Genomic DNA, 44486 nt, shown 5'->3' with positions numbered 1-44486 from the left:
TTGAGGCGGCGTGCTATGCCATTGAGCTTTGCCTGTGAATAGACAGAGAGATCAATTCCTTTGGGAAGGTACTGCCTCAGGAGGCCATTGGTGTTCTCGTTGGAGCCGCGTCGCCAGGGATTCTGTGGGTCACAGAAGTAAACCTTGATGTCGGTCGAGACCGTAAAACGCTGGTGGTCCGCCAACTCCTTGCCGCGATCCCACGTCAACGATTTGTAAAGCTCCTGGGGCAGCTTTCCGGCATGCCGGATCAAGGCGTTGACGACAGTCTCCGTGTCTTTGCCGGAGACCTTCAGGAGCATCACGAACCGCGTCTGACGCTCGACCAAGGTGACGATCTGGCTATTGGCACTGCCGAAGAGCAAGTCGCCTTCCCAATGCCCAGGTATCGCGCGGTCTTCAGCGTTCGCAGGTCGCTCGCTTATTGAAACGGCATCACGGATTCTTCCGCGCTCGTCGGTCTTCGCCGAATAGTTGCGCGAGTGGCGCATGATCCGGCACCGCCTCAGATGTTGAAGCAGCTCCTTCTTCAAGGCGCCGCGGGCCTGCACGTAGAGGCTACGATAGATGGTCTCGTGTGACACCTGGTAGTCCGTGTTGACCGCGTAGACATGCTTGAGCCAACCTGCAATCTGTTCCGGGGACCACTGCTTCGTTAGTTTGACTGCCACAACCTGTGCCAGCGTGCGATTTCGGATGAGCTTACAGGTCTTCGGACGATGCGCTCGAACCCAGGCAAGTTCATCAGCTTGATTCGCGCGATAGCCCTGGATGCCCCCATTGCGCCGTAGCTCTCGGCTGAGAGTAGATGGGGCGCGTCCGGGCCGGAATGCAATCGAGCGGATCGACAACCCAACCACGACGGAACGAGATATCTCCTCTCGTTCGGCGAGCGTTAGGGCTAGCCTGGAGCGGTGTCGGGGTGCTGGCTGGATGCCGCCGGACTCCGCCAGAATCCGTTGCACAGATGAATGGTACCGATCAAACAATCGGGCGATCTGGTGAAGCGTGTCACCTTTCCGCCACCGCTCCCACATTAGTGCCTTCTGGGTCTCGGTGTAGTAGATCCGGCGCCTCTATTTCATTTGCAACACCTCCACTGCTCATGCAGCGTCTAGTGTGTTGCGTCGACCGGTTGAATCCACAACCCTTCTGCGACCCTCATCAGATCGCCTTCAATGGCCGCTATCGAGTATTAGCCAGTCGTTGAGATTTTCATTCGATTGTCGACTCGTGCGGCTATCCACTGTCACCTGCATGCGCTGCGTTACCAGATTGGTGAGCAGGGTCAGTGAGCCCGAGATCGAGATCATCTTGTCACGCCGACGGCTCCGTTCCGGCGCACCCTTGCCGGTGTAGACCGCACGCTGGAGCTGATGGACTGACTCTTCGCGATTGCAACTCTCGCCGGAATTCTGGATTGCCAAAATAGTCGCAAAGGAACAGCGTCCGTAGCAGCTTGCCGAGCTGATGTTGATTTGCACGGAAACCGGACCGGGCCTGGTGGGGCAGTTCTCAGTGCAACTCAACAGCCTGCGCCGACAATGTATTACTCTTGGCACCGACACACAAAAACAGGCCCGAATCGGTGAACTAAGACAATACGCGAATCTTTATCGCCCTCCATCTCCCAGGGGTTTTCCGGTCGCGCTAGTCCCTGAGCGACCCAAAGTGGAAGTTGCCAGCCTCGAAAACCGGACGGTCAGGAGTGCCCGACTTTTCTGGAAACCAACTGCACTAACTCGGACACAGTGCGTGTCTTTTCTGCCTCGCTGTCAGTGATCTTGATTTGAAAGTGCTCTTCGAGGGCAACGACAATCTCGACGTTAGCCATTGAATCAAAGTCCCAGAAAAAGCTGAGGTTCTGCGTGAAGGCGTCTTCCGCGCGCAGACGAGACATGTCAGCGTCAAGCTGCTTCTCAAGTATTGCGCGAATACCTGCGACAACGTCTGTTTTAACACCAAGGCCGAGGAAGTATCGTTCATAGAACGCCTCCGAGGTGAGAGATTCGCGGCCGGAAAATGCATCATCGATCTTCTGCGCTTTCTTCCGCTTTTGCGCGCGAATTTCACGCCGTGCCATCCAAACGACAATGACCAGCACCGCGATGCTTGCAACAATGGCTTGTGCAACTGTCATAGTGCCCTAACTCAAATACTCGAGTGCAGATCTAACGGGCGCCGTTGGCTCTTGTGACACAAACTTCGAACCGGTCATCGCCGAAACGCCGCACGGTTACTGTGTCTTCAGGCCGCGCCTTGAAAGACGTGCTCACTAATAGCTGTGAAAGGCGCCACGTTACCACGATGTCGCTCGTGGATGTCTGTTATGGACATGTGCTGCACATGTTCGCTCGTGGCCGGTCTCGTAGCTTCGGGCATTCGACGAACCGGATGTCAATGATGGAGAGTAGCCGGTAAGCGACCACCGGCGGGGTAGGTCCATGACTCGGCGAGTCTCAGGATATGGTTCTTCGATTCTATCGCCCGCAGCCATAAGGTGATTCAACAGAAACTCACCGGGGAGTTTATGGCGCGTGGGTGTTTGAGGCGTCTTAACTACGGCCGGGCCGCAACTGATATCCAATACATGTCATTCCGGGTATCCCCGCAGCACCGCGTTCCGATGGCAGGCAACGTACGGCTTCGTAAGGGTGCCGATAGTAATCGCCCCACGATTGGGGGATGCTGCTGCCGCAGCCACGCGTTTAGTATCGCGCGTGACAACTACAAGTGCGACAGGGGATTCACCGAGGGCAGCCAGGGAATCGAAGCCCAGCACTGAGCAGACACCTACTACTTAGACTCCAACGTGCAATTTCGGTAATGAGTTTGGAGAATATATTGCACGGATAGCTTCAATGGTTGGAGGTGGTTCAGTATTCCCGCGGCGAGCACAACATTGGAGAGCTTTCATGAGGTGTCCCCCAGTATTGGCAACCGAGGCAGAGCGGCTGGAGGCCCTGTCAGGATACGGACTGGGAAGCGATAGGCCTCTGCCCAGCCTGGAGCCGGTGGTCAAGATCGCCGCACGTATGTTCAAAATGCCTGTTGCCGTGGTGAACATGGTCGGCAGCGACCACGTCTTTTTTGCGGCAAGCTATGGTTTCGAGGGCGTGCAAGTCGACATGAGCCGTGACGTTTCCTTCTGCGCGCATGCGATTGCCCGGAGCGAGGTCATGGTGGTGCCGGACGCCACAGTCGACGAACGCTTTTGCGACAATCCACTGGTCACAGGTGCAACCAACCTGCGCTTCTACGCCGGCGTCCCGCTGATGTCTCCAGATGGCCACGCATTGGGTACGCTCTGTGTGATAGACGGGCAGCCGCACTGCGACTTTTCGGAGGAAGACTGCGACCGTCTGCGCGAATTGGCCAAGATGGCAGCCGATAGGCTGGAGTTACGTCGCATCGAATTTCGTGCGCAGGAAGAACGTGGAATCCCCCCGGAGCCGCTAACCCACAGCCGGCGCACTGCTGTCGTACTGTTCGACGAGCGAGGAGAAATTCAGGATCTCAGCGCGCCACAGCGTGAAGAGCAGGCGTTAAAGCGGCTTACGGACGTTGACATGCTCACGGGACTCGCAAACCGGGCGTGCTTCTACCGGCGTGTGGAAGATGCGCTCACGCTTGCCTCGCCAATAGCCGTTGTCATCGTAGACATTTATCAGTTCAAGGATGTCAACGCCACCCTTGGCAGCGCGGTAGGCGATGGAATCCTTTGCGACCTGGCTCGCCGCTTGGAGCGAGCCGTGGGACCGAACGCTACGGTCGCCCGGATCGGCGGGGATGAGTTCGCCATTCTGCAGCGAGAATGCGGCGATTCCGGACAGGTCAAGGATGTCGCTGACGCCGTGATCGCCCAGATCGCCGACCCCATCGCCATCGATGGGCATGACGTACGCCTTTCGGTCAGTTGCGGCGTGGCCATCGCCCCGCTTCATGCACAGGAAGCGCTTGAACTAATCGGCAATGCCGAGCTTGCTCAGTTCAAGGCAGCAAGCATTGGCCCCGGCCGATCATTTGTCTTCTCTACCGCGTTACGCAATGAAGCCGTTGCGCGCCGAATCTCCAATATCGAGCTGCATCGAGCCGTCAGCGACGGTGAGTTCGTTCTTTTCTATCAACCACAGGTCTGTCTAGCCGATGGTTCCATTACGGGTACTGAGGCACTCATCCGCTGGCTGCATCCGCAGCATGGCCTTCTATCTCCGGCGGCTTTCCTGCCGGCCTTGGAAGAGGGGACGCTTGCCTTGATAGCCGGGTCCTGGATTCTTGACGAGGCGTGCGCCCAAGCAGCGCAATGGCGCAGAGGTGGCGCCAAGGATTTTCGCATCGGTGTCAATCTGTTTAGTGCACAGGTTCGCGCGAATGACTTTTGTTCGCAGGTCCTTTCAGCCTTGGAGCGGCATGGCTTGCCACCCCAGGTTCTTGAGCTTGAGGTGACCGAGAACATCGTACTCGATGGCGATGAGCTGGTGCTGAAATCGCTCCAAGACTTGCGTAATCTTGGCGTGGGAATTGCCTTTGATGATTTCGGGACTGGTTACGCTTCGCTCAGCTTGCTCAAGCGATTTCCGCTGAGCCGGATCAAGATCGACCGTTCGTTCGTGCAAGGCATGCTCGAATCAGAACGGGATGCTTCCATCGTTCGCGCGCTTATCGATATGGCACGCAGTTTCGGCCTTGAGACGATTGCCGAGGGGGTCGAGACTGAGGAACAGCGTGAGCGTTTGTGCAGCCTGGGATGTCAAGAAGCGCAGGGCTATCTGTTCAGTCGCCCCGTACCAGCAGTTCAGATTGCCGAAGCATTCAAAATCACGGCCCACATGGGCTGACTTTAACGGCGTCCGTCGCCAGTACGGCGGCGCGCTTATTCGGTTGGCCGAGGCGGCGCGCCAGGAGGCGCCTTGTAGCTGTTGTAGCTCCAAAGGTATTGTTCGGGAAACCGGCGGATCAACGTTTCCATCGCGTCATTGAGCAGCGCAGCTTGGGCGGCGGGCTCATCCGGCATCTCACCGGGCAGCCGCATCAGGTGCAGACGCCATCCGCGCCCGCGCGGCAAGCGCTCGCCAGGCGCTAGAATCACAGCACACTGTAAGCTGTGCCGCCAGCTTTCCTGGCAGCGTCATCGTTAACGCCCGCCGGCCAGAGAAAGGAATCTGTCGTTGCGATCATGCTCGCATGCAGCGGTTGGGCCGCGAGCGCGGCTGATGTCAATGTCTTCGTTGGGAATGCAGCCATCCAAGCGCCTAGTGTGAGCATAACCTTCGGCAGTCGGGATAGCAGGGGCTACTACTGGGATGGCGGGGAGTATCGCGATCCGGATTAATGGCGCAAGCACAACGGCCCCAAAGGCGAGAAGTACTACACCGGTCGCAGCAAGGGAAATGGCGGTTGCCCACCGGGCCAGGCCAAGAAGGCGAAATGCTAGCAGCCTTCTGAAGGCTAGAGGGACCCTGCTACTCAGGGGAGCCGCCGCTCAAGGCGCCGTGGAGCGGCGGCAATGAAACGTGTAACTGCCGTTCGACTCGTTATTCTGAGAGACTGATAGTGGCCGGACTCGGCCGCAACATCTGCAGTTGCACGCGCCGGCGTGCAATGCCGGCTTCTGACTCAAAGCGAAAGGTCGTGGTTCACTCCCGGATAGCCGTTGAGGGTGCGCATAGTGGTCATATCGGGATCCATGGTCACATGCTCCATAATTTCCAGCGATCAGACGGGCTGCACCGCCCGACCACTGGATCGCATAAAGTTATTTCCCAGGTCCATAACCGTAGCCTTGCCATACACAGTGTCGAACGTTGCCGACACCAAGTCACCTTCCTTCATGCTCTTCAGCGTTTCGGGACTCTTGTTTATCGCTCAGCCAAAAGTGCGGTCGCTCTCCTGAGCGAAATAGAACCATTCGTTGCCGGGCAGTGCATTCGGGTTGGGGAAGACGACGAAGCCATTGGCTGGGGCGGTCACTATCCGCCCATCGTGCCGTTGTCCGATCGCCTGCCCGGCCTTGACGGGATCAAAGCTTTTCCAGGGCTGAGTGAATCGGTCGTTCTCATGCTCGCGGTCGATCACGTCCGCGAGGCGCAATACCTCGAAAGTCGGGACCGCCGGCTTCAGGGCGAGAGAAGCCATTCCGAGCAAGGCCAGCGCTTGGCGGATGGCGCGATAGGCTACACCGACTGCTTCTGGGTCGTCATGCTGCCCGCATTCCAGCGTCACACCATATCCGCCGCGAGAGCGCATGTACTCCGACGTACCAATGCCATAGCCTGCATCCAGCAGGCCCACGGTCGGAGTGGCCGGAGCGACCTGAGCGTGCTGGCGGCGCTCGACCCCGCGCGCGTAGACATCCATCCAGCCTTCCACGACCCGCCGTGGCCCGAGATGCGCGACCATGCGCGTCTCCTCCTCAGAGCGTTGGAAGGGCTCCAATCCCCCCGCATTGTTGGTCGGACCGGCCATGATGAAGGGTTGGCCCGGGGTATGGAACGAATGAAGGTCGAGCAGTACGTTATGCGCTTCCAGCAAGGGGCAGAGCACATTGCCGACGTGGTCCTCGAAGTCGGCGGGTTGTGCCGTAACTCGCAAATTGCGGTTCAGATTGCGGTCGCCCTGCCGGGTACGCTGCCGGTAGGCAAGCGGATTCGTAACCGGCACCATGGTCAGGACACCACGCTCGATGGCGAACGCGCCGGATGCCAGATCGTCCAGTACTTGTGCGATCGCCTGCGTACCGCATGTCTCATTGCCATGGACGGCGCCCAGCACGAGAAGCCGCGGTCCTGGTTGCAGCGCCGTGAACTGGTGGGACTGAATGAAAGCCGGTTGCGTGGAATAGCTCATGACGGATCGAGTAATGGCCTTGCATTGGACAATGCCGCCAGTTTATTCCGTCTGGACCACTGGCCGGCCAAAATTGCCGAATGGTCGTCAGCATGGGCGCGCCGAAAACCCACGGTGCCAGCGCCTGAGCGACACGCGCTGGCACCATGAGGACGCCTTGTTGATGTCCGTAGCCACTCGGCCCAAATATCACCAGCAACAGTAGCGATTCTCCATGCAAGATGCCGAACAGCGCGGCTGCGCGTGCGCCGGCACGGAGAGCTCCCGAGAAAGCCCCCGAAATTGCCAAGCTTTCGCGCCGACGCGGGCCCGTGATCGCGAGAAAAATAGAACTACCTCCAGCGCGCATAGTGCATCGATTCCGACCTGTTCCTCGGGTCTCAACGATTACCGGGCCTCTTCGCTCGAGAACCCGCCTCCCTTGCCGGATGGCAATCACTGACGCTGTAACGCAGTGGGACCTTGTAGCGCCACCGTCAGAAACAAGCTTAAACCTGCGCCGCGATTCCAGTCGGCATGTTCTCGCTCCATTTGGCCTCGCGCCACATCCACCGCTCCCCGAGCAAATCGCGATGCTGAAAAGACCTTCTGGCCTCCTGCCGGGATGTCCTTTGAGCAAGGGTTTCCTCGCCTTTCTCAGGCATCGACCAATCCTCTCCAGCCGGAGTTAGTCCATGAAAGTGAAACTGAGTGACATCGTGAAGAACTGGACACCAACACAATGGGATGCTCTGGTTGCGCAGTATCTACCAGCGGAAGTGCTGACGGACGCCTTCTGGCGAGGCCGCCCTGGTCCATGCCCGATTTGCGGAGATGGTATTGACCGATTTACGTATGACAACAAGCGCGGCCGCGGCGATTGGATCTGCCGCAAGTGCAACGCGGGCAGTCCGAAGGCTGGTGACGGCATCGAACTGGTGTGTCGGTGTACCGGCATGTCCTACGAAGAACTGCGCCGCCGGCTCACTGGTGAGAGCAGCGAGCCCTCATCCGTGCAGGCCTCAACTACTCGCCCCCCACGTCGTCAGCCTGATAGCCGGGCATCGGCCGTACTGATGAGCCGCGTGCTGAAGCAGATCGCCACCTCTAAGCCCGTGATGGTCGGCGATCATGCCATGCGCTATCTCGCTGCCCGGGTACCGGGTTTGCGAGCTCCTCTGCCGCAGGGTCTGCGGCTCGCCATACAGGATTACTGGCACGAAGGCAGTGTGGTCGGTCGGTATCCGACGATCGTTGCCGAATTTTGCCTGGCCGACGGCCGCATCGCTACCGTTCATCGAACAACGCTGCATGCGCAGAGACCGGAAAAGGCCACGGTTTTATCTGAGGACGGCGAAGTACTGCCGAGCAAGCGCAACTACCCGGGGGCACTGCCACTAGACGGTGGTGCGGTTCGCCTCATGTCTCCTCGCGACGGAGAGATTGGCATTGCCGAAGGACTCGAGAATGCCTACGCCGCGTACATGCTGTTTCAAGTACCGACGTGGTCGTGCCTGAATCGCGTGCTGATGACCAAGTTCGTGGTGCCTGGGGGTATGAGTATCCATACTGTTCACATCTTCGCCGACTTCGACAGGATTGATCCAGGCACGGGAAAGTCGCCCGGCATGGCCGATGCATTGGCGCTGCAGAAGCGACTTCGCAAGGAGGGGTTCAAGACGGTGCTGCACCGACCCAAGGCGCGTGGCACTGATTTCTGCGACGAATGGCGGGTGGCGTATCAGCTCCGCTGGATGTCTCAACAGGCTATAGCAGCCTGATCAGCCTGCCGCCCTCGAGGCGGTGACACTTCAACCTCTGCCCCGTGGGTTCGTCTCACTGGGCGGATTCCTTGTGGCAGGCTTTTTCAGGAGCAAAGCAATGCCGCAAAAAGGTTTCACCGCAATCATCAACAAGCTGCACATCCATGCAATGCGTCGGACCGCGATCTGCGATGTGCCGGCCATCAAATCGGAAGCGCAGTTCTTCCATGTCTACCGACGTGAACAGTCGGGGGATTTCACGCTGATAGAGGGCCATTTGTCCTTCGACTCGGCGGCGGACTTCTGCCTCGCGCACGGCACGCTTCATTGAAGCGTGCCCATCCCTTACGAAAAAAGCCCAGCAGATCTGAACTGCTGGGCTTTTTTATTTGCTGAGCACAACGCAACGTTCAGTCGCGTTTGCGCACCTCCTTGTAGACTTCGATTGCTGCCTGCAGTACGCAAAAGCCGATCGCGACGTAGAAGATGAAGCGGTTCACGTCGGCAGTGGTGGACAGGTAATCGAACATGGTTTTTCCTCGATTTGACTAGATAACAGTAACAGCTTGCACGCGGATCGCGCAAGTCAAGCGGGTCAGTCGAACTGGGCCGTAGCGGCGTTCAGCGCATCGAGGTCCAGGAATTCGAACCCCATCGGTTGCGCGGCGTGGCTTCGCTCCTTCGCATCTGGTAGCTCCGTCTGACGCTTCATGGGCGAAAACGCCGCCGGGACCGCGTTAGGGATCGGCACGGCAACCCGCGGCCCATTCAACGTCGTCGCAGGCGTGCGCTCAGGCAAAGTTGCCAGGTCAGCGGTGATCGATGTCATGGGATGTAGTGGTTCGCTAGGACTGGCCGACGAAACCCTATGCACTCCGGTAGACGGAGAGGGTAGAAGCATTGCATTCGTGCCGGCGCCTTCGCTGAGCATCGACAGACCGACCGTTGCCAGCCGCTTCAGAATGAACGCTCGGTCCCGCGCGCTGGAGATACCGCTGAGGTAGTGAAGCAGCTCCGGCGTGGAATCAGTCGTCAACGTTAGCTTGATCTCCAGCTTGTTCATACGAGGCCCGGTTAGGCAGCGGCCTTGGTTGCCTGACGTGCGGCGCCAATGGTGTAGAACCCGCGCACGTTCGCGAAGCAGGGCGAGACCATCATGTGGATGTCGTTCAGCGGGAATGCTGCGCGGATGGTCGGTGCGTACAGCGCTGCACCTCCGCCGGTCAGGATAACGGCACGGATGTCGTCGGTGCGGCCTACCCGCGATTGCAGCTCCTTGATTGACGGATTGGTGACGGCCATTGCCTCGGGGAGATAGCGGCTCAGCTCGAGATCCTGCTTATAGAACAGCAGCTTTCCTGTCGTGCGCAAAGCGTGATCGACGCGCTCGATGGCGTCAAACGGCTGTCCCTGATCGGAGGCGATAAGACCGGCGATCTGCTGATACACGCGTGCCGCGCCACCCGGTACCCCGCCGCTGCGCGTATCGTCGATCGTGTAGCCGCGGGCTACGATCCAGTCCGTCGTGAAGTACCCGACATCGATTACCAGGTACGAATTGTTCGGGTCATATTGCTTGCCGCTCTGCTGCATGTACGTCACGAGGGTTCCAAGCGGCTGCGGCAGGGGCATCACCGATTTGACGTCGATGGGACCCCAACCAAAATCGTGCTGACCGACGAAGCGATCGCGCAGATGCCCGGCGTACTTCTGCGTGTTATGGACCGGCAGGCCGAGCACGAGCCGTTCGATCTCGGTGGCGCCGGAATAGAAGATGGCGCCCGCCAGGAGTGCCGCGTAGTTCGGGGTCGTGACATAGTCCTCAGCCAGCGCCCGGCCGGTGTTATAGGCACCGCTGAGCGACACACCGGGCCCGACTTCATAGCGTGCGCCGTCCACCACGACATTGACTACCTTGCGCGCCTGAAACGGCGTTCCGCTTTCTGGCGTGAGGCTCGACGTAGCCGCCTGCGGTGCCAGCGAGGGGAACATACTCGTCCTGATATCCGAGCCCAAAGCGAATGCTGTTTTGGTGTTGCCATAGCCAACGTCGATTGCGAGGGTGGCTGCTTTCACGATCTTCGATTCGATGTTCTGTTGCTGCATGGTTTCGCTCCGCGTGGTTGTTGCGATGGTTGATGACGACGAGGGGGCGCGCGGCTCATCTGCCAGACGCCGGGACTTCGTCCGATATCTGGCAGTTCGTCTCACGTTTCGGAGTGACTATCGGTGAGCAACTGACAGATGCTCACCGTAAGGTCCCCGTACTGCCTTCCCTGCGTCTTCAACTCTACCGAGCGATATTCAAAGTCAAGTCCTCGAAACCTCTTGAAATCGAGCGTGTTTCCGTTGTGCGGCGGCGCGGCGTTCGGCTATTCTGGGGGGCTCTTATCGCGTCCCCAACGCATCGACCTTGCCGCCAGTCGCGCGGCAAAAAAAGCCTCCGATTCCTCCTGATGAGGATTCTTGCGGGGCCCGCTGTTCACGCCGGAGATTGAACCGGCTTTTTTTTCAATCTAATCAAGTGGACCGTGTCGGATAGTGAGGACACCGGACACCGCGATACCAAGCCGATTGCGGTTTGTTTGTGAAAATAGATCGTAGTGCGGACATTTCCGAAGCCGGACACCGGACAGGTGCTCTGTGGATGTCCGCGAATGTCCAACACCCTTACAGCCGCGTGGTTGGGTGCGGATCACGAAGCCCGACACACCGCGGCGGGAATGATCCGACTTTGGGGTGGGAAGCTGCTTTGCGTACTGAGCGACGGTGAACGCAGGCTTCTGAGCAGATATCGATCCGGGGGGCGCCACCGGCACCAGAACGGCGTAACAGGTAATCATCCATCACGGCATAGGCCGCAGGCGCTAGGAGCAATCCTTCCAGCTGCAGGCTGGCGTCAGTAGATGCACCGGATAGGGCGGCCGCGTAAGCGGCGCGCAAGGGGAGAGCCCTGCGCGTTGGCTGTAAGCGGACGGTCACGACGCATTGCTTCCATGCTCAGGGCCGATCGGTTTGGCATCGCTAAAGGACCGGGAAGAGAAGCGGCAGGGTCGGCTGGGTGGGCCGGCAAGCTGGGGTTGGTATCCCGGCACACCGAATGGGACAGATTCGAATCGGGGTCGGCGCTGTTCCGCGACAGGCTATGTGCGAACTGCACCGCCAGCGGCTACGCACACCCCGCAATCGAGACAAGCATGAGCAAGAACATCAACCTGCGACCCATCCTGGAACAGTACAACTTACCCGAGCGCTTCAAATTGGAGTTTGGCATCCTGGCTGCGGACCATCTTCACCTGCCCCATAGTGGCACCCGCGTGAGCGGCCGATCGCTGTCGCAGATGTCGCAGCGGCAGCGTGTGCAGGCGTTGCTGGCGATGATGGTGGAACTACGGCGCACGGGCGGAATGGCAGTGACATCGCCCTATGCGATCCGGCAGAAGCATCTGCGCTGGCTTGTCCGCTACTGGGTGGAAGACCGGAAACTGAATGTTGGAACGGTAGAGCTACGGCTGACGCATCTGCGAGCGTTCATGGCCTGGATGGGCAAGGCCAACACAGTCGGACGGCTCGACGACTACGTGGTGCGGCCGGAGGGCTATGTCCGCAGCTACGTAGCGAAAGAGGACCGCTCGTGGGATGGGAATGACATCGATGCCGCTGCGCTGATTGCCGATATCGAGAAGACGGATGCTCACGTCGCGCTCCAACTGAAACTGGAGGCGGGATTCGGCCTGCGCGCAAAGGAGAGCTGGCGCCTGCGAGCGGCCCTTGATGTCTTGCCCTCCGGCATGCTGCATGTGCATGACGGAACCAAGGGAGGGAGGCCGCGCCGGGTGTCGATCGAGTTCGACTGGCAGTACGAACTGCTGGGCGCTGCGGCGCGACTGGCTGAGAAGACAAATCCTGGCAAGGGCACACTGATTCCGGCGAGCTATACCCAGAATCAATGGCGCCGCCGGTTTTACACAGTGCTTGAGAAGCATGGGGTGACGAAAGACGGCGTTGGCGTAACAGCCCACGGCTTACGTCACCAGTTCTTGCAGCAGATGTATCAACGCCACAGCGGACAGTCTGCAGCCGTCAAGGGAGCGGGGAGAGTGATAGACGTCGAAGCGCACAGATCAGCGATGCGCAAGGTGGTTGAGGCGGCCGGGCATAGCCGTGCGAGCAAGGCGAACGCCTATTTGTCTACGTACTCCACGCAACAAGCGATAGGGAAACCTGAACCGACGATCGCCGACATCGAGGCTGCACTACTGGAAGCAGGTGGAAACAAGGTCGCCGCAGCCATGGCTCTCGGCATCTCGCGCGCAAAACTCTACCGGATGTTGGCGAACGCAAAATCGTAAGCATGCTCGGCCCATTTCCGCGATAACACGCCAAGTTTGTAGTGCGTTTCTGGGTCGCGCTAGCCTTCTCTCGCTCATAGATGTGGTCGAAAGTCCCGAGTACGCAAGCCCACGCTCCAGCCTATTTTGGGGACGTGCCCTGCCTACGCTGGACGATCCCTAGTGGTGGCCGACGTCGAGCTTGATGAGAGCGTACCCATTTCTGCGTAGGCGGAAACCATGAGCTGCGCGGTTGCCCGGGAATGCGAGGGTTGCGCCAGCGCCCCCCAACGCTCATGTTCCGGCGGATGCGAGAGGCGATGGGTGCGTTGCTGGGAGGGTCTTGAGGCCGGTTGGATTGTGCGGGCGAACAGTTGGCTCTCTCTAACGACGAAAGACCCCAAAATATGCGAGCTTTTGCCCGAATCCGGGCAGCGCGCCGCCCATAAGATGATCCTTGTAGCGCGACCCCGCTACACGCTCTTTCGGATGTATCCCGTTCCCGTCAGCCCCTCCTTTGCGAGGGGCTTCTTTTTGCGTTACGCCGGTTGTTGGATAGCGAGCCCCGAATGGCGAGTTGTCTGGATGGTCAACGATGACGATTCGTACGCGCTGTCTGTCGTAGGTGGAGGCCCAAGTCGTGGCGGTCTGTACTGCCCACTCGCCCGGGTGAAGCTCGAGTCCCGCGTGGGTCAGCATCTGTGTATGCCGTAACTAAGAAAAAATGCGAATGACTGGCATGGATTTCAATAAAAGTTTCTGACTTCGCAGGAATTTGGGAAAGCGCGGGCGTCTGCCCATATTGGGTGAACGGCACCTCTTCGGCAGATTCACTGTGCTCCTGTCCGTTATGTTGAGAGCGGTATAGAACGCTTCATCGTCTGCCACGGCGGGAGATTCCTTGGGCACGATCATGACCCGGATGCTGCATGCAGGCAGCTTCGTTCGAAGCCTTCGACCCGGCTCAGCTGTGGGAGGAGGTCTCTGCTGGGGTACCGCAGGCGCGGTATTCCTTGTCGAAAATATTCATGGACTATTCAATGAATAAAATCATTTTTTTTGGGTACAGAAATTGACCAAAATATCGCAGTTATATTTTCAGAAATATGGCTTTATTTTTCTCATCGGTAAAAGTAAGGTTTGTAGTGGTGCACACGTCGACGTAGTTTGTATGACACAAACGCCAAAATAGAGCGGACAGAAAGAATGGGCGAAGTCACTATTTAGGGGTGGTTTTCGTGCCTTGTTGAGGTTCGATGACGAGGTTGATGAAGCGCCCTCGCACTGCGAGCCAACTAACGCCCCCGGACGTTTTTGCTCGCCCTGTCCGTCACTGTAGTTTCTCTGCACACGGGAGGCCCTATGCATCGACGCCTGTTCATGCTTTCTTCGTCCTTAGTCCTGATACCGGCACTTCAGGCGTGCACCGGGACCCCCGCCACGCCGGCCGATGCGGCCGCCAAACGGCGAGAGATCGATGCTGCGGTGGACGGGGCGCTGACCCGCCTCTACAGCACGGCATCCGCGTCCCGATCGCTGGCGAACGACGCGCGCGGAATACTGGTATTCCCGCGCATACTTGCCGGCGGCTTTATCGTGGGCGCTGAGTACGGCGAAGGCGCCTTGCGGGTGAACAACGCCCCGGTCGGGTATTACCGCACGACTACCGCATCGTTCGGCCTGCTTGCCGGCGCGCAGTCCAAGGCCCTGATCATGATGTTCATGAACGAAGATTCTCTGCGTGCCTTCCAGCAGAGCAAGGGATGGACGGCAGGCGTGGACGGTTCTGTGGCTGTCATCGGCGTTGGCGCAAATGGCCAGCTGGACACCAATACAGCGCAAGCGCCGATCATTGCCTTCGTTCTGACGAATGCCGGGCTCATGGCAAACTTGTCGGTCGAAGGCACCAAAATCGGCAAGCTGGATATCTGACGGCGGGCATTCATGCTGCGACCATCGTCAGTTTGGACGCTGTGCATAGGTGCTGCCATCGGTATCGCCTGCGGGCTCGCCATACCCCGGCGGCTGTTGAGTCGGCGCGACAGGCATGAACCCATACGCATGACGCTGAGAGGCCCGCTGGCAGACTTCCTGCCACAGTCTGGCATCGCCGAGCTCGCAGGTTCTCTCGCGCATGAACTCAATCAGCCACTGACGGCAATCACCAGCAATGCGCAGGCCGCGCGCGAGTTCCTCGCCTCGAACACGTTCAATCAGGAACTGCTGAGCGAAATCCTCGACGACATGATCAATGACGCCTCCCGAGCCAGCGATATCGTGCGAGGCGTGCGCGCGCTGGTGCTCGGCGAAGCCCCGCGGATGGTGTCATTCAGCATCGCGGACGTAGTGGACCAGGCGCTGGATCTCGCGCGGCCGAATGCCAAGGCTCGCGGCGTCATCATCCACCGAGAGCTGGCGGATGTGTTGCCACGCGCGGTAGGCGACCCTGTGGAGATCCGGCTCGTGCTGTTGAATCTGCTTGTCAACGCCCTTGATGCAGTCGCGGCGGGTCGGCCGAGCGGCGATCGTCTGATATGGGTTCGTGCGCGGGCCGACGGCAACACGATCCGAATGGCGATGCAGGACAACGGCGGGGGCGTCGCCCCCGACGATCTCGACAAGATATTCCGCCCGTTCTATTCCTCGAAGCCAAAGGGCATGGGACTTGGCCTGTCGCTCTGCCGTGCCCTGATGGAGCGTAACGGCGGCCATATCGAGGCCATCAGCAACAGCGGCGAGGGCATGACGTTCGAATGCGTCCTGCCCCGGGAAGCGGAAGCGCACCCTAGGGCGTCGGTCGGTCGCACTGTGGATTCCTATCCCGCCGTGTTTCGCTGGAGATGACGTATGCATGGAAGAGCTACGGTTTATGTCGTGGATGATGATGACAGCGTGCGGCGCGCGTTGAGCCGATTGCTGATCGCCCACGGCTACCGAGTGACGACGTTCGCTTCGGCACAGGCATTCCTCGATGAAGCCGATCTTGATGGCGCCCCGGCCTGTGTACTGCTGGATCTGCAGATGCCCGCCATGGATGGCCTGATGCTGCAGCAGGGATTACAGCGCAGGATGCCCGTTATCTTTCTGAGTGGGCATGGCAATGTCGCACGGGTGGTCCAGGCGATGCAGGCGGGCGCGATCGAATTCCTCGAGAAACCTGTGTCGGATACACAGTTGCTGGCGGCGGTAGAGAAAGGCTGCGCCTGTGCCGCCGAGAACTTCGCGCTGGAACGCGAACTGCAGACACTCCGGCAAAAACTGCAACGGCTGACGCCGCGCGAACGCGAGGTGTTGACCTGGGTGGTCACCGGGATTCGGAACAAGCAGGTGGCAAATGAACTAGGGACGGTGGAGAAGACCATCAAGGTCCATCGCGCACATGTTATGCAGAAGCTCGAGGTGGATTCATTGCCCGCGCTGGTGCGTATCGCGGACCGGATGGGGCTATGCGTAACCCGCCACGACTAGGTCCACCGGCGGACCGGATAGCCTATGGACCGTGGGCCATGCTGCTGTGGGGAAAAGCGCATGGGCGAGTCCGCCGACCCAGTATCGGTGGGTCCCGCAACGGGACGGTAGTCCGGCGAGCAATGCGTCGGCGAGGGCAACCGGAGCGCCGTAGTCGGTCAGCCTCGCGCCCGCCATGATATTGGGCCATAGCCCTTGTGTCGTTGTGTCGTTGCGTCGTGCTGATCTGCCGCTGAGTCGCTCGACTCCGGTAGCGAGTAGTCGACGATGACACATGCTGACTCGTCGATAGGGTGGATGACGCAGACAGACTTCCGCCCGAGGAAAATCGCATGCGGATTAACCCGCGAGCTGTAAGGTGGTCCCACCCAGCCGCATGCGTTCTTCACCCTCCATGTTCATTACGGCATCCATCGTTGGTGTCTCTCTTGCGAGAGGGCGCTAGGTGTTCTTCACAACACCGAGCCGATGGCTATTACATGGAAGCCAGTAGAAGGCTGTATCGCCGGACAAGCCGCTTCCGTTGCCGACTAGGGGCAGTAGTCAGGTGAGAGAATTTTGAGGAACCAGATCCTCTCGTTCGCTCACCCCCTTCGGTCAAACGCGCTCTGAATGCAAGCGCGCTCGCTGGCTAGTAGGGATGGTTATGTCTTCTTCTGGTTTGCCGTTGCTCGTGCGGCGGAGATAGCCGCATCGCGTTCTTTCGCCGCGGCTGCCTTCGCCTCGTCGTGAGCCTTCTTTGCTTCTGCTACCTTGCGACTTAGTTCCGCTCGCCGTTTGCCCGGCTGCGGGCAGTGCGGACAAGGCAAGAACGGCGGCGACCCCGATTGGTCGGCGAGATCGCATGCAGGTGACCAATGACCGCTGAACGTTGCGAGCGCGGGGCACAGATGCTGGCTACCGTGGATGGCGTGGCAGGTCCTCAAGTGGTCGAATCATTGGCAAAATCGTTTTCGGACTTTACGCGCTATGTGCTTCAGTGCCCGTTCGGCGACATCTACACGTGAAAAGGGCTTGGCTTGCGCGAACGGAAATTGGCCACAGTCGAAGCGCTATGTGCACTGAGAAATGCGTTACCCCAACTTCGTGTGCATGTACTGCGACGAGTTGAGTGAGGGCAGCAAAGCCGAGATGCAGCCGCGCGGTTCTGCACGTGGACATGCGCGAAGTCCCGGCGCTGGTCCGGCAGCTTACGCCAAAAGAAAAGCGCGCCGAAGCGCGCTTGCCAACCAACCGTCCCACCAACCAACCGAATTTCAACGCATATAGCGGGGCGGCGGAGGCGGCGGGTAGTACGGCTGATAGTTCTGCGGTGGCACGGCTGCCGCGCGGCGCGGTGCCATCTGCGACGCCATGGTGCCGTACACCGGCACGCGATTGCCGCTCGCATACATGCATTGCGTGTACGCCGAGTCGTATCGCTGCTGCGTGCCATAGCCCGACTGGTACGAGTTGCCCGCACCGACCGCGGCACCCGTCAGCAGGCCGACACCGGCACCGACCGCGGCACCGGAGCCGCCACCGAATGCCGCACCGGCGGCGGCGCCCAGCGCGGTACCGATCGCCGCGCTGCCGACCGCACTGGCGTTGGCGTTGTCCTGCGCCGTGGTGCCACCCACCTGTCCGAACGCATACTGACGACAGTTGTAGTCGTCGCTTCGGAACTGATCAAAATTCTTGCCGGTCCCGGGCAGTGCCATCACGCTCGGGCCCGACGGCAGCACCGCGCAGGCGCCGAGCGTGAGCGTAGAGGTTAGGAATAAAGCGATGGAACGCGTATTCATGAGCGTTTCCTCCCTGTCTCAGGACCCGGCCGGAGGATGCGCGGGCACCTGCTCCCAGGCGCCTGGGCAGGTCTTCACATACGGGTAGTAGCCTTCCGGCCGCGTGCAGTGGTACCAGAACTGATTCGGATTCCCAGCAACCGGCTCGCCGCCGGCACCGCCAGCTGGCCCCCCATAACCAACACCCGGGCCCGGGTCAGCTGGTGCAACGGTCGGATTGCCGTCGGCACCCTGCTCGATGTACTGCGGCGGCTGCGTTGGCACGGCAACCACGGCTGGCGGTGGATAGTAGCCGGGGTAATTCGGATAACCCCAGCCACCACCCCATCCCGGACCCCAGCCAGGGCCGACAAACACGCCCACGCCAAAGTGCCTGTGCCCGTACCCATGCCCGTGGTACCCGTAACCACGTCCAAATCCGCGCGCCTCCGCCGTGCCGCTTCCGAGAAGTGCCGCGGCTGCCGCCACTGCCACAACGACAAGGCCAAGCTTGCGTCCGCTCATGATAAATACCCCAACGTGTCGTGCCTGCCGGTGGAGCCACTGCCGGGCCCCTGCCGCAAAGAGCTGTTGCTGGAAACTGGTAGTGATGTCAAGTCATTAACGCCAATTTGCCTGAGCCGGCCGACCGCAAGCCGCTTGAGAAATGTGACGTTACCTTTATTACTGGATGGACAACAGCCGTGATGGACCTGTAAGCGTCGCGCGCTGACGCTTTTGTGATCGAAAGTATCCGAGCGAGAGGGCGATGGGGCAGATCAGACGAGTTCGCTCATCGAATATGCAGATGCTCTTCGAGCATCTGTGCCAGCACATTGACCTTCGGCGTCAACTGCCGCGCGACTGGCCATAGCAGGCTGAGCGGTAAGCCATCTGTTGCGGTTTGATCAAGGATAGTGACGAGGCGACCGGCCTTCAGATCATCCGTCACCAGCCACGTCGCGAGTTGCGCGATGCCAAGTCCCGCCCGTACGAATGCGAGTTGTGCCTCAGCGTCGCCTGCCACGATGCGTGGACGCATGACGCATTGCCCGACTTGCCCGTCCGCCAAGGCATACGACCAAGGTGACTGCGTGCCGTCGGGCCGCCCGTACACGATACAGGCATGATCTTGCAGTTCGTCTATCGTCTGCGGTATCCCGTGTTTCTCGAGATAGACTGGCGCCACGCAGAAGACCAGCCGTTCGCGGCCTAGAAAGCGCCGGCCGAGCGACGAGGGCACATCCGGTGGCCCTCCGATGCGCACGGCAAGATCGACGCCTTCTTCGGCCAGGTCGATGAAGCGGTCCGCAAACAACAACTGCGGCCGCACGTCCGGATACTGCGCGGAAAAGCGCGACAGAACCGGCACGACGCGAAGACGGCCGAACGAGGCCGGCAATGCAACGCGCACGGTGCCGACCGGCTCGCGCCGTTGCGCGGCGAGAACCGCTTCCGCCTCTGCAAGCTCCGTCAGGATGCGCGTGCAGGTTTCCTGAAACGCGCGCCCCGCGTCGGTGAGCGCGAGACTGCGCGTCGTCCGTTCGAACAGCACGACACCAAGCCGCCGTTCAAGCCGGGCGACACTCTTGCTCACCGCCGAACTCGTCAGGTTCAGCCTCTCTGCCGCAGCCGTGAAGCCACCCGCGTCTGCGGCGTAGACGAACGGGATGATGCCCTTCAGGCGTTCGGTCGCTAAAGTAACCAATTGATGATCTAAATTCGGTCGAATGAAGAAATATTATCGCATATGAGAATTTAGATCTGAAGTATGCTCGAGCCACGAATGAAACTAGGACTTACCAATGCATCATCGGGCACTCATCGTCGGCGCCAGCGGCATTGTCGGGCGAGCCTTGGCGGATCGTCTGCTGTCGGCGGGCTGGACCGTTTTTGGACTGTCGCGCGGACTTAATGCCGGGGTGCCGGGGTGCCGGTCCGTGGTGGCCGACCTCGCGTCCGCCGAATCCGTCGCGGCTGCGACGGCGAGCGTCGACGTTAACCACGTGTTTTTCACCGTCTGGGCGCGGCAGGCGAATGAGAAGGAAAACATCCGCGTCAACGGCGCGATGGTCCGCAACGTCCTCGATTCGCTGGGCCGACGCGTGAAGCTCGAACATGTCGCGCTGGTGACCGGGCTGAAGCACTATCTTGGCCCGTTCGAAACGTATGCGTCTGGTGCCGTTCCGGATACGCCGTTTCGGGAATCGCAGGGACGTCAGCCGGTCGAGAATTTCTATTACGAGCAGGAGGACCGGCTCTTCGACGCGGCGGCGCGCGACGGCTTTACATGGAGCGTGCATCGCCCGCACACGGTCATCGGCTTTGCGCCCGGCAACGCGATGAACATGGGGCAGACTCTCGCCGTCTACGCGACGCTGTGTCGGCATGCCGGGCGGCCTTTCGTGTTTCCGGGGTCCGCTGCGCAGTGGAACGGCCTCACGGACATGACCGATGCCCGCCTTCTTGCACGGCATCTTGAATGGGCGTCGACGAGCGAAGCGGCGCGAAACGAAGATTTCAACGTAGTAAACGGCGACGTGTTCCGCTGGAAAACGATGTGGGGGGAACTGGCCGGTTATTTCGGCATCGAAGCGGGGCCGTTCGACGGCATCGTGCGACCACTCGAGGGTCGGATGCAGGATGCTGCTGATCAATGGCGCGAGGTTGCCGCCAAGTACGGGTTGGCGGAACCGGACATCTACCGGCTTGCTTCGTGGTGGCACACCGACGCCGATCTCGGACGTCCAATGGAAGTCGTGACGGACATGACTAAAAGCCGCAAGGCCGGTTTCCTCGACTACCAAGGCACGCCAGATGCGTTCTTCGATCTTTTCGAGCGACTGAAGGCAGAACGTCTCATTCCCGGCTGAAGGGTGGCGAACGACTGCTGTGGAGGGCGATGAGCACATCCGAGGATCGACCCCGCTATGTAACGGGAAGACGAAAATTGGCCGGCAAGCCCCCGCTCGCCGGCGGGCGGTTTGTCACATTTCAGTCTACTCAGGCATCTTTTGTCCTGCGAGCTTACCCTTGTTCCACCGGACCCGTGGCGTGGCAGGTGAACTCGACGTCTCCATGATCATCTCCTTCCTGAGGAAGGGAGGGCCAGTTTGCTCGCGCGTGTCTCGCCACTCCTTCAATCCGCGGCTCGCTCCAATACATCCAGCGCCACCGCGCACTCGCCGCGTAGCGCTCGCGCATCAGTTCCTGGACGTCGGCTGACTGATGAACGATCGCATCGCGAATGCGCACGGACTTGGTTGAACGGGGCGCGCATGCGTCCCCCACGAACCATGGTAATGCGGCGCAGCCGTCAGACGGGTCCCATCAGGCCCAGATGGGTTTCCTGCAGTGCGCGGTTATCTGCAATCACCATGATGATGGTGTAGAAGCGATCAAGCGCGTCCACTTAGCCTGTCGCATCGCCAGCATCCAATGCCGCCTGCATCGCCGTCAGGGGGTCATCGAGCTGAGCCGCTCACAGAGGCGTGGTGCGCGCCGCGGCTTTCTGCACCGCGAGGCACTCCAGCGCTGCCCGCACCGTATAGATTTCCTCAACGTCCCGGCGCGTGACGGTACGTACGTGCGCGCCGACGCGCGGCAGTATCGTCGCGAGGACTTCGCGCTCCAGCTGGATGACCGCTTCGCGCATGGGCGTGCGGCTCACATTGAGCTGCTTGGCAATCTGTACCTCCGACAGCCGACTGCCCGGCGGCAGCACCCCTTCCACGATCGCTTCGCGCAGTGCCGGCACGACCAGCGCCTCGCTCCGTAAGTCGCTAAATGCCGCGGGTGTTTGTAGACGCTCGTGATTTTCGCTCGCAATCGCTTCCAGCTTGCCGCGCTGAGCCCGTGTGTTTTCGCTGCGCCCTGAGTAGACATTGACTTCCCCCAAAGTTCTGCATACCCTGTATACAGCGTATACAGACCTCGATGGCGTTCATCCTCGGTGTGTGTTCCCACTCGTGGTTATCGACGGGTGCCGGCGCAGTGTCTCGCCATGAACTCAGCATGGGCGTCATCGACGGCATGCTCGCGGCAACCGTACTCGGGCTGCCGTTGATCCCTGCGTTCTATGTTTCGGTCAGGAATTACTCGGGGACAAGTTGGATGCCGGCGCTGGGCATCGGCAGGAGCCCTGACGCCAACGGGAATGGGGCGATCATGCAGTCAGAGAGCCGAACTTCAATGGATCCTACATGCAGGATGATTTTCTGTAGCAAGCGCCTCAAATCACGGCGCTGGTCGATGTTCATCCGGGTGAAAGCTATTCTGTCGCTCCCCATGGGCGACATCCCGGCCTACCAATGTCTCTTCTCGGGAGTCCATCCATGTCATTCCTTCAACGCTCGTTCGTGGTCGCCGCCGTATCGTCCGCCATCGTTGCATCCTTCGCCGTCGCGCTGCCGGCGCAGGCGCAATCCGCCCCAACCACCGCGCTGCGCGGCAAGATCACGGCCGTCAACGGGGACCAGATGAAGGTCCATACCCGCGCAGGCCAGGACGTCGACGTGCAGCTGAACAAGGAGACGGTGGTGCGCGTGGTGGAAAACGCAGATCCGAAGGACATCGCGCCGGGTAGCTATATTGGCACGGCGGCCGTGCCGCAGGCCGACGGTAGCCTCAAGGCGCTGGAGGTCCATGTGTTCCCGCCGAGCATGGCGGGCACCGGCGATGGCCACCGCCCGTGGGATCTGGGCAACAACAGCTCGATGACCAACGGCACGGTCGGCAACGTGCTGGTCAGCAATGGCCGCACGATTACGGTCAAGTACAAGGGCGGCGAGAAGAACATCGTCGTGCCGACCGACGTGCCCATCGTTAAGCTGGAACCGGGCGACCGCTCGCAACTGAAGGCCGGCACGAACGTGGTGCTGTTTGCCAGCAAGCAGCCCGATGGCTCGCTGGCCGCTCGTGCGATCTCTGCAGGAAAGAACGGGGTCGTGCCGCCGATGTAAAGGTGTTGTCAACCATGCGAGTCATCATTCATCCGCGCTTTGTTCGCATCACGCATTGGCTCAACGCGATCGCCATCGTCTGCATGGCGTCCAGCGGCTGGGCCATCTACAACGCGTCGCCAATCTTCCCGTTTTCGTTTCCCGCGCGGCTGACACTAGGCGGGTGGCTGGGCGGCGCCATCGCGTGGCACCTGGCGGTGATGTGGCTGCTGGTGACCAACGGGCTGGTCTACCTGGCTTGCGGGCTGGCCAGTGGCCACTTGCGGCGCCGGTTCTTGCCGCTGCATCCGCGCGCCATCCTGCGCGACGGGGCGCTGGCATTGCGCTTTCGCCTGTCGCATGACAGCGGCGAGTACAACGCGGTGCAGCGACTGCTCTATGTGGGCGTGCTGCTGGTCGGCGTCGTGGTGGTGCTTTCCGGGCTAGCTATCTGGAAGCCGGTGCAGTTGCAATGGCTCTCGGCGCTGATGGGCGGCTATGACAGGGCGCGCGTGGTCCATTTCGTCGCGATGGCAGCCATCGTGGCCTTTGTCATCGTGCACTTCGTCTTGGTGTTCATGTTCCCTCGGACCCTGGTGTCGATGGTGACCGGTCGCGACACTCACCGGAGTGCGCATCAGTCATGAGTCAAGATCCAAGGGACAAGAAGCGGTTGGAAGGCGAAGCCCCGGAGGGGTTGGATCACCCGTCACAACCGTTGCCTCGTCGCGCTTTGCCGGAAGGCATCGCCGAGGCCGATTTTGGTCCGCAACTGGTCCGCTTGCAACGCCGCATGTTCCTTCGCTCGTCGCTGTCGCTCGGTGGGGTGGCGATGTTGTCCGGCTGCACGTTGCAGGATAGGGACAGCGTGGACAAGGTCCTGTGGGCGATGTCGCGCTGGAACGACCGCGTGCAGGGATGGCTGTTCAGCGGCACGCGGCTGGCGCCCACCTACACGCGTGCGCAGATCACCAATCCATTCCCTTTCAACGCGTTCTATCCCGAGTACGACGTGCCGGACATCGACGGCAGCGACTATCGACTGGAGGTCTCCGGACGCGTCCGAGACAAGCAGCCGTGGTCGCTGGAGATGCTGCGCAAACTGCCGCAGGCGGGACAGATCACGCGCCATGTCTGCATCGAGGGCTGGAGCGCCATTGGGGAATGGTCAGGCGTGCCACTGAAGACGTTCCTGCAGCACGTGGGCGCCGACCTGTCGGCGCGTTATGTGGGCTTCAAATGTGCAGACCGATATTACTCCAGCCTCGACATGGCCTCGGCGCTGCATCCGCAAACCATCCTGGCGCTGGACTACGGCAGCGATCCGCTGCCGCCCAGGTACGGGTATCCGCTGAAGGTACGGGTGCCGACCAAGCTCGGCTTCAAGAGCCCCAAGCACGTGGCGGCGTTGTTTGTCACCAACGAGAATCCCGGTGGGTATTGGGAGGACCAGGGGTATAACTGGTTCAGTGGGCTGTAGGGCGTATGGTGGCAAACCATCAGGAGTGGTTCATAGGCCGGGCGAGAGGCCGCCGTCGACTCGCAGGCTCATGCCTGTCGTGTATCCCGCAAGTGGACTCGCAACAAAGGCGATGGTGCCCGTGATCTCGTCGAGTCGGCCAACCCGGCCGACCGGCACCTGCGCAAGCATTGGCACGACTGCATGCTCGATGATCTCACGGCGCGCATCCTTAACTGCCAGGCCACGATCTACGTCTATTTCACGGAACCGGCTATTGAGGTCGGCACTATGTATCGTGCCGGGAGAGACGGCATTGACGGTAACCCGTCGGCCGCTGCCGCCTTTGCTAGCGATACGGTCATAGAGTTCAAGGTTGCCTTGGAGGCCGAAAGCAGATCGTACTCATCGGCAGTGAAACTCGTCGATTCACCACGCCGCTCGCCCCAGTGCCAGCCGAATGTGTACCTGGCGTTTGGCTTCGACAATAAGGCCCCAACCGCGGCTGGCGCGAAGTCGCGGATGTGCCCAAGGACACGCCGTCCCGAGGGGAGCGTCGTCCGGTCCTGACGCTGCAGCCATCGCCGGGCCGTATTGTAACGGCCGGGTGGCGCAAATGTCCGGGCGAAGCTGAACGAGCAGGGGTGATACGTTTCTCGCTCATTTTGGGGCACCTGGGCGGCCGTGACATTGTCAATCGACACTTGAATATCCTTTAACCTGCCAGCCCTGTTTCTCTTACTCCCGGCAAACTACATTGCGCTGGTCGCTTCAATCAGCGGGAGAAACCATGCAATACAAGCAGCTTGGCAATACCGGACTTCTCGTGTCCCAACTCTGCCTGGGAACGATGACCTTTAGCAGCGGACAAGGCATTTACAAGCATATCGGCAACGTCGGCCAGGAACTGGGCGATACGCTCGTCAAGGCGAGTCTCGATGCGGGGATCAATTTCTTTGATACGGCGGATGTCTATTCCGGCGGCGAAAGCGAGTCGACCCTCGGACGGGCGTTCAAAAATCTGGGTGTGCCGCGCACGGCGTACGTGCTCGCTACTAAGGGTTACAGCCGCATGGGGCCGGGGCGCAACGATGTTGGCGCGTCGCGCGGACATCTGATGGATGCGGTGCACGCGAGCCTCCGGCGCCTGGGCACCGACCATATCGATCTGTACCAGATTCATGCCACCGACACCGTCACGCCGATCGAGGAAACCCTGCGCGCGCTCGACGATCTGGTCACGCAGGGCAAGGTGCGGTACATCGGCGTCTCGAACTGGGCCGCGTGGCGAATCGCCACGGCGCTTGGCATCTCGAACGCGAAAAACCATGCACGGTTCGCGACGGTACAGGCGTACTATTCGGTGGCTGGGCGCGATCTCGAGCGGGAGCTGGTTCCGCTAATGCAGCACGAGAAGCTCGGTTTGATGGTGTGGAGTCCACTGGCCGGCGGCCTACTCTCGGGACGGTTCAGCCGCAACAATCGGAACCCGGAAGGCTCTCGCCGTTCCGATTTCGATTTCCCGATCGTCGACAAGGCGCGCGCATGGGACGTGCTCGACGTGCTTGCTCCCATCGCCCACGCCCATGAATGCAGTGTTGCGCGTATCGCGCTGGCATGGCTGCTCTCGCGCGACGTGGTGACCAGCGTCATCGTCGGTGCCAAACGGCTCGACCAGCTGATCGATAACCTGGAAGCCACCCGAATCGAGTTGTCGCGCGATGAGATCGCTGCGATCGACGCCGTCAGCGCGCTGCCGCCCGAGTACCCAGGCTGGATGCTCGATACGCAGGGCGCGGACCGTCTCGGGCCGGTCGATCTGTGGACCGGCGCGACGGCGTCCTGACCGGCATGGCTATTTCGGGAAATGGGCGACGAGGAAATCGATCAGGCTGGATAGCTTGCGCGTCATCAGCCGGTCCGGCATATAGACGATATGCAGTGGCCGGCCGGGCGAGCCAAACGGTTCCAGTAACGATCTCAGGCGCCCTTCGCGGATGTCGGCGTCCGCCAGATCGCGGGGTAGCATGGCAATGCCGAGTCCCGCGAGCGTGGCCATTCGCAGGGCCGGCATATTGTTGGTGCTGAACCGGCCGCTTGTGGTGACGGAGGTGGATTCGCCGCTGCCGAACTTCCAATGCCATTGCGCGACAGTGTTATGGAAGGCCAGGCACGTATGTCCTCGCAGGTCGTCGAGGGATTCCGGCGCGCCATGCCGCTCGAGATAGGCTGGTGAAGCACAGGCAACCAATCGGGTCTTGCCCAGTTCGCGCGCGACGAGCCCGCTGTCGGGCAAATCACCGTAGCGGATGCCCGCGTCGAATCCACCTTCGATCAGGTCCACGACCTCGTCGCTGAAGATCAGTTCGACCTCCACTTCCGGATAGGTCTCAATGTATTGCGCCATCAGTGGCACGAGCGTGTGGGCGCTCAGACTCACCACTGCACTGATCCGGAGCAGGCCTTTGGGACTGGCCCGTTGTTCGCGCACGCTCGTCTCGGCGAGCTCGATCCGCGACAGGATATCGACGCACTGCTCGTAATAGGCTCGCCCGATGTCGGTCAAGCTCTGCCTGCGCGTGGTCCGGTGCAGCAGCTTGGCCCCGAGCCGCGATTCCAGCCCGCGAATATGGTTGCTGACCATCGTGGTGGAAATGCCCAGTTGGTCGGCAGCCACGGTGAAGTTCTCGCAACCGACCACGCGGACAAATACCGTCATGCTGTTCATCAGATCCATGGCGCAGGCTGGTTTTGGGTCCCATAAGTCGAATGTTCATGCGAATGATAATGTAACTATGTCGGATTCCTTCGCTGTCTCAACATGCTTCCGATGTGCGCACCGCGTTTAACTTGAATTGCGGCCGCCTTCGCGGGCTACACGGCGAGAGCCCGAAAAGGGAACGTGCAAGGCGGTTTGCGACCTACCGCAGTCATCCCACTTTGCACATCGCGGCGACTGTTCCTGGAGCCCAAGCGGACATTGCTCGAAGGCCGCCAAAGAGCCTCCAAGAATGCTCATATTATCGGCCAGGGTGCGGTAATAGACCCGAGCCGCTTAGCCTTAGCCTAGTCCGAAACGCGGAGGCAGACTTTTCCGAAATGCTTTCCTGCCGCCTGATGGCGGAACGCATTGGCGATATCGTCGAGCGCAAACGTGCTGTCGATAATCGGCTTAATGCCATTCGCATCGATCGCGCGGATCATGTCGCGTTGATGCTTGTGGCTGCCGACGATCAGGCCCTGCAGGGTTTGCTGGCGACGCATCAGATCGGCGGTGGGCACTTCGCCCGCAATACCCGTCAGCACACCGATCAGTGCGATATGCCCGCCTATTCGGCACGCGCGGATCGATTGTCCCAACGTGGCGGGACCGCCGACCTCTACGACGTGGTCCACGCCGGCGCCACTGGTGATCTCGAGCACCTTCGACGCCCAGTCCGCATCCCGTTTGTAGTTGATCAGATGGTCGGCCCCGAGCAAACGTGCACGCTCGAGCTTGTCGTCGGAGGATGACGTAGCAATGACTGTCGCCCCCATGTACTTGGCAAACTGCAGTGCGAAGATCGATACGCCGCCAGTCCCTTGCACGAGCACCGTATCGCCGGCCTTCAGCGCGTAGTCAACGACGAGTGCGCGCCATGCCGTCAATCCCGCAGTCGTTAGCGTGGCGGCTTCTTCATGCGTATAGCCGCGAGGCGCGTGCGTGAACCATTGCACGGGGCGGACAACGACTTCGCGCGCATAGCCATCGACGCCATCGCCGGGCGTAGTGGAAAAATCCGCGAGCGTCGGACCACCATCTAGCCAAAACGGAAAGAACGTCGACACCACGGCATCGCCAACAGCGAACGCCGTCACGCCATCGCCCACGGCTTCAACGATACCCGCGCCATCGGACATTGGAATACGACCATCCTCGGTCCGCAGACGTCCCGTGACGACGCCGAGGTCATGCGCATTGAGCGAACTGGCATGAATACGGACACGAATCTCGCCGGCGGCCGGCGCACCTGGGTCTGCGAGTTCAACGCGTTGCAGATTGTCGAGGCCCGCAGGGTGGCGCAAGGCAATAGCTTTGATCGATGCTTTCATCGAGGCAACTCCGGTGATCGAGGGAATGCGCAATTGTGAGAGCCAGCATCGATTGCCGCAAGAACGTACAATTATCGCCGGTACTATCAAGAATGTAGGTATAAGCCATGCGACCCAAGCGCCTGGACAGCAAGAGCGGCTGCGCCGTTGAAGTCACGCTATCCGTGATCGGCGGAATCTGGAAGCCCGTCATCCTTTTCCACCTCATGCACGGCAAGCTGCGCTTCATGGAACTGACACGCCTGATGCCCAACACCACGCAGCGCATGCTGACGCTGCAATTGCGTGAACTGGAAGCCGACGGCATCATCGAGCGGCATGTATATCCGCAAGTGCCACCCAAGGTTGAGTACGAACTGACGGCGTTCGGCAAGACGCTGACGCCGGTGTTGATCAGCCTCAGGGAGTGGGGTGAAACCTATCGGTCACGCCGCGCCAAGGTCGCGGCGCGCGTGGCGGCAAACGCTGCCGACGCGTCAGACGCCGCATGAGCGGTTTGCAAAGAAGATCGCGCGATTTCGCGTTCGCCGCATTTTCCAGTTTTCCGCCTTTCTCTCCATGTTGGCTCGCCTAGACTTCATGCGGCATCTGGACAGCCTTTCGTTGTCCTAGCCAACGCCGGCAACGCCACCCGTCGCGTCTGCAGGCAACGTGAATTGGGGAGACTGGCGATGTCCGATCCTGTGTACCGGGCCGAACGGTGCGGCCTGCTGCTGGTAGATCCTTACAACGATTTTCTGTCGGAAGGCGGCAAGGTATTTCCGATGATCGAGGCGGTGGCGAAGGATGTCGGGTTGCTCGACAACATGCGCGCCGTTGTGGCCGCCGTGCGCAACGCCAATATTCAGGTCTTCTACGTGCCGCACAGGCGCTGGCAGCCCGGCGACTACGACAACTGGGATCATCCGAACCCAACACAGGTGCTTGTGCAGGAGCGGCATACGTTTGCCGTGGGCGAATGGGGCGGCGAATGGCACCCCGACTTCGTGCCGCAGCCCAACGACATCATGATCAAGGAGCACTGGGCGCAAAGCGGCTTCGCCAACACCGATCTCGATTTCCAACTTAAGCAGCAAGGTGTCACGCATGTAATGGTGATCGGACTGCTTGCGAATACCTGCATCGAATCGACGAGCCGATTCGCGATGGAACTCGGCTATCACGTCACGCTCGTGCGCGATGCCACGGCCGCGTTCAGCAAGGAGATGATGCACGCCGCCCACGAACTCAATGGTCCGACTTTCGCGCATGCGATCCTGACCACGGCGGAGCTCACGGCAACGCTCGGGAGACTGTGATGGAGCTCAACGGTCATCTCCTCATCGGCGCAGAGGATGTTGCCGCGACCGCAGGCACGATGAAGGCCCTGAATCCTGCGACGAATCTCGAGATCGAACCGGCGTTCGCATTCGGCGGCGCAGCGGAAGTTGATCGCGCGGCGAGGCTCGCGGACGAAGCGTTCGACAGTTTCCACGCGACCAGCCTCGCCGAGCGCGCGGCATTCCTCGAACGCATAGCCAGCGGCCTCGATGTCATCGCAGCGGAACTCGCGCAGCGTACAGCGCTCGAGACCGGATTGCCGGTCGCGCAGCTCGAAGGCGAAGCCGCCAAGTCGGCGACGCAATTCCGTCAGTTTGCCGAGGTCGTGCGGCAAGGCCGGTTCCGCCAGGCGGCGATCGACGCCGCCCAGCCGGATCGCCAGCCACGCGCGCGCATGGATCACCGGCTGCAAAAAATCGCGATCGGTCCTGTGGCAATCTTTGGCGCGAGCAACTTCCCGATCTCCTATTCCGTGGCAGGCGGTGATACGGCTGCCGCGCTAGCGGCAGGTTGCCCCGTCATCCTCAAGGCACACAACGCACATCCGGGGTCGTCGGAAGTGCAGGGCAGGATGATCAGGCAGGCCATCGAGGACGCCGGACTGCATGAGGGTGTGTTTTCGCTCGTGCGTGGTGGCGGAAATGAGATTGGCGAAGCGCTCGTCGATCACCCGCTTATCAAGGGCGTAACATTCACCGGCTCCGAGGTCGGCGGGATGGCCCTGTATCGCCGCGCGCAGCAACGTCCAGACCCGATCCCCGTGTTCACCGAGATGACGAGCGTCAATCCAACGTTCGTGCTGCCTGCCGCTCTCGCCGCGCGCGGACATGACATCGGTGATGGCTTTGCCGAGCGCATGCTGGTTACCGTGGGGCAGGCGTGCCTGAAGCCAGCGATCGTTCTGGCCATCGACGGTCCAGGTTATGAAGCAATGAAGCAGGCGATGTGCACACGCGTGCAGGCGATGCCGGCGAGGACGATGCTGACGCCGGGCATCAATACAGCATATCGGCGGAACCTTGAGCGACTGGCCAACGCCGGTGCCGCTCGCATCGCGGCGGGAGGCGATCCGCAGGGCGTCTGGGATGGCCAGGCGATGTTGTTCGAGGTAGATGGCGCACGCGCGCTCGAGGATGCGTCGCTTTGCGAAGAGGTCTTTGGTCCCGCCGCGCTGGTCATGCGCGTCCAGGATGAAGCGCAGTTCTTCGCGCTCGCCCGCCAGTTTCATGGTCAGCTCTCTGCGACGCTCCAGATCGATACCGGCGACCACGCGCTTGCGAGCGCGCTGCTGCCCATACTCGAACGCCGCACCGGCCGCATCGTGATTAATGCCTTCTCGCATCCGCAGGAAGTGTCTTACGCCTCCATTCATGGCGGACCGTTTCCGGCCACATCGGATAGCCGATTCACGTCAGTCGGCATGACCTCCATCGAGCGTTTCCTGCGCCCCGTCTGTTATCAGGGCTTCCCGGACGCGTTGCTGCCCGAGGCTCTGAAGCGCGCGAACCCTGCCGGCATCTGGCGCCTGAACGACGGGGCGCTGTCCAAAGACTGATCGTTCGACCGATGTGCATAGTCTCCTTCCCGCCCTCAGGAGCTGACCATGAACAATAACTCACAGAAGCCGTCGCAGCTGCCGTCATTGCTTCCATCACGCCGCCCTTTCTTCCGGCGCTTTCTCGGCACATCGGCCGCCGCGCTTGCGGCCCCCGCGCTCAGTGACTACGCGCTGGCTGATGCACCGATCGTAGATATCGGCAAAGCGCCCGGCGGCGACAAGAGTGCGATCCGGCCGTTGCGCGTGAAGGTGCCCGAATCCGATCTCGCGGACCTACGCCGGCGCGTCAAGGCCACGCGCTGGCCTGAACGGGAGACCGTCAAGGATGCCTCCCAAGGCGTGCAGTTGGCGACCATGCAAAGCGTCGCGCGCTACTGGGGCGCGGGATACGATTGGCGCCGCATGGAAGCGAAGCTCAACGCGCTGCCGCAGTTCGTGACTGAGATCGACGGGCTCGATATCCACTTCATCCACGTAAAATCGAAGCAGAAGGACGCCCTGCCGATGATCGTCACGCACGGTTGGCCGGGCTCGATCATCGAGCAGATGAAAATCATCGATCCGTTGACGAATCCCACCGCCCATGGCGGAGCCGCCGCGGATGCCTTCGACCTCGTGATTCCGTCGCTTCCTGGCTATGGTTTCTCGGGCAAGCCCACCGTGACGGGGTGGGACCCGCAGCGCGTGGCGCGCGCGTGGGTCGTGCTGATGAAACGCCTCGGCCATACGCGCTACGTGGCGCAGGGCGGCGACTGGGGCAACGCGGTCACCGAGCAACTGGCGTTGCTCAAACCAGCCGAACTACTCGGCATCCATACCAACATGCCTGCGACGGTGCCCGACAACATTGCCCGCGCGCTCAAATTCGGTGAGCCCGCGCCCACTGGCCTGTCGCCCGACGAGAAGAACGCGTTCGACCAGCTCGACGACTTCTACAAACACGGTCTTGGCTATGCGCTCGAAATGGCTAATCGCCCACAGACGCTCTATGCGCTCGAGGATTCGCCGATTGGCCTCGCATCTTGGATGATCGATCATGACGCACGCAGCCAGGCATTGATCGCGCGTGTGTTCGCGGGCGGCACCGAAGGCCTCACGCGCGAAGATATTGTCGACAACGCCACGCTTTACTGGCTCACCGGCACGGGCATCTCCTCGGCGCGGCTGTACTGGGAGAATAAGCTCAACTTCTTCGAGCCAAAACACGTCACGATTCCGGTGGCGGTCAGCGTCTTCCCCGACGAGATATACGCGGCGCCGCAAAGCTGGGTGGAGAAGGCATACCCCAAACTCATCCACTTCAACAAGATGCCCAAGGGCGGCCATTTCGCAGCGTGGGAGCAGCCGGTGGCTTTCGCCGAAGAGATGCGCGCGAGCTTCCGTTCATTGCGCTGAGCGGTGCGCGATGAGCAAAGTACCTTCGCCTGACGACCGTCCGCAGACTGCGGAGGGCCTCCGAAACAGTCCGCAGACAGAATGGCGAGCCGAGTCCGATAGCGACGCGGGAATGGCCGCGGACGCGACGTTCGTGCGAGATCATCCGCGCCTGCCGCAACTCTTCCCCGTTCTTTCGGAGGCAGAGATCAGCAGGATGCGCCGCTTCGGCAGAGTGTCACGCTACCCAAAGGGCACCATGCTCTATCGTGTTGGCGAACGCACCCCGGGGATGTTCGTCCTGCTGGCAGGCACTATTCGCGCCGTTGCGCGCGATGGACTGGGCCGAGAACAGGTCATTCACACATTTACCCAGCGCGGCGAGTTCACGTCTGACGTCAATCAGTTTTCGAACAAGCCTTCATTTGTGGACTCCTGCGTCACCGAGGATGTCGAGGCCCTGCTGGTCAGGCCCGACGATCTGAGCCCGCTGCTGATCGGTGAAGCCGAGCTGGGCGAGAAGATCATGCGTGCGCTGATCCTCAGGCGCTTTGTCGCGATGGAACGCGTGAACGGTGCCGTGCTTGTCGGCGAGCCCGACAGTCCTCGGCTGCTCGCGTTGCAGAACTTCCTGCGGCGGAATACCTATCCGCACGTCACGCTGGACGCTGGCCAGGATGCCGAGTCCACCGCCTTGCTCGAGGCGCTGGCACCGCATGCCGATGAATTGCCGCTGGTCGTCTGCCCAAACGGCACGGTGCTCCGAAACCCCGGCGAATGGCAACTGGCATCGTGTCTGGGCTTGATCCCGGACTTCGACCCGGCCCATGTCTATGACGTGGCGATCGTTGGGGCTGGGCCGGCGGGACTGGCTGCCGCCGTCTATGCGGCGTCAGAAGGTCTGTCGGTCGCGGTCCTCGACTGTCACGCTCCCGGCGGCCAAGCCGGGGCCAGCGCGCGCATCGAGAATTTCTTTGGCTTCCCGACAGGGATCACCGGGCACGCGCTCGCCGACCGCGCCTTCGTCCAGGCGCAGAAGTTCGGCGCGCATATCGGCATCCCCTGCGAAGTCATTGCGCTGCATTGCGCGCGGCAACCCCCTGCGGTGGAGCTTGCCAATGGGCTGCGCATTACTGCGCGCACGGTGGTCATTGCAACAGGCGCGGAGTATCGAAGGCCAGCCGTCGGCGACCTCGAGCGGTACGAGGGGCGCGGGGTCTATTACTGGGCCACGCCTATAGAAGTCAAGTTATGCCGAGATGAGCCGGTATTGCTGATCGGGGCCGGGAACTCAGCTGGCCAGGCAGTCGTGTTTCTTGCCTCGCACGCGGAACATGTGCACATGTTCATCCGTGGCAAGTCGCTGGAGGACAGCATGTCGCACTACCTGATCGAGCGCATCATGGCGTTGCCGAACGTCACGCTGCATACGCGCGTCGAATTGACTGCGCTCGAAGGTGGCTCGCGCCTCGAACGCGTGCAGTATCGCGGCGCGGGTGGGAGTGAAGGCAGTATGACGGTCAATCACCTGTTCGTCTTTATCGGCGCACAGCCCAATACCGGCTGGCTCAAAACCTGCGGCATTGCACTGGATAACAAGGGATTCATCCAGACGGGAATCGACGTTCCGCAGGCCAATACCCTGCCGTCTGCCTATCAGACTAGCGTCGAAGGCGTATTCGCTATTGGCGATGTTCGCTCGGGCTCGACTAAGCGCGTCGCCTCCGCAGTAGGCGAAGGCGCTGGCGTGGTGCCACAAATCCAAGCGCTTTTGTCGCGCACCTATTGATCAGGCGGCTTCGCGAGTCAAAGAACTATGCGACGAACTATCGCAACGTTTGGATGTTCGCCGAGTGCATGACGAGGGCACGGTCCTATGAATGACTGACGGTTTCGCGGAGCGTAGCTGTCGATTGAGACACCGCACTTTAATGACACAAATTGGCCGATTTCCACCGGCCGCCGGACAATAGCGGTCGTTGGACGTAACCCGGCAAGTCGCCGAAAGTGAGGGCTACAGAACCTACGGTACACGCACGCATGTCGCACGTTCCACTCAATGTCTTCTCACAAATCCTCCGCGCGTAGGCGACTCTGGGTTGGCCAGATTCCGGACAAAACTCTCCTCGATCAAGGCCAAGGACTCTGCCAAGTCAGTTCCATATTCTTCGTGCAATGCGTCGGCTAGATGTCTCGCTGCATCGGAGAGGATCTTGCCCCATGCAGCCTCCTCGGAGACGTTCTTCCGCTCCATATACATCCCGACATGCAGGGAGCAGTGGAGGCCGCGCTCGGCAATCCAGACTCGTAACATCTCTATGGCGGTGGGATCGCGCAGTGCAGGTTCTGGGATCGGAAGTTGGTCCAACTGGACTTCGTTATCTTTCATACAAGGATCCGTGAGTTTGCACGGCAGACTAGCAAAGCCTGTAGACGAGAGCGTCCTCCTTAAGGGGGGCATCGTGGCCATCCAGAGGGCCACGCCGAAAGACTTCTGCGCGCGAAGACTTCAAGCAGTGGAATTGTCGATGTCATGCCAGCGCTAAGGACCGTCGTCCGTATGCGCTGCAGCCCTCAGTCTGAATATTCACCAACCTTTGACAAATTCAGGCCGGGCGGATATCTCACGGTATAGGCCTCGCATTTTTGATAGTCGAGAGTGCGACATGTCGCCGTTCTGCCAATGACGACTCGTGCCTGAGAAAGATAAGAAAACCGACAGGTCATTGGCATCGCGGCTGCTAGAGACGCCGGTTCGCTTCTGCAGCCGCGGCCACTATTTCCCGTACGCCTGGCCTGTCGGCTGGCGAAGCGAGTCCGATGCCAACCGATAGCTCCTCGCCCTCAATCAGCGATTTGTAGACGACGCCTGCCCGCCTTAACGCGCTGAACGATTTCGGCAACAGGGCTATACCTCGGCCACGCGCCACGTCACCAAGGAGAACGTGATGGTCCAATGGCTCTTTTAGTTTTGTTGGTATGAACCCATGGCGGAAGAAAACCGTTTGGCAGTAGTCGTAGAACGCTGGCTGTCGCGCACGCTCGAACCAGAAGATTCTTTCACCCGCCAAGTCGGCGAGACCGACCTTTCTGCGCTTCGCCAGCTCATGTGAGGAGGGTATCGCGACGATCATCGGCAGTCGGTCGAGTTCCCGGACATCCAGCCCATATGCGTCCGTCGGCAGCGCGATGAACGCAGCATCCAGCTTGCCAGCCCGAAGCTGACGTATGAGTCGCGGCGACGTATCGGAGAAAATCGATACGACCGTCCCGGGATGAGTTTCTTGCACTCGTTGTTCCAGCCCGCGAAACCAGGCCGGTTCTACAGCGCTGGTCAACCCGAGCCGCAGGTCGGCTGGCAAGCCCGGAGTTGTGAGCGCTGCTTCCGCTTCGCGAAGCAATTTCGCAAGGTTGCGTGCATAGGGGAGCAGCTTCGCTCCCGCAGGGGTAAGCGTGACGCCCTTCGTATTGCGGTCGAACAGCCGCGTTCCCAGCCGCTGCTCGAGCTCTCGAATCGCCCGGCTCAGTGGTGGCTGAGAAAGATGCAACGTCTCCGCTGCTTGACGAAAGCTCAGCGCATCCGCAACGGCAAGAAAGAGCAGAAGAGATCGGGAGTCGAGACGATTGGACATATCAAAAAGGTATCACGGATTTGGTCATTCCGCAGGTCCGAGACCGGCTCTACAGTTGTCTTACCAAATCGTCTGGAGAACTTTATGAACTTTTCTCACCATGCTGCATTAGCGCTTATTATTCGGCGAGATCGCAAAGGCGGTGGACAATGAGCACCGAACGCTATGAGCGTGGCTCGCGCATGCTGGCGGCCGTAGATGGCGTTGCTGGTCTCCAAGTGGTCGAAACGTTGGCAAAATCGTTTCCGGACTTTGCGCGCTATATCGTTGAGTTTCCGTTTGGCGAAATCTACGCGCGACAAGGGCTTGGATTGCGAGAGCGAGAGCTGGCAACAGTCGCGGCACTATGCGCACTTGGAAATGCATCACCCCAGCTTCGCGTGCACGTGCATGCAGCATTGCACGTCGGTTGCAAACCAGCTGAGGTCGTGGAAGTCGTGATGCAGATGGCGGTCTATGCGGGATTTCCGGCGGCATTGAACGGATTGTCCGTCGTACGCGAGGTCTTCGCAGAGACTGGGATACAGCTACCGTTGGACTGAGATGGGGAGGCTGGGGGGAAACCGATCTCCGGCGTCGGCCTTGCCTGTGCGAGAGGCAATTGCCGACCCCTAACGGTCATAATGGTCCTTAATGTCCTCGCAAAGCAGCCGCGATAGCTGCAGCAAGCTCTTGCGCATCGCTGGCGGGGATCGCCCATGGGGACTGTACTGTTAAGCATTAGCGCGCCCTTCATTCGTCGGCTTACCGAGAGAACCGTCAGCCAGTTCCCCGAGCCGGAGCCGTACGACGACTCGCCCGCCGGGCGCGACGGCCCTGGTGTGGCTAGGCGAAGAGAGCGGTACATATGCGATGCATCGAGCCGCAAAAGTTTAAGATCGGCTCGTAATTTGAGCCGTATAGGGTATGATGCGGCTCATGACGACATCACGCTCCATCTCGCCATGGATCTGGCGGCGCCCTGATTGGCCCGAAGGGTCTCTCGCCTATGACGCCCGCGCGGTCGCGCTCGATCTGGCTGAAGCCTACCGTATGCACGGCATCTTGGAAGGCAAGGCAGCGGCTATTGGCATAGGTAGGACGAGCCAAGTCGCCTTGGATGCGCTGTCCGATGAAGTACTGGCTACTGCCGCCATCGAGGGCGAGCGCCTTTCGCTGGATGCGGTGCGCTCCTCCGTCATGAGGCGGCTGGGATTGTCCACGTCTGGCCCAATCAACCGCAGCGTCGATGGGCTTGTGGAAGTTATCAGTGACGCAACCACAGCTACTGATACGCCTTTGGACGAAGACCGTCTGTGCCGCTGGCAATCCGCGCTATTCCCCGGCGGTACGTCAGGCATCCAGCGAATCGCAGTGGGTCGCTATCGGGACCACACCGATCCTATGCAAATCGTTAGCGGCCAACCAGGCCGCGAGGTTGTCCACTACGAGGCGCCGCCGTCGAAGGACGTCCCCGAGCAGATGAAGCGCTTCCTCACCTGGTTCGCAGACACCTCGCCGGCGCGGGCCTCGTCGTTGCCAGCCGCCGGTGGAAAACCTAATGACGGCTTTGCTCGCGCCGCCATCGCCCACCTGTGGTTCGAGAGCATCCACCCGTTCGAGGACGGAAATGGGCGCATTGGTCGTGCTATCGTTGACATGGCGATGGCGCAGCACCTGCGGCAGCCAGTGCGGCTATACAGCCTTTCGCGGCAACTCCTTACTTTCCGATCAGCGTACTACGACGCATTGAACTCAGCGCAGCGCGGCGAAACCGACGTTACGGCATGGGTGCAGTGGTTCGCTCGTCAAATCACGGCCGCTTGCCATGCAGCCAGCCAGGTTATTGATCAAGCAATTGAGAAGAGGCAGTTTTGGGAGAAGCATGAAGGGAGTGGTCTTCACGACCGGCAGCGCAAAGTGCTGCAACGCCTTTTGGACGACGGTGACGGCGGCTTCTTGGGCGGTCTGAACGCTGAGAAGTACATGAAAATGACCGGCGTCTCAAAGGCGACGGCTACTCGCGATTTAAGCGAAATGGTCAAGGGTGGCCAACTGTGGAGCGAGGGCGTGGGCAAAGCGGTGCGCTATTACATCAGCGTGCCTGGCTGGGGGCATGTGTAGCGAAAGAGTCGGCGTAGGCCGGGCCAAATGCCGCAGCGGGTATCGCCGTTACCGAGGAGGACCGCGAGACTGCGGAATCCGAGCGGTCGCAAATACCGCGGTCGACGCGAGCGGCTACGTCGTGGTTGAGAAATCCGGCGACGCAGACCGGCAGTACATCGGTCCTATCGTGGCCGTATCGCCCCTGCATTTGACGGTGCAACGCAGGAGGCGGCTTCCGACCCTTTCCGGCCTGCCAGCATCGCCCTTATTTTGTCCGTTTTTGGGGGCAGATCGGTCATAGCGCAACGCGCAGTGCCAGTGTCGATCCGGTGATGTCTATTGGGGTCCGCTGGCATCGCTTCGAGAGTCCAAGCAGGACGAGACTATCGAAAGTCTTCTTGATTCGGACAGTCACTACTGTGGACAGTCAGGGCCGCTCCCGGGACCACGTTCCGAGGCCGCGTTCGCGATCGTTGGACTGATGTGTGCCAGAACTCGATGAAGCAACGATACTCGCCAGCTTTGCGCAAACGGCACCGATGTTGTCGGGGTGCACGTTTGTCGCGCTGAGTATCAAGCCACCTTGCGCCTGACTGCGGCGAAGGTACCAGGCAGAGAGGGCCGAAGGCGCGAGGCCGTGTGCGCGGGCGATGCCGACGATGACGCGGTCGTCGGCGGATTGTGGGAGCGGTGCGATTACTCCAAGGCCCGCCATCAGCGTGCCTGGCAAAAATTCGCTTACATGCGTTAGCGTGAGGCGCCGGCGTTCGGCGTAGAGAGCCTTCATCTGGCGCAGGTGCCGCAGGTAGTGCCCATCCCGCAGGAACTCCGTCACCGCCAATTGGGTTGTCCGGTTCGGCGCTGGGGCCAGCACGGCGGAGACCTCCACCAGGCGCTCCGTCGCTGAGCGTGGGGCGACGACGAACCCGAGGCCCAGCGCCGGGCTGATCGTCTTGCTGAACGCTCCGATGTAAACTACGTGTTCGGCCCCTTCGCCAGCCGCAAGGGCCGGTGCGGCTCGTCCGTCGAGCTGTATTTCTCCGAGATAGTCGTCCTCGATGATCCAGGCACCCCGTGCCGCCGCCCAGTCAAGCAGCGCGCGCCTTCGTTCAGGCGACATGGTCACGCCCAGCGGTGCATGCTGGCCCGGCGTGACCAGCGCCAGCAAGGCGTCTGGCGCGCTGGCAACGCCAGCTTCTACGCGCAACCCCTCGGCATCAACGGGTACGGGTACGACCTCGGCTCCAATCACCTCCAGCGCGCGTCTTCCCAGCGGATACCCTGGCTCCTCGAGCCACGCCTTGCGTCCATGCGCGCGCAGTGCGGTGAGTGCAAGCATCAGGCCCTGCCGGTATCCGCTGGTGACGATGATCTGGTCGGGATGACACTGCATCTGTCGGCTTACGGCTAGGTGGCTCGCGATCTGAGCCCGCAGGGCAGGTTCGCCGCGTGGATCGCCATAGGTCGTGTAAGCGATAGCATCGGCGCGTACGGCGCGCGTCCGCATGCGGGCCCAGAGTTTGGCGGGAAACGCGTCGTGGGCAGGAACGCCCATTTGGAACGGAAGCGGCGCGCTCGAAAATGGGCGGTTGAAATCCGCCAGAGGCCCGTCGAGCGAAGCTTTGCCGCCTGCTCTCCCGACGTCCAGCCGCGAGCATACGTGTGTGCCCGAAGAGCCTGCGCCGAACACCAGATTCTCGGCGATCAGACGGTCGTAGACCACGCGAATGGTGCCGCGGGCGACACCAAGCTGCGCAGCGAGGTCTCGACCGGAAGGAAGACGCTGTCCAGGTGCAAGCCGACCCTCGACGATTGCCTGTCGCAAGCTCGCATGGATCTGATCGCCGATCGGCATGGCAGTGGCACGGTCCACCAGGATGGACAGCGCAGCGGGCGAGTTCGGGTGAGTCATTTTGGGCCAGTCGTTTCTCCACTTTTTGGGCCTGTATCTTCAATGCCTGGCGGAGTAACTTTGCGTTATGACATGAATCGCGTCCCAAGTCGATAGGCGGCTCGGGCGCTCTGACCGCGACGCTAGACCCCATCACCAACAGAAAAGGACCGAGATGACCCGCTTGAACTGGCAAGAGATAGCGCCTGACGGCGCGAAGGCGCTTTTTGGTATCCACCACTACGTCACGAAGAAGACGGATCTCCCCGAGGAGCTTGTACACCTCGTGTTCCTCCGCGTCTCCCAGATCAACGGATGCGCGCATTGCATTGACATGCATAGTCGCGATCTCAGAAAGACCATGTCGGTCGACAAGATCACGCTGGTTCCGGTGTGGGATGAAGTACCGCACCTATTCGCCGAGCAAGAGCGGGCTGCATTGGCCTGGGCGGAGGAAGTGACGCGCGTCAGTGAGACGCATGCCTCAGACGAAGCCTATGCGGCCGCATCGGCAGCATTTTCGCCCAAGGACCTCGTTGATCTCACGATAACGATTGCCGCTATGAACGCATTCAATCGTCTCGGAGCCCCGTTTCGGCTTCCAGTTGCGGCAAAGGCGTAATCCAGGCACGCAATCCACCCGCATGCATTCAGCCGGTTAGCCCAGACAATTGAACACTGATCCTTCAACACTCCTTTGTCGATCGAGGAGCGCTCGAAGAGCAGGCCGCCATTTTCCGTTTCCAGTATCAGCCGATCCTCCGAATGAGAGCCGGATCTTTGGAGGAAGATCAGGCTAATCGATCGGATAAAACGGCTTCGACGATCCTATACCTTATTGTGAAAAGATTGCCGCATGCACAGCTCGTTTGAGCCGATAGAAACAGTAATGGTTGTTGATGATGAAGTTGCAGTTCGCATGGCGCTGTCGAGGTTGTTCCGGTCGGTCGATTTGCGCGTTCTGCTCTTCGCGTCTGCGGAAGAATTGCTCGCGACTTCGCCGCCGGAGGGGCCTTCTTGCCTTGTGCTGGATGTGCGATTGCAGGGAATCAGTGGTTTGGCCCTACAGTCGGTGTTGATGGAATCGAGACGCCCGTTGCCGATTGTCTTCATCTCTGGTATCGCTGACGTACCCATGGCCGTTGCGGCTATGAAGGCCGGCGCAGTTGATTTTATCGAAAAACCATTCCGTGATCAGCAGCTCTTGGAAGCCGTCCATCAAGCGCTAAGAATCGACATCGATAGGTACAAGAAGAACCGGGCATCGGAAGAACTACGAAGGAAGTACTTATCCCTCACGCCCCGCGAGAAAGACGTCATGGAATTAATCACTCGGGGCTTGTTGAATAAGCAAGCTGCGGATCACCTCGGGTTGAGCATCGTTACGGTAAAGATCTATCGGCGCGGGGTGATGCGAAAGATGACCGCTAGTTCGTTTGCCGACCTAGTACGTATGAAGGACCTTGTCGAACAGGGCACGCTTCTTCGTTATGTTCCAGACGATATCCGTCTCGTTCTTGCCGACGAACATGAGCCTGTGCGTAATCTGCTGCAGAGAAGCGGTTTGGAAGCTGCAGAGTCGCGCTAGTGGGAATCAGGCCAGCAAAGAACCAAGTCTCGACTGCTGCCTGTGCCAAAGCAGCCATTCGTTCGGCGATGGGCAATGGCCGCTTCTGGCCGATAGCGGCCCGTCGGGACGGGGCCGCCTAATCAACGCAACTGACGTTAGGCAAACCGGATTGGGCCCTCGCCGATAGCAAGGCCGCGCTCTTGGGAGCAGACGGGAAGGTGGCGGCAGCGAGCGCCTTCAGTATCTCGCGTGCGAAGCTGTATAAGGTGCTCGCGAAATCGGAAGCGTGAGCATGCTCAGCCTATTTCCGCAGAAACACGCCTGATTTCTAGCGTGTGTCTGGGGTGGGGCGCCGGCGCCTGGATAACCAGAGCGTCAGGTCTTGCGATGAGTTCGCTATAGGGAAGCCGATCCTAAGGGAGGCGATATGCCTTCTCCGAAGCGCGAATCGCCGCGCCGAGCGCGCGCAATGCCCCGCGTGCGCCTTCATCGGTGACGTGTGCATGCAGCACGACGGCACGTGTAGGCAGGGCAGGCAGGGCGAACCGAGGACCGACATCGATCGTGTCGGCAGGCGCGACACGGCGGCCCAGCGCGGCGGTCGCCAGCCCCGCGGACACTGCTGCGCCGATTGTCCCTACGCCACCACCCACGAATACCTCATTCCAGGGTAGCCCGGCCGCGTCCAGGACATCGATTGCCATGCTGCGCACACTGCAGGGCGCCGCCTGCGTGGCAAGTTTGAGTGGCTCTCCAGGTTGATGGTGAAAATCGGGTGCAGCCATCCATCCGAAGCTTTCCTCATGGATGATTTCGCCGTCGAGGCGGCGGCTGTCGTGGCGTAGCACGATCGCGGCGTCCATGTCGTTGCGATCGAAGAGTTCGAGGATTTCGCGCGAGGGAGCGACGCGAATCTCCAGCGTGAGACCGGGCCGTCCCTCACTGACGCGTCGTAACAGGGCCGGCAACTCGGGGCCGACGATATGGTGACTGACGCCAATGACGAGCCGCCGCTGCGTCCTGCCGAAAGCCTCGAGTGCACCCGCGTGCGCGGCAAGCAACGCCTTTGCCGCAGGCAAGAACAATTCACCATCGAACGACAGCCGGACCTGCCGCGGCGTGCGCTCGAGCAGCCTCCGGCCGAGACTTTTTTCGAGCTTGCCGATCTTCAGGCTGACAGCGGACTGCGTGCTGTCCATGGCTTCCGCCGCGCGCGTGAAACTGTTGAGTTCCGCAGTCAGGACGAAGGCGTGTACCGCATCGATGTCGAGGGTCTTCATGGTCTGACATTGTGAAATCGAATCATTGAAATACTAATCCATCTCTTTTCACAATGGTTGGTGAGCAGCTACGCTTGGACCCACTTCTTCAACTGGAGCCAACGATGCTTATCGCCCATTACGCCCACCGTCTGCCTGCCAACTTCGACACTGTTGCAATCCGTGCTCGCGCGCAAACGCGCGGGACGCTGTGGGACGATGCCAAACGTCTTTACTTCAAGGGCTTCCTGTTGCGAGAGGCTGGCCGGTACGGTGCCACTGCCAACGACTACTCCTCGCTATATCTGTGGCGCGATGGCGCGGGATTCCGGGATTTTCTCGTTGGCGGCCACTACCGCAACGTCACGGACAGCTTCGGCCGCGCGGAGATCGACACGCGTGTGGTGCTCGACGCGCGTCGCGGGCTTGCCACCACCGCGCGCTTTGCCTACAAGGAAGAGCGCGACATCCCCGTGGATGCGGACCTGACCGCCACGCTGGCTGCAGAGATCGAACGCAACCGCGAGATCGCGAGGCAAGAGGACACCGTGGTGGCGGCGGTCGGGGTCGACGCGGCGCGCTGGCGGATCACGCGCATTCTGCTATCCACTGGCGAGGCGGGGGAGGTGGGCGAGGAAGGTGAGACGAGCGCGCCGGGGGCGGACTCGCGAGCAGCAGGCAATATCACGGCGTATCAAGTGCTCTACCTTGCCGCGCCCGAACTTGACGAGCTACCCGCCGTGGATGCGTGATGGCAACGCGCCGGCATCTATCGCACCTATCGCGCGCACGGCACGTATTGCCCGACGCATGGGTGCTCACCGCTCACGTGGCCGGCATTGGCCTGACGATAGCCATAACAGTTGCTCTCACGGCCGTGCTCGCAATGGTGGGAAGACTGGTGGCGGCATAGCATCGCAGTGGATAGATCCGACTCCCGACTCCCGACGCGTGACAAAGCGGCACTCTGGTCAGCGAGCGTCCCGTTTCACCACCAGAGGGCGATAGCGTACCCATTTCTGCGTAAGCGGGCGCGAAGATTCGCCCCCGACAAATGCGGGATCGAGGGTGACGCCAGCGTCAATGCGCGGGTTCCGTCTCGCGTCGTAGTTCGCTGGCGAGTTCGCGGCGATAGTCCAACGTTGACTGCCACGCC

Annotated in this window: 43 protein-coding genes and 2 pseudogenes (1 of these 45 only partly in view); 25 read left to right on the top strand and 20 right to left on the bottom strand. The window is 60.6% G+C overall.

Annotation, left to right across the window (positions count from 1 at the left end; all coding sequences use genetic code 11):
- From LDO41_RS30825 to LDO41_RS34285, 3 genes and pseudogenes are all read right to left on the bottom strand, one after another.
- A partial coding sequence (locus LDO41_RS30825; protein WP_223995177.1) for an IS30 family transposase occupies positions 1 to 1037 on the bottom strand: 1037 nt, incomplete at its 3' end.
- A gap of 159 nt (positions 1038 to 1196) precedes the next feature.
- Positions 1197 to 1485 (bottom strand): annotated as a pseudogene (locus LDO41_RS30820) (Tn3 family transposase); the annotation flags it as partial.
- A 217-nt stretch (positions 1486 to 1702) separates the two neighbouring features.
- Positions 1703 to 2140: an acyl carrier protein gene (locus LDO41_RS34285; protein WP_290370931.1), complete on the bottom strand. Its 438-nt coding sequence runs from the start codon at positions 2138 to 2140 to the stop codon at positions 1703 to 1705.
- Between the two features lie 874 nt (positions 2141 to 3014).
- Here LDO41_RS34285 and LDO41_RS30810 point away from each other — a divergent pair.
- Complete coding sequence (locus LDO41_RS30810; RefSeq protein ID WP_253074817.1) at positions 3015 to 4838, top strand: sensor domain-containing phosphodiesterase; 1824 nt, start codon at positions 3015 to 3017, stop codon at positions 4836 to 4838.
- Between the two features lie 35 nt (positions 4839 to 4873).
- Here the strand turns inward: LDO41_RS30810 and LDO41_RS30805 are convergent.
- Positions 4874 to 5159 (bottom strand): annotated as a pseudogene (locus LDO41_RS30805) (LpxL/LpxP family acyltransferase); the annotation flags it as partial.
- 17 nt (positions 5160 to 5176) lie between these two features.
- On the opposite strand from LDO41_RS30805, the gene LDO41_RS34410 reads away from it, so the two are divergent.
- Positions 5177 to 5332 (top strand): DUF2502 domain-containing protein, encoded by a 156-nt coding sequence (locus LDO41_RS34410; RefSeq protein WP_223995173.1) that lies wholly within the window; start codon positions 5177 to 5179, stop codon positions 5330 to 5332.
- A 533-nt stretch (positions 5333 to 5865) separates the two neighbouring features.
- Here LDO41_RS34410 and LDO41_RS30795 read toward each other — a convergent pair.
- Positions 5866 to 6846 (bottom strand): M14 family metallopeptidase, encoded by a 981-nt coding sequence (locus LDO41_RS30795; protein ID WP_223995171.1) that lies wholly within the window; start codon positions 6844 to 6846, stop codon positions 5866 to 5868.
- Between the two features lie 674 nt (positions 6847 to 7520).
- Between LDO41_RS30795 and LDO41_RS30790 the strand changes: the two genes are divergently transcribed.
- Positions 7521 to 8606, top strand: a complete 1086-nt coding sequence (locus LDO41_RS30790; protein ID WP_223995169.1) for a primase-helicase zinc-binding domain-containing protein — start codon at positions 7521 to 7523, stop codon at positions 8604 to 8606.
- 55 nt (positions 8607 to 8661) lie between these two features.
- Here LDO41_RS30790 and LDO41_RS30785 read toward each other — a convergent pair whose 3' ends face one another.
- From LDO41_RS30785 to LDO41_RS30775, 3 genes are all read right to left on the bottom strand, one after another.
- Complete coding sequence (locus tag LDO41_RS30785; RefSeq protein WP_223995167.1) at positions 8662 to 8916, bottom strand: hypothetical protein; 255 nt, start codon at positions 8914 to 8916, stop codon at positions 8662 to 8664.
- 267 nt (positions 8917 to 9183) lie between these two features.
- Entirely contained in the window at positions 9184 to 9651 is a 468-nt protein-coding gene (locus LDO41_RS30780; RefSeq protein ID WP_223995165.1) for a hypothetical protein, read from the bottom strand.
- Positions 9652 to 9662: 11 nt separating this feature from the next.
- Positions 9663 to 10694: a PRTRC system protein D gene (locus LDO41_RS30775; RefSeq protein ID WP_223995163.1), complete on the bottom strand. Its 1032-nt coding sequence runs from the start codon at positions 10692 to 10694 to the stop codon at positions 9663 to 9665.
- A gap of 1091 nt (positions 10695 to 11785) precedes the next feature.
- Between LDO41_RS30775 and LDO41_RS30770 the strand changes: the two genes are divergently transcribed.
- The 5 genes from LDO41_RS30770 (at position 11786) to LDO41_RS30750 (ending at position 17394) form a co-directional block, all read left to right on the top strand.
- Positions 11786 to 12940, top strand: coding sequence for an integrase domain-containing protein (locus tag LDO41_RS30770; protein WP_223995161.1), 1155 nt, complete (start codon positions 11786 to 11788; stop codon positions 12938 to 12940).
- Between the two features lie 1341 nt (positions 12941 to 14281).
- Positions 14282 to 14851, top strand: a complete 570-nt coding sequence (locus LDO41_RS30765; RefSeq protein WP_223995159.1) for a BPSL1445 family SYLF domain-containing lipoprotein — start codon at positions 14282 to 14284, stop codon at positions 14849 to 14851.
- Positions 14852 to 14863: 12 nt separating this feature from the next.
- Positions 14864 to 15763: a sensor histidine kinase gene (locus tag LDO41_RS30760; protein WP_223995157.1), complete on the top strand. Its 900-nt coding sequence runs from the start codon at positions 14864 to 14866 to the stop codon at positions 15761 to 15763.
- Positions 15764 to 15766: 3 nt separating this feature from the next.
- The gene (locus LDO41_RS30755; protein ID WP_223995155.1) at positions 15767 to 16387 is read left to right on the top strand and encodes a response regulator transcription factor; all 621 of its coding nucleotides are present in this window, start codon (positions 15767 to 15769) and stop codon (positions 16385 to 16387) included.
- An 857-nt stretch (positions 16388 to 17244) separates the two neighbouring features.
- A complete protein-coding gene (locus LDO41_RS30750) occupies positions 17245 to 17394 on the top strand; it encodes a hypothetical protein (protein ID WP_223995153.1) in 150 nt (49 codons plus the stop codon).
- Between the two features lie 249 nt (positions 17395 to 17643).
- Here LDO41_RS30750 and LDO41_RS30745 read toward each other — a convergent pair whose 3' ends face one another.
- The 3 genes from LDO41_RS30745 to LDO41_RS30735 form a co-directional block, all read right to left on the bottom strand.
- Complete coding sequence (locus LDO41_RS30745; RefSeq protein WP_223995151.1) at positions 17644 to 18171, bottom strand: YMGG-like glycine zipper-containing protein; 528 nt, start codon at positions 18169 to 18171, stop codon at positions 17644 to 17646.
- 18 nt (positions 18172 to 18189) lie between these two features.
- Entirely contained in the window at positions 18190 to 18675 is a 486-nt protein-coding gene (locus tag LDO41_RS30740) for a hypothetical protein (protein WP_223995149.1), read from the bottom strand.
- A 268-nt stretch (positions 18676 to 18943) separates the two neighbouring features.
- Positions 18944 to 19858 carry a LysR family transcriptional regulator gene (locus LDO41_RS30735; protein ID WP_223995147.1) on the bottom strand — a complete coding sequence of 305 codons (915 nt, stop codon included), beginning with the start codon at positions 19856 to 19858 and terminating at the stop codon, positions 18944 to 18946.
- Positions 19859 to 19955: 97 nt separating this feature from the next.
- On the opposite strand from LDO41_RS30735, the gene LDO41_RS30730 reads away from it, so the two are divergent.
- Positions 19956 to 21023 carry an SDR family oxidoreductase gene (locus LDO41_RS30730; protein WP_223995144.1) on the top strand — a complete coding sequence of 356 codons (1068 nt, stop codon included), beginning with the start codon at positions 19956 to 19958 and terminating at the stop codon, positions 21021 to 21023.
- Positions 21024 to 21631: 608 nt separating this feature from the next.
- On the opposite strand, the gene LDO41_RS30725 is transcribed toward LDO41_RS30730, so the two are convergent.
- Positions 21632 to 21907 (bottom strand): GntR family transcriptional regulator, encoded by a 276-nt coding sequence (locus LDO41_RS30725; protein ID WP_223995142.1) that lies wholly within the window; start codon positions 21905 to 21907, stop codon positions 21632 to 21634.
- A 179-nt stretch (positions 21908 to 22086) separates the two neighbouring features.
- Between LDO41_RS30725 and LDO41_RS30720 the strand changes: the two genes are divergently transcribed.
- Genes LDO41_RS30720 through LDO41_RS30705 form a run of 4 tightly spaced genes read left to right on the top strand, consistent with a single transcriptional unit; the run spans position 22087 to position 24570 of the window.
- Positions 22087 to 22632, top strand: coding sequence for a hypothetical protein (locus LDO41_RS30720; protein WP_223995140.1), 546 nt, complete (start codon positions 22087 to 22089; stop codon positions 22630 to 22632).
- Complete coding sequence (locus tag LDO41_RS30715; protein ID WP_223995196.1) at positions 22533 to 23111, top strand: DUF5666 domain-containing protein; 579 nt, start codon at positions 22533 to 22535, stop codon at positions 23109 to 23111. The genes LDO41_RS30720 and LDO41_RS30715 overlap by 100 nt, the downstream gene beginning before the upstream one ends.
- Before the next feature lie 14 nt (positions 23112 to 23125).
- On the top strand, positions 23126 to 23737 hold the full coding sequence (locus tag LDO41_RS30710) for a cytochrome b/b6 domain-containing protein (protein WP_223995137.1): 612 nt from the start codon (positions 23126 to 23128) through the stop codon (positions 23735 to 23737).
- Entirely contained in the window at positions 23734 to 24570 is an 837-nt protein-coding gene (locus tag LDO41_RS30705; protein WP_223995135.1) for a molybdopterin-dependent oxidoreductase, read from the top strand. The genes LDO41_RS30710 and LDO41_RS30705 overlap by 4 nt, the downstream gene beginning before the upstream one ends.
- Before the next feature lie 30 nt (positions 24571 to 24600).
- On the opposite strand, the gene LDO41_RS34405 is transcribed toward LDO41_RS30705, so the two are convergent.
- A complete protein-coding gene (locus LDO41_RS34405; RefSeq protein WP_223995195.1) occupies positions 24601 to 24846 on the bottom strand; it encodes an SDR family oxidoreductase in 246 nt (81 codons plus the stop codon).
- On the opposite strand from LDO41_RS34405, the gene LDO41_RS30695 reads away from it, so the two are divergent.
- Together LDO41_RS30695 and LDO41_RS30690 are read left to right on the top strand one after the other, a co-directional pair.
- On the top strand, positions 24754 to 25119 hold the full coding sequence (locus LDO41_RS30695) for a hypothetical protein (RefSeq protein WP_223995133.1): 366 nt from the start codon (positions 24754 to 24756) through the stop codon (positions 25117 to 25119). The genes LDO41_RS34405 and LDO41_RS30695 overlap by 93 nt on opposite strands.
- Positions 25120 to 25339: 220 nt before the next feature.
- Entirely contained in the window at positions 25340 to 26395 is a 1056-nt protein-coding gene (locus tag LDO41_RS30690) for an aldo/keto reductase (protein WP_223995193.1), read from the top strand.
- Between the two features lie 9 nt (positions 26396 to 26404).
- Here the strand turns inward: LDO41_RS30690 and LDO41_RS30685 are convergent, their stop codons facing one another.
- Together LDO41_RS30685 and LDO41_RS30680 are read right to left on the bottom strand one after the other, a co-directional pair.
- Complete coding sequence (locus tag LDO41_RS30685; protein ID WP_223995131.1) at positions 26405 to 27286, bottom strand: LysR family transcriptional regulator; 882 nt, start codon at positions 27284 to 27286, stop codon at positions 26405 to 26407.
- Between the two features lie 329 nt (positions 27287 to 27615).
- Positions 27616 to 28629 carry a zinc-dependent alcohol dehydrogenase family protein gene (locus LDO41_RS30680; protein ID WP_223995191.1) on the bottom strand — a complete coding sequence of 338 codons (1014 nt, stop codon included), beginning with the start codon at positions 28627 to 28629 and terminating at the stop codon, positions 27616 to 27618.
- 119 nt (positions 28630 to 28748) lie between these two features.
- On the opposite strand from LDO41_RS30680, the gene LDO41_RS30675 reads away from it, so the two are divergent.
- The 5 genes from LDO41_RS30675 (at position 28749) to LDO41_RS30655 (ending at position 34682) form a co-directional block, all read left to right on the top strand.
- Complete coding sequence (locus tag LDO41_RS30675; RefSeq protein ID WP_223995129.1) at positions 28749 to 29132, top strand: winged helix-turn-helix transcriptional regulator; 384 nt, start codon at positions 28749 to 28751, stop codon at positions 29130 to 29132.
- A gap of 180 nt (positions 29133 to 29312) precedes the next feature.
- A complete protein-coding gene (locus tag LDO41_RS30670; protein WP_223995128.1) occupies positions 29313 to 29939 on the top strand; it encodes an isochorismatase family cysteine hydrolase in 627 nt (208 codons plus the stop codon).
- Complete coding sequence (locus LDO41_RS30665) at positions 29939 to 31516, top strand: aldehyde dehydrogenase (NADP(+)) (RefSeq protein ID WP_223995127.1); 1578 nt, start codon at positions 29939 to 29941, stop codon at positions 31514 to 31516. Before LDO41_RS30670 ends, LDO41_RS30665 begins: the two co-directional genes overlap by 1 nt.
- 48 nt (positions 31517 to 31564) lie before the next feature.
- Positions 31565 to 32914, top strand: a complete 1350-nt coding sequence (locus LDO41_RS30660; protein WP_223995126.1) for an epoxide hydrolase family protein — start codon at positions 31565 to 31567, stop codon at positions 32912 to 32914.
- A 112-nt stretch (positions 32915 to 33026) separates the two neighbouring features.
- Positions 33027 to 34682, top strand: coding sequence for an FAD-dependent oxidoreductase (locus LDO41_RS30655; protein ID WP_223995125.1), 1656 nt, complete (start codon positions 33027 to 33029; stop codon positions 34680 to 34682).
- A gap of 267 nt (positions 34683 to 34949) precedes the next feature.
- Here LDO41_RS30655 and LDO41_RS30650 read toward each other — a convergent pair whose 3' ends face one another.
- Entirely contained in the window at positions 34950 to 35282 is a 333-nt protein-coding gene (locus LDO41_RS30650; protein WP_223995124.1) for a DUF5076 domain-containing protein, read from the bottom strand.
- A gap of 352 nt (positions 35283 to 35634) precedes the next feature.
- A complete protein-coding gene (locus tag LDO41_RS30645; protein ID WP_223995123.1) occupies positions 35635 to 36525 on the bottom strand; it encodes a LysR family transcriptional regulator in 891 nt (296 codons plus the stop codon).
- Positions 36526 to 36674: 149 nt separating this feature from the next.
- On the opposite strand from LDO41_RS30645, the gene LDO41_RS30640 reads away from it, so the two are divergent.
- Positions 36675 to 37067, top strand: coding sequence for a carboxymuconolactone decarboxylase family protein (locus LDO41_RS30640; protein ID WP_223995122.1), 393 nt, complete (start codon positions 36675 to 36677; stop codon positions 37065 to 37067).
- Positions 37068 to 37443: 376 nt separating this feature from the next.
- Positions 37444 to 38628 carry a Fic family protein gene (locus LDO41_RS30635; protein WP_223995120.1) on the top strand — a complete coding sequence of 395 codons (1185 nt, stop codon included), beginning with the start codon at positions 37444 to 37446 and terminating at the stop codon, positions 38626 to 38628.
- 409 nt (positions 38629 to 39037) lie between these two features.
- On the opposite strand, the gene pdxR is transcribed toward LDO41_RS30635, so the two are convergent.
- Positions 39038 to 40522, bottom strand: coding sequence for a MocR-like pyridoxine biosynthesis transcription factor PdxR (gene pdxR, locus LDO41_RS30630; protein ID WP_223995118.1), 1485 nt, complete (start codon positions 40520 to 40522; stop codon positions 39038 to 39040).
- 154 nt (positions 40523 to 40676) lie between these two features.
- Here pdxR and LDO41_RS30625 point away from each other — a divergent pair, with 154 nt between their 5' ends.
- Both LDO41_RS30625 and LDO41_RS30620 read left to right on the top strand, forming a co-directional pair.
- Positions 40677 to 41123, top strand: coding sequence for a carboxymuconolactone decarboxylase family protein (locus LDO41_RS30625; protein ID WP_109584440.1), 447 nt, complete (start codon positions 40677 to 40679; stop codon positions 41121 to 41123).
- A 234-nt stretch (positions 41124 to 41357) separates the two neighbouring features.
- Positions 41358 to 42089, top strand: a complete 732-nt coding sequence (locus LDO41_RS30620; protein ID WP_223995116.1) for a response regulator transcription factor — start codon at positions 41358 to 41360, stop codon at positions 42087 to 42089.
- A 395-nt stretch (positions 42090 to 42484) separates the two neighbouring features.
- Here LDO41_RS30620 and LDO41_RS30615 read toward each other — a convergent pair whose 3' ends face one another.
- On the bottom strand, positions 42485 to 43351 hold the full coding sequence (locus LDO41_RS30615) for a LysR family transcriptional regulator (protein ID WP_223995114.1): 867 nt from the start codon (positions 43349 to 43351) through the stop codon (positions 42485 to 42487).
- A 104-nt stretch (positions 43352 to 43455) separates the two neighbouring features.
- Between LDO41_RS30615 and LDO41_RS30610 the strand changes: the two genes are divergently transcribed.
- Positions 43456 to 44082: a DUF4865 family protein gene (locus LDO41_RS30610; protein WP_223995112.1), complete on the top strand. Its 627-nt coding sequence runs from the start codon at positions 43456 to 43458 to the stop codon at positions 44080 to 44082.
- 328 nt (positions 44083 to 44410) lie between these two features.
- Here the strand turns inward: LDO41_RS30610 and LDO41_RS30605 are convergent, their stop codons facing one another.
- A protein-coding gene (locus LDO41_RS30605; RefSeq protein ID WP_223995110.1) for a hypothetical protein crosses the window boundary here: on the bottom strand, positions 44411 to 44486 show its 3' portion. It continues 2006 nt past the right edge of the window; 76 of the gene's 2082 nt are visible here — the last part of the coding sequence; the start codon falls outside the window, past its right edge; it ends in the stop codon at positions 44411 to 44413.

The organism is Cupriavidus pampae (assembly GCF_914271485.1).
Lineage (GTDB): Bacteria > Pseudomonadota > Gammaproteobacteria > Burkholderiales > Burkholderiaceae > Cupriavidus > Cupriavidus pampae.
This window is presented reverse-complemented; position numbering and strand designations above follow the sequence as displayed.

What these genes read in the sequence shown, in the direction of transcription:
- LDO41_RS34285 (WP_290370931.1), bottom strand. Translation starts at nt 2,140, where the DNA reads ATGACAGTTGCACAAGCCATTGTTGCAAGCATCGCGGTGCTGGTCATT.
- LDO41_RS34410 (WP_223995173.1), top strand. Translation starts at nt 5,177, where the DNA reads ATGCTCGCATGCAGCGGTTGGGCCGCGAGCGCGGCTGATGTCAATGTC.
- LDO41_RS30795 (WP_223995171.1), bottom strand. Translation starts at nt 6,846, where the DNA reads ATGAGCTATTCCACGCAACCGGCTTTCATTCAGTCCCACCAGTTCACG.
- LDO41_RS30790 (WP_223995169.1), top strand. Translation starts at nt 7,521, where the DNA reads ATGAAAGTGAAACTGAGTGACATCGTGAAGAACTGGACACCAACACAA.
- LDO41_RS30785 (WP_223995167.1), bottom strand. Translation starts at nt 8,916, where the DNA reads ATGAAGCGTGCCGTGCGCGAGGCAGAAGTCCGCCGCCGAGTCGAAGGA.
- LDO41_RS30780 (WP_223995165.1), bottom strand. Translation starts at nt 9,651, where the DNA reads ATGAACAAGCTGGAGATCAAGCTAACGTTGACGACTGATTCCACGCCG.
- LDO41_RS30775 (WP_223995163.1), bottom strand. Translation starts at nt 10,694, where the DNA reads ATGCAGCAACAGAACATCGAATCGAAGATCGTGAAAGCAGCCACCCTC.
- LDO41_RS30770 (WP_223995161.1), top strand. Translation starts at nt 11,786, where the DNA reads ATGAGCAAGAACATCAACCTGCGACCCATCCTGGAACAGTACAACTTA.
- LDO41_RS30765 (WP_223995159.1), top strand. Translation starts at nt 14,282, where the DNA reads ATGCATCGACGCCTGTTCATGCTTTCTTCGTCCTTAGTCCTGATACCG.
- LDO41_RS30760 (WP_223995157.1), top strand. Translation starts at nt 14,864, where the DNA reads ATGCTGCGACCATCGTCAGTTTGGACGCTGTGCATAGGTGCTGCCATC.
- LDO41_RS30755 (WP_223995155.1), top strand. Translation starts at nt 15,767, where the DNA reads ATGCATGGAAGAGCTACGGTTTATGTCGTGGATGATGATGACAGCGTG.
- LDO41_RS30750 (WP_223995153.1), top strand. Translation starts at nt 17,245, where the DNA reads ATGACCGCTGAACGTTGCGAGCGCGGGGCACAGATGCTGGCTACCGTG.
- LDO41_RS30745 (WP_223995151.1), bottom strand. Translation starts at nt 18,171, where the DNA reads ATGAATACGCGTTCCATCGCTTTATTCCTAACCTCTACGCTCACGCTC.
- LDO41_RS30740 (WP_223995149.1), bottom strand. Translation starts at nt 18,675, where the DNA reads ATGAGCGGACGCAAGCTTGGCCTTGTCGTTGTGGCAGTGGCGGCAGCC.
- LDO41_RS30730 (WP_223995144.1), top strand. Translation starts at nt 19,956, where the DNA reads ATGCATCATCGGGCACTCATCGTCGGCGCCAGCGGCATTGTCGGGCGA.
- LDO41_RS30720 (WP_223995140.1), top strand. Translation starts at nt 22,087, where the DNA reads ATGGCGTTCATCCTCGGTGTGTGTTCCCACTCGTGGTTATCGACGGGT.
- LDO41_RS30710 (WP_223995137.1), top strand. Translation starts at nt 23,126, where the DNA reads ATGCGAGTCATCATTCATCCGCGCTTTGTTCGCATCACGCATTGGCTC.
- LDO41_RS30705 (WP_223995135.1), top strand. Translation starts at nt 23,734, where the DNA reads ATGAGTCAAGATCCAAGGGACAAGAAGCGGTTGGAAGGCGAAGCCCCG.
- LDO41_RS30695 (WP_223995133.1), top strand. Translation starts at nt 24,754, where the DNA reads ATGCTCGATGATCTCACGGCGCGCATCCTTAACTGCCAGGCCACGATC.
- LDO41_RS30690 (WP_223995193.1), top strand. Translation starts at nt 25,340, where the DNA reads ATGCAATACAAGCAGCTTGGCAATACCGGACTTCTCGTGTCCCAACTC.
- LDO41_RS30685 (WP_223995131.1), bottom strand. Translation starts at nt 27,286, where the DNA reads ATGGATCTGATGAACAGCATGACGGTATTTGTCCGCGTGGTCGGTTGC.
- LDO41_RS30675 (WP_223995129.1), top strand. Translation starts at nt 28,749, where the DNA reads ATGCGACCCAAGCGCCTGGACAGCAAGAGCGGCTGCGCCGTTGAAGTC.
- LDO41_RS30670 (WP_223995128.1), top strand. Translation starts at nt 29,313, where the DNA reads ATGTCCGATCCTGTGTACCGGGCCGAACGGTGCGGCCTGCTGCTGGTA.
- LDO41_RS30665 (WP_223995127.1), top strand. Translation starts at nt 29,939, where the DNA reads ATGGAGCTCAACGGTCATCTCCTCATCGGCGCAGAGGATGTTGCCGCG.
- LDO41_RS30660 (WP_223995126.1), top strand. Translation starts at nt 31,565, where the DNA reads ATGAACAATAACTCACAGAAGCCGTCGCAGCTGCCGTCATTGCTTCCA.
- LDO41_RS30655 (WP_223995125.1), top strand. Translation starts at nt 33,027, where the DNA reads ATGGCCGCGGACGCGACGTTCGTGCGAGATCATCCGCGCCTGCCGCAA.
- LDO41_RS30650 (WP_223995124.1), bottom strand. Translation starts at nt 35,282, where the DNA reads ATGAAAGATAACGAAGTCCAGTTGGACCAACTTCCGATCCCAGAACCT.
- LDO41_RS30645 (WP_223995123.1), bottom strand. Translation starts at nt 36,525, where the DNA reads ATGTCCAATCGTCTCGACTCCCGATCTCTTCTGCTCTTTCTTGCCGTT.
- LDO41_RS30640 (WP_223995122.1), top strand. Translation starts at nt 36,675, where the DNA reads ATGAGCACCGAACGCTATGAGCGTGGCTCGCGCATGCTGGCGGCCGTA.
- LDO41_RS30635 (WP_223995120.1), top strand. Translation starts at nt 37,444, where the DNA reads ATGACGACATCACGCTCCATCTCGCCATGGATCTGGCGGCGCCCTGAT.
- pdxR (WP_223995118.1), bottom strand. Translation starts at nt 40,522, where the DNA reads ATGACTCACCCGAACTCGCCCGCTGCGCTGTCCATCCTGGTGGACCGT.
- LDO41_RS30625 (WP_109584440.1), top strand. Translation starts at nt 40,677, where the DNA reads ATGACCCGCTTGAACTGGCAAGAGATAGCGCCTGACGGCGCGAAGGCG.
- LDO41_RS30620 (WP_223995116.1), top strand. Translation starts at nt 41,358, where the DNA reads ATGCACAGCTCGTTTGAGCCGATAGAAACAGTAATGGTTGTTGATGAT.
- LDO41_RS30615 (WP_223995114.1), bottom strand. Translation starts at nt 43,351, where the DNA reads ATGAAGACCCTCGACATCGATGCGGTACACGCCTTCGTCCTGACTGCG.
- LDO41_RS30610 (WP_223995112.1), top strand. Translation starts at nt 43,456, where the DNA reads ATGCTTATCGCCCATTACGCCCACCGTCTGCCTGCCAACTTCGACACT.